This is a genomic window from Paraburkholderia haematera (genome assembly GCF_905220975.1).
GTDB classification, from domain to species: Bacteria; Pseudomonadota; Gammaproteobacteria; order Burkholderiales; family Burkholderiaceae; genus Paraburkholderia; species Paraburkholderia haematera.
Genome location: NZ_CAJNBK010000003.1, coordinates 230,687 through 287,697, shown reverse-complemented (window position 1 = coordinate 287,697; position 57,011 = coordinate 230,687). Strand labels below are relative to the sequence as shown.

Genomic DNA, 57,011 nt, shown 5'->3' with positions numbered 1-57,011 from the left:
GATCAAGGAGTATCTGCTCCGGCCTGTTACCGCCGGGATGATCGATCAGGCGAAGACGTTTTTCACGGCGCATGGCGAGCCGTTCAACGAAGCCGGCTGGCGCCACATCGTCGAACACTGTGGCGGCTATCTGCCGGTGCGGATTCGCGCGGTGCCGGAAGGCTCGGTCGTGCCCACGCACAACGTGCTGGTCACGGTCGAATGTGACGATCCCAAGGTGTTCTGGCTGGCCACGTATCTGGAAACGATGCTGCTACGCGTGTGGTATCCGATTACGGTCGCGACGCAAAGCTGGCATCTGCGCAAAACGATCCGCTCGTACTTGGAGAAGAGTAGCGACGACCTCACGCAATTGCCGTTCAAGCTGCACGATTTCGGCGCGCGCGGCGTGTCGAGTGCGGAATCGGCAGCGATTGGCGGCTCAGCGCATCTGGTCAGTTTCATGGGTTCGGATACGGTGCTCGGCGTCGTGGCCGCGAATCACTATTACAACGAACCGATGGCGGCGTTTTCCGTGCCGGCCGCGGAGCACAGCACGATCACGTCATGGGGGCGCGAGCGTGAAACCGAAGCGTTCCGCAACATGATCGAGAAGTTTGGCAAGCCGGGGGCAATTGTTTCGGTGGTGTCCGATTCCTACGACCTGTTCGCCGCGCTTCAGGCATGGGGCACGGAGTTGAAGCAGGCGGTGCTCGATGCTGGCGGCACGCTGGTGATCCGGCCGGATTCCGGCGATCCGCTGACGATTGTCCTGCAGACCATGCGGGCACTCGAGGCGTCATTCGGTTCGACGATGAACAGCAAGGGGCGGCGCGTGCTCAATAACGTCCGCGTGATTCAGGGCGACGGCGTGAATCCGGATTCGATCGAGGCGATCCTTGCTGGCATGGATAAGGCCGGTTTTGCAGCGGACAACATCGTCTTCGGCATGGGTGGCGCCTTGCTGCAGCAGATCAACCGCGATACGCAGCGGTTCGCCATGAAGTGTTCGGCCATCCGGCTTGGGGATGAATGGCACGACGTCCATAAGGACCCGGTCACCGATGCCGGCAAACGCTCGATGAAAGGGCGGCTCACCTTGCTGGTGAACCGTCACACAGGCGAGTATCGGACAGTGACGTTGCCGGTGACGTGGGATGACCGCACCGTTGAAGGGGAGTGGGACGAGGCGCTCGTCACTGTTTTCGATTCCGGAAAATTGCTCGTGGATATGGCGTTTTCTGAAGTCAGGAAGCGGGCTCACGCAGGTGAGGGCTAGCCGGCGGTTTGCCTTTAATGGCCGCCAGGCCGTCATGCACTGCCTCGGCCAAAACCAACGCGTTAGCTCACATCCCAGACCGACACGCCGGAACCTTCAACATCAATCCGGCACGGGCTTCCTTCCCGCAAGCGGGTATCTTCGTTCGCGATATCGAACCGCACTCCCGCGATATTCAGCCGGACATATCGCTCGCCGCGCCGTAACTCGACCGCGTCGACCTTGCCGGCATAAGCGCCATCGGCCGAAATGACCACCGCGTGGGAGGAGACGCGCCACATCACCCGTTGCCCGGCGGGCATGGCCAAGCCGTCATGACCCGTTGCGATTGCCAACCCGTTGCCAATCTCGACCTGCCCGGGCGCTGTCATCAACCCCTCGCCGACGTTATGCAAGCCGAGCAGTTCGGCCACCCGCATCGAAGCCGGCCGTTCGAACACCGCATCGATGGAACCCGCCTGCAGCACGCGCCCCTGTTCGACAACCAGGACTTCGTCGGCAAGCAGAGCCGCTTCGTCGGGATCGTGCGTGACGATGATCGTCACCGCTGCGATCTCGCGCTGCAACGCGCGCAGCGACTGCTGCAAACGACGCCGCCGCGGTGTATCGAGCGCCGCGAACGGCTCATCGAACAGCAGCAATTCGCTATGACGCGTGAGCGCCCGCGCTAGCGCCACGCGTTGCCGCTGACCGAACGACAATTGATGTGGCAAGCGCGCGACCAGTTGCGCGAGGCCGAGATGATCGAGCCAGTAACGCGCGCTGGCCGCGTCGGCGTCGACGGGAAATGCGAGTTGCTGCGCGACCGTCATATGCGGAAACAAGCCGTAGTCTTGCGGCATATAGCCGATCTGGCGGCGCTCGGGCGGCAGTGGGCTCAAGTCGGCTGCGCCGAGCCGAACGGAACAGGATGCGTTGGATTCGAGCCCTGCAATCAGACGCAACGCCAACGATTTGCCGGAGCCCGACGGCCCGATGATCGCAAGCCGCCGTGTCGCAGGTGTCCACGCTATGTCGAGCTCGAACGCGCCCAGGCGGCGCTGTAAACGGAAGGCAAGGCGACGATCGGAAGTCTCGCCACGGCCCGCCGTCAAATCCGTGCCGGATTCCAGCGCGTCGTCGCCGTTTTCGGTTTGTTCGAACGAGGCTTTCTGCCGAAGGCTGTAAATCGACAGCGCCGCGCAGACAATCGCAATCGCGAGCGTCGGCAGAAGCAGGGGCATCATCGCCGGCAGGCCCTGGCCACCGAATACGACGTAGGTGTAGACCGGCAGCGAATACGGGTGATAAGCCACCATGACCGTCGCGCCGAACTCGCCGAATGCGCGCAACCAGGCTAGCGCGAGCCCCGCGCGAATCGCCGGCCACGCAACGGGCAACATCACCCGGAAAAAGCGGCTGCCCGCATGGTGGCCGAGCGTCGCGGCCACATCGTCGAGCACCGGGTCCACGGCGGCGAACGCCGATTTTGCGGCGATGATGAGGAAGGGCGCGGCCACGAAAATTTCCGCGAGGACGATGCCGGCGAACGAATCGGTCAGCGCCCCGCCGGTGAACCGGCCGACCCAGCTATACGGGCCGAGCAGAAACAGCAGCAGCACGCCGCTCGTGAGTGGCGGCAGGGCGAGCGGCAACTGTACGACGAAGCCGAGCAGCGCCATCTTGCGCGAATTCGAGCGCGCCAGCAGATAGCCGAGCGGCACGCCGCCGAGCAGAATCACGAACGAGGCCACACTGGCGCTGGCCGCCGATACACCGACCGCCGACCACACCGCGGGCCAGTCGACATTCGGCCAATCGGCCGCCCCGAGTTGCGGCACGCTCGCGATAAACGGGGCGCACAGATAGACGGCGAGCAGCGCCGCCAGCCACAGCAGCGGCCGCGAGGCGGACGGTTTCACGGTCTGACTTACAGCCTGACTCGCCGCCTGATTCATCGCCTGATCCATAGCCTGATTCACCGCCTGTTTCACCACCACCTTACTGCGCGGCGTCGATCACGGCCTGCACCGAGGGCGGCATGGCTTGCACGTTGCCGGTAACGGTCGGTTTGACGACATCCACGCCGTGTTGCTTGAGCAGCGCGCGCCCTTGCGCGCTCAGCAGGAAGTCGACAAAGCTGCTCGCGCCCGCATGGTTCGGGGCATCGCTGAGAATTGTCAGCGTGTAGCTCGCTTTGGCCTGCAATTCCGGTGCCGGACGGATTGCCGGAATTTTCAGGTCGGACGTTTCGGTCGAGTAGAAGAACCCGGCATCGAGCTGGCCGGATTGCAGGCGGCCCACCAGCGTTTCTTCAGGCAAAACCTGGTCGGGATTTTCCGCGGCGCCCAGCGTTTTCTCGACAAGATCCGGCTGATGATAGAGATCCGCCGCCTTCGTCATCATCTCGACGGTGAATGCGCCCTTTGGGTCGAGCTTCGGATCGGTACGGCCAATGCGGATGCCCGGCTCCTGCAACACCTGGTCCCAGCGCTTGTTCTTGAAGTCCGCAGCAAACCTGCTTTGCGGGTTGTAGCCGATCATCAGCGGCGATTCGGCGAAGTTCACGTACCACGTAACGTGCTCGCCGTTCGCCTCGCCCATCAGGCTGGCGTTCACCTTCGGGCTCGCGCTGATGAACACGTCGCCGCGGCGCAGTTTGCCCTTGATCTCGTTAGCAATCTTGTTCGAGCCCGCCGCATAGCCGCGGAAGTGCTGGCCGGTGGCCTTTTCAAAGGCGGGTCCCACGCTGCGCTCCATCAGATTGACGAGCGAACCGGCGTACAGCACGTTGACCGTGTCGTCTTGCGCGAAGGCGGGCGCGGCCGTCGCCACGCCGGCCACGACCACGAAAGATGCAAGCAGCTTGCGAATCATGCGATTAACCCCGGTACGTTATTAAGAGCGCTATATTACGACGTCATTGCGTGGCGTTGTGTGTTGCTGCGCGCTCGGTGGGGTCAATTCAATTGAGCGGGAAAATCCGCCCATAGCTCGATCGAGATGAGCCCGAGGCGGCGCGGCGGATGGGCGCCGATATGTTTGCCGATATATTGCGTATCGATGCATTTTTGCGCCACGGCAGCCGTCGCGGCGTAATATACGCACGGACATAACGAGTGAACAGGCCGCTCAGGCAACAATGCTGGAGATAACCGCGTATGGATAGTGTGAATGTGATTGCCGCGCCTGCCGTCGATGGCGCGCTCGTCCTGAGCGGACGGTTCCAGCGGCCCTTGTCTTTCGACCTCGAACGGCTCAAGGCTTACGAAAGTGTGCTGAGCGCGCCGTTCGATCTGCGCTGTTACACGACGAACCGCTTCATCCGCAGCGTCGAGCCCTATCGCGGCGTGCGTTTGACGACGCTGATCTCGGAGGCGGGCCTGCCGAACGAGGTGCCGGGCGAGTTCAAGCGCACGGTGTTCGTAGCGGTGGGACACGATGGCTATGTCGTGACGTTTTCATGGCATGAACTGTTCAACACACCGGTCGGCGAGAACGTGCTGGTCGCCTACGAATCCGGTGGCCGCGCGCTCGATGCTGACGAAGGCGCGCCGATTCTGTTTTCCGGTTCGGACATTCTGCCCGCGCCACGCCACGTCAAACGTCTCGCGCGCATCGAGGCGCACGTTTTGAAGCCGTCGGCGTAGGCAACTCCAGCCACAGGCGTAACATGGTCCGCTGTTCATCATCGCGTTACCGCCATGCCTGACGAACCGCTTTCGCCTACCGCAGAGACTGCCGCGCCCGGCGCCGAAGGGCTGCGTGCACCGCTCGATGCGCAGGTCGCCGAGCGCGTGGCAACGTGGCTGGCAGCGGCCACGAACGCTGCGTCGCCCGATACGCAACTGTTCGCGAAGCTGATTGCCGCGCGCGACGTGCGCAACGAACTGGCGCTGCTCGGGTTGCCGCAGCGGGTGTGGCGCGGGCTGCTGGCGCGGCACTTCGTGCATGCGGCCGCGCCTGCTCCGTTGTCTGCATTGCCACCCGTCGATACCGGCGAGCACACGGTATTCGTCGAAACGCTACGTGCGCTGCTGCTCACGTATGCCAGCAGCGCCGTCGACGCGGACGACGCTCGCTGTCTTGCCTCGATCATCGCTCACGCGTGCCTGCGGCCCGATCACCTGTGGCGCGATCTCGGTCTTGCGGGCCGCGAAGAAGTCACCTGGATGCTGATGCGTTATTTCCCGACGCTGGTCGGGCTGAATGTCGGCAAGCTGCGCTGGAAGAAATTCCTTGCCCAGCAGCGCGCGCTTTCCTTAGGGCTTGAGCCCGGTCCGGCTCCCGGTTGTCCGGGCTGCGAAGACTACGGCCATTGCTTTTCCGGCCACCCCTGAGGACTGTTCGGCCAGGGTGGCAGGGCGAGACGGTTCGTGTATGCTTTCGCGCATGGCTGATACCGCGAAAACCAAACCAAGACCCGCGACAAAATCCGCGAAACCGCGTCCCGAAGTGCGCTTCAGAATGCGCATCCGCAGCGGTGACGCCGTCGCGCTCGGGCCGGGCAAAGTCGAACTGCTCGAAGCCGTGCGCGAGTACGGTTCGATTTCGGCTGCGGCACGCAGCCTCGGCATGTCGTACCGGCGTGCATGGCTGCTGATCGACGAACTGAACCGCTCGCTCAAATCGCCCGCCACGCATTCGGAGCAGGGCGGTCAAAGCGGCGGCGGTTGTACGCTGACGCCGGTGGGCGAAAACATCATCCGTTTGTATCGTGACGTCGAAGTCGAGGCGCAACGAAGCTGCGCGAAACAGATCGCCGAGTTGACCCGGCTGATTCGCTCCTGAGCAGCGGCTGGGGCTGGGGGGCTAATAGCTCCCCGGTTCAGCGCTCAGTGCTCAGTGCTCAGCCGTGGCGCAGGCAAAACGCCGAGGCCGGCGGATTGCCCAACTGGGCAACATGCTCGGGGCGCAGGCGGTCCACCAGTTCGACAAAGCTCGCCACGCTTGCCGTGCGCAACGGGTGGTAGTCGATCTGATGACGCTCGCACACCCTTTTGAGCGTATTCATCGAATCGTGATCGACGCAGTCGACCGGAAACACAACCATATCCGCACCCGGCAACGCAGCGGCAAGCAGGCCCTTGCGATCTTCCACGCCGCCGTCGTGCACCATCAGATCACCGCCGGCGGCGTCCACCAACCGCTTGAGCGCGGCATTCGAACCGGGGCGGCCGCCCACATACACAATCCGTTTGCCGCGCAGGCTGTCGAGGCTGGCTTGCCGCATCTGTGCGCCATCGCTATGGGTCGCATCCACCGTTGCGCGTTCCAGCGCGTCGCATTCGCTTTGCACCAGTTTGAGCAGCGCCAAGGCCTGATCGCGGCTCTTGCGTAGCGCGAGCGCCGCGCCTTGTTCCTGCAGCGCACGCTGTTCAGCGGCCTCACGGCGGCTGGTGTGCAGCGCCACCCGCTGGTCGGCGTCGGCCAGCCTGTCGCGCAGCCTTGAAATCTCGGTTTCGAGATCGGTGGGATCCGTCGGGGTCTGACGCGTGGCCAGAGCGGTGAGCTGCGCGATCTGCTCATTGAGCACGGCGATCGACGCGTCGCGCTGCATGCTGGTCTCCTGGAGGCAGCGTTGCTGCCGCTCGACTTTCTCCTTCAACTCGGCGTTTTCCGTTTCGAGCGCAACCAGTCTGCGAATGTCCGCGCGATTCGCCGCGCCGACCAGATGCGACAGCATGTGCAATTCGCCGAACGCTTTCTGGCGCACGTGCAAGCTCGCGCACGGATGCGTCATCAGCGCCCAGTAAGCCGGTGGGATGTCACCGTTGCTCAGCGCTTCGTCCCAGAGCTTCAGCAGATCGACGCCATCGGCGGCTTTGTCGAAACGGCGGATTGCCCCCGCATAGCGCTCGTCGAGCAACTTGTGCAGGGCTTTGGCGCCGGCGCCGCCGTCGATCGCGAGTTCGACGGCCGAGTGGTGAATCTCCAGATCGCTCGCGTCGCGGCTGTCGAGGCCGGTGAATTTAGGCACCAGCTTGCGCAGTTCATGCGTGCTGAGACAGGTGCCGATGATCGAACAATGGAGTTGGCCATCGAGCTCGGCGAGGCGCGCACGCCGTTTGGCGTTCGAGAACGATACCTTGGCGGGCGTGCAGCACGGGTCGGCCGCGCGCATGCCGGTGCCGGCCAGCTCGTCGCTGGACAGTTTGAGACGCGGGGGGTGGGCGAGTCGAAACGGCGGCGTGTGCATGAGGACCTCGAATCCGGTTCTGGCGTCAGGTTGACTGAACGTGCGTGCTGGACACGCGTGCCATGCAGGCGGGACTGGCGATATGTTCGTCGATATATAACGATGGGCAAACGAAAACGTTCATAGGCGGCAATGGCGATCGAGAACATGCCCAACGCACAGACCGATAAAGGCCGTGTCGAGCCGTTCGAGTTCCACCACCACCTTGCGTAGCGCAGCCAGGTCGTTGCTAAACGCGTCCGAGAAAATCGCGTCGCGAAGCTGTTCTGCCGAGCGCGCCTCTTCGATCGCAGCTTTCAGATCGCGCAGACGGACGAAGGCCGCCGCTTTGGCCTGTTCGGCAAGGATCGACAGCAGCTGGTTCAACGAGTGCGAACCCGAGGTGCCCACCGAAGCGAAGTTCAATTGATCGTCCCTGAACATCAGCACGAAGCGCTGCACGCTGCCATAAAGGCGCCGGTAAGCATCGACAACATCTCGGATCAGTTCGGCGCGGCCGCGTTCGGACGCCGACTTCACCGCGACGATAGTCGACGAAAGCCCTTTCGGGAGGCGTCCCGCCGGGTTGGATAAGCTCAATCGCGATGTGGATGGCGATGTGGATGGCGATGTGGATGGCGATGTAGGTGGATTACGCACCGCTGCGGGCTCCTGCTTGTTTGTTTCGCTTCGTCGCGCGCGGATTCAGGGCGAGCCACCGCGCTCCACGAGAGCATACCGTGATATTTGACAGGATATAACGAAAGGCGGCGCGAGTGTTGCAGAGGCGGTTTTACCTGCTTCGGGCGAACTCGATAAACGCCCGGAAAGACGTCCGGAAAGACGCCCGGACGGCCGGCGCCCGTTCGAATTTGCGAAAGGCAACGCCGATTTTCGAAGCGATAGGTTTGCCGGCGATGCCGGGTGCGAGGGGGGGCGTCGAAAGGGTGGGCGTTGACCGGAGCGGCCGCTGCCTTGCCGTCCGGACGGGCCTTACCACCCCGGCTGCTCCGTTTTCCGATATCGTGTGCGGCTTGTGCGCGCTCAAACCCCGGTGCGCGCTTCTTTCCGGGTGCGTTTCCTCGACCGGCCACGTACAAGCACAAACACGAGACCATGAGCCATCTCAACACCGAACTGATCGAGCGTTTCTATACCGCGTTCCAGCGGCGCGACGCTGAAACAATGGCCACCTGCTATGCCGACGACGTAGTCTTCAGCGATCCGGCCTTTGGCGAGCTACGCGGCGAAGAGGCGCGCGACATGTGGCGTATGCTGGTGGCGCGCGCGCAGGACTTCTCGCTGACGTTCGACCGTATTGACGCCGATGAGCTCACCGGCCGCGCCCACTGGGTGGCCCGTTACACTTTCAGTCAGACGGGCCGCACGGTGGTCAACCGCATCGACGCCCGTTTTGTGTTTCGCGACGGCCGCATCGCCGAACATCGCGATACGTTCGACCTTTGGCGTTGGGCCCGTCAGGCTTTGGGCATCAAGGGCACACTACTCGGCTGGACACCTTTCGTGCAGCGCGCAATCAGGGCACAGGCAAGAAAAGGCCTCGATCTCTATCGACGCAGGCAGCGCCGCACGTAACCGGTCAGCCCGGCGCATGCGGCCCAGTCTTGCCATGAGCCGGCCAGTTGATGCAGTATTTCTGCGAGATGAACAAGCGGGGGGAGTTCGATGCCGGTAGTAGATGCGTCATGGGAAGCGTGGCTGAGCAGCAATGTAGCGCGCGGTTGCAGCATCGACTCGATGATCGACGCGATGGTGCAAGCCGGTTTCGCCACGGAAGCCGCGCGCGCGGAAGTGCACAAGGCGTTCAGCATGAACCCGGCGGAAGCAGGCGGCTCGCCGCAGGCCGCGACTGAGGCGGCGCTGGTCAAAACCGGGCCGCAAACATACGAGTACGACGCGTTGCCCGTTGCGCGTGGGAATGTGATCCGTGCGCACGATCGCGACGTCCGCGTATTGATGCGCTGCGAGCGGCCGCAGGTGATCGTGTTCGCCGATGTGCTGTCGCCGGAAGAATGCGACGAGATGATCGAACGCTCGCGTCATCGGCTGAAACGCTCGACCACGGTCAATCCCGAGACTGGCAAGGAAGACGTCATTCGCAACCGCACCAGCGAAGGCATCTGGTACCAGCGCGGGGAAGACGCGTTCATCGAAAAGATGGACCGCCGTATCTCGAGTCTGATGAACTGGCCGGTCGAGAACGGCGAAGGGCTGCAGATTCTGCATTACGGCACGACCGGCGAATATCGCCCGCACTTCGACTATTTTCCGCCGGATCAGGCCGGTAGCGCGCTGCATACCGCGCAGGGCGGCCAGCGCGTGGCGACGCTTGTGATCTATCTGAACGACGTGCCGGACGGCGGCGAAACGATTTTCCCGGAAGCGGGATTGTCAGTCGCGGCAGTCAAGGGTGGCGCGGTGTATTTCCGTTATATGAACGGCCAGCGCCAACTCGATCCGCTGACCTTGCACGGCGGCGCGCCGGTGCTCGGCGGCGACAAGTGGATCATGACGAAGTGGATGCGCGAGCGGACCTACGGGTAAGGCACGCCCTCCGCTCAAGCCGTCTTGTAGACGTTCGGGTTATGCAGCTCCATATAGCGCTCCGGCGCTGTCAGTTCCTTGAAGCCGTGCGGCTTGTAGACGTGGTGGGCGTCGGTCGTCACCAGCACGATTCGGCGCAAGCCGGTCAGCGACGGGCTGGCAAATACGTGTTTCATCAACGTCGACGCGACTCCCTTGCCGCGGTATGCCGGCAGCACGAAGACATCGCACAGGTAGGCAAATGTCGCCCGGTCTGTCACCAGACGGGCAAATGCGATCTGCTTGCCTTCGCTATACGCGCCGAAACATAGCGACCCCTCGATCGCCCGGTCGAACGTCTCGCGTGGCATGTCCTTCGCCCATGGGGTCTCCTTCGAGAGGAACGCGTAGATCGTCTCCATGTCGAGGTCGGACTGGTCGCTCGAAATCGTCAACTCGTTTGCTTGCACCGCGTGTCTCCACGTGTTCTGATCAGGTATTCAAAGGATGCCGCTGCTTCAACTCCCGTTTCAAACCCTTTCATCCAGCTTGCTTTGCGCCTAGCTTTTCGCCGGATCTTCGACGCCGCGCGAACCGCCGCCAATGCTCTGCCCGGCGTTGCGGGCAAGACCCAGGTAGCCGGTCACGGACAGCAGCGTCAACACACCGGCAAACAGAAACGCGAGGCGGAAATCGTCCAGGGTGAATACACGGCCGGTCGTCTCGCCGTTGAAGAAAGCTGCCGCGCGCAGCGAAACGGCGCCGAAGGCAATGCCAAGACCGATTGTCATCTGGGCGGCAGCGCTCCATAGCGTGCTCGCCGCGCTCATCTGCGGTTGCGAGACGTCTGCGTAGGCGAGCGTGGCAAGCGTCGAGAATTGCATCGAGCGCGCGACGCCGTAAATGAACACGACGAACAACACCAGCAAGAGCGGCACGTTCGGCGTCAACAGCCCGCAGGCAATAATGAAAACACCCGCCACCATCACGTCGATAATCGACACCATCCGGAAACCGTAGCGTTGCAGGATGCGCGTGGTCAGCGCCTTCATGCCGAGGTTGCCGAGGGCGCTCGCCAGTAACAGAAGGCCCGATTTGAACGCCGACAAGCCGAAGCCAACCTGGAACAGCAGCGGCATCAGATACGGTACCGCGCCAATGCCGATGCGCGTGAACGACCCGGTCACCACTGTCACGGAAAACGTCGGGATTTTCAGCGTGGATACGTCGATCAGCGGATGCGGGTGACGCTTCGCGTGCTGGAACGCCACCACGCCCATCACCAATCCGCCGATGATGAGCGCGCCCGCCACCCACGGATTCTCGCCGGGCTGACTCGCCAGTTCAGCGCCATACAGAATCGCCGTCAGTGTCGTGGCGCTCAGCAGGAGGCCGACGACGTCGAGCGGCTTGCGTTCGGTGCCGCGCAGGTTCGGTACCAGCGCGAGCGCAACGGCCATGGCGGCCAGACCGAACGGCACGTTCAGCAGAAAGATCCAGCGCCATGACGCATAGGTGGTGATGAAGCCGCCCACCGGCGGTCCGACCACCGGCGCGGCAATCGCCGGCCAGGTGATGGTCGAGATCGCCTGCATCATGCGGCTCTTCTCCGTATTGCGCACCACGATCAAACGGCCCACCGGCACCATCATTGCGCCGCCTATGCCTTGCAGTAGCCGCGCGGCCGTAAATTCAGTCACGTTCTGCGACAAACCGCACAACACCGAAGCCACCGTGAACACACCGATCGCGCTGAAGAATACCGTGCGTGAGCCGCAACGGTCGGCGACCCAGCCGCTCGCCGGGATGAAGATCGCCAGCGCCAGCATGTAAGCCGTCATACCGAGGCTCAGGCTGTTCGGACCGACGCCGAACGAGTGCGCCATCTGCGGCAGCGCGGTCGCGATCACCGTGGTGTCGAGATACTCCATGAAGAAGGTGGCCGCGACGATATACGGCAGCCAGCCGATATGTGAATGGCGTGCGCCGCTGGTCATTGCACCGTCCCCGGCGCCTGGCCATTGCGTGTGAATTCGATGACGCCTTTAGCGTGCCGGCATGCACCGCGCAATTGCTTTGACTTCATGTTTGCGACAACCTTTCGAAAGCGTGTTTCCGGCGTTCCTCATCAGGCGAACAATAAGGCCGCGGCCTGTTTGGCGTCGGTGGAGTCATTGGGGCAGGCAAACTGATGGCCTTTATCCATGGCAGTCACGCCTGGACCACAACGCGTAGCCACCACCGCGTGCACGCGAATGCGCAGCTGTCGCACTTAAGCCGCCACCTGCGGCCGCCAACCCTGCATCGTAACGCAACAATTCACGACGCACAGCGGTAGACGGCAGCAAACGGGGCGCATTGCGGTGCGCGCTGGCGACAGCGCGAAGCGCGCCGGAAACACGGCTTTTCTCGCCGCTCAGTCCTTCGCCGCGTATTCCCGATCGAGCTTGTCGTACAGCGGCTTGTTCACGAGGCGCTGGCGTTCGCTAAAGGGGGCGACCAGGCTGGCGTCCTCATCGAGGCGGCCATTGCTTTTCAGCGTGCCGAGCGCGCGCTGCATGCCGAGCACCGCGCCTTGCAGCGCCGCGTTCGCGTACAGGACGATGCCGTAGCCGAGTTTGCCGAGCGCTTCGCGCGATTGCACCGGCGTCTTGCCGCCGATCACGATGTTGATCAGTTGCGGCTTGTCGAACAGTCCCGGCAAACGCTCGATGTCAGCAAGCGATTCGGTCGCTTCGATAAACAGAATGTCCGCGCCGGCTTCGATGAAGCGATGGCCGCGCTCGATCGCGTCTTCAATGCCGTGGACCGCGGCCGAATCGGTGCGCGCCATGATCTGCAGATTGCCGTCTTCGCGGGCATCGACGGCCGCGCGGATCTTGCCGACCATCTCGCTCGTGCCGACGACTTCCTTGCCGGCGAAGTGGCCGCATTTCTTCGGCATGACCTGGTCTTCGAACTGGATCACGTCGGCGCCGCTGCGCTCGAGCACGCGCACAGTCTGGCGCACGTTCAGCGCGTTGCCGAAGCCGGTGTCGGCGTCGACGATCAGCGGCAGCGCAACCGCGTCGCGAATCCGCGCGCAATGCTCGGCGACTTCGGCCAGGCCGATGAAGCCAAGATCGGGCAGACCGAGCGACATGTTAGTGACACCCGCGCCCGTGATGTAGATCGCTTCGAAGCCGGCGTCTTCGATCACGCGCGCGCTCATGGCGTTGAAGGCGCCCGGCACGAGCAGGCCCTGGCGTTGTTTGACTTTGGCGCGGAAGGCGGCGCGGCGGGTAGCGGAAGTGGTCATGGCTGTGTGTCTCCGGATAGGACGTGAGTGATAGAACGCCGGGTTGTATTCGCAGGAAGCATGCCATTCGCCGACATTCTGAATTTAGGTAGAGCAATCAATGGGTTAGGTAAGGCGGAAGCGGCGTCGCGGATCATGGCAGAATATCGGAACGTTCCATGAAACGTTTCATGGAACGTTCCAGCTACGAGCGGAGCGTTGTAATGTCTATTTTCACGTCGTCCCTTGCTAATCCCGATCCCGGCCGCCCAGGTGTTGCATTGGTGAGTATCAGCCGGTTGCAATCGCTTTGCGAGACTGTTGCGCCGCGTTATACCGGGCGCGCCAGGTTCTTTTCGGTCCGGGAAGGCTACGGTGCCGCCGTCACGGCCCTGCAGGCCTATGTGGACGCGGGCTCGGTCGATGTCGTACTGGCGGCCGGATCGAACGGCGCCTACCTGCGCGACAACCTGAGCGTGCCGGTGGTGATGGTCAAGGTGAACGGGTTCGACGTGCTGAGCGCGATCACCCGCGCCACGACGACCTGGCCTCGCGCGCAGATCGGCCTTGTCCTGCACGAAACCATCTCGCACGAACTCGCGGACCTGAGCGCGTGGCTGAACGTTGGCCTGAAACAGCGGGCTTACCGCTCGATCGACGAAGTGCGGCTCGCGGTCAACAATCTGGCGGCCGAAGGCTGCCGCGTGATAATTGGCCCCGGCATGGCCTGCGATCTCGCCCAGCAAGCCGGCCTTGAGAGCGTCTTTCTGTACTCGCTCGGCGCGGTCGAAGAAGCGTTCGAGCGCTCGGTCGAACTGGCGCGCGTGAGCCGCCAGAAGGAGTCGAAGCGGGTGCGCCTGAACACGATCGTTGCCCATCTGCGCGACGGCGTGGCCGCCTTCGACGACGCCGGACAGCTCGAAGCCGTCAATCCGGCCATGCTCGATCTGCTCGGACTCGACCGCGAACAGGACGTCCCGGCGCAATTGACGCGCGCCGTCGGCCCGTGGCTGCGCGAGACGCTCGAGCATGACATGCCGGTCGAAGAGCGCATCGAGCAGATCGGCGGCCGCGCGCTGATCGTCAATTGTGTGCCGATCGTCGAACAGGGCTTGCGTTCGGGCTCGGTGGTCACCGTGCAGGATGCGCTGGTCGCGCAGCGGATCGACCGCTCGCTGCGGACCAGCCAGCGGCCGAAGCATCTGGTCGCGCGGCACCATCTGGACGACCTGACCGGCAGTTCGGCGGCGCTCGAGCGGGTGCGGCGGCTCGCGCGCGCAGGCGCGGCTCACGACGCCACCGTGTTGTTGAGCGGCGAAAGCGGCACCGGCAAGGAACTGGTTGCGCAAGGCATCCACAATGCCAGCCGGCGGCGCGGCAATCCGTTTGTCGCGTTCAATTGCGCGGCGCTCCCTGAAGGGCTGATCGAAAGCGAACTGTTCGGCCATGAGGAAGGGGCGTTCACCGGCGCGCGCCGCGGCGGCAAGCCGGGCCTTTTCGAAATCGCCCACACCGGCACGATCTTTCTCGACGAAATCGGTGAGATGCCGGCGGCGCTGCAAAGCCGCCTGCTGCGCGTGTTGCAGGAGCGCGAAGTCATGAAGCTCGGCGCCGGACGCGCAACGCCCGTCGACGTGCGGGTGATCGCCGCCACGCATCGCGATCTGCACGCGCTGGTCGAGCAGGGCGCGTTTCGCGCGGATTTGTACTTTCGACTGAACCTGCTTCAGATAGAACTGCCGCCCCTGCGCGAACGGCGCGGCGACGTCGCGCAACTGGCGCGGCACTTGTTGAACCGCAGTGCGCTCCAGTTTGGGCTGTCGGGTGCCGCGCTCGAGCGGGTGCTGGCGTTTCTCACGCCCTTGTTCGAGTTCTACGCGTGGCCCGGCAATGTGCGGGAGCTGGAAAATCTGCTGGCGCGCGCCGCCATTTATCTGAGCGATTCGGCGGACGTTGGCGGGCAGGACCTGCAGGCAGTGTTTCCGGAATTCGGGCGGATGCGGCAGACGGTCGCGGCCGTGCGGGGCGCCGTGGCCCAGGTCCACGCCAATGGTGACGCCCCGGTTCGTCACTCGCCCACCCGCGAGGATGTCATGCACGCCCTCGAACAGGCCGGCGGCAACCGCGCTGCGGCAAGCCGGGCATTGGGAATCGGCCGCACAACCCTTTGGCGGCTTATGAAGGACTGAGCCCAGGATTGGTGCGGTGCAATAGCCGCCGGTCGGTATTCAAATAGTAATAAACTATCGAAATAATTGAAACACACCACTTTACCTATTAAGCGGTGTCTGACATACTGACTCCACTTTCCAACCACCCCGAAAGAGGACTCAGTAAATGCCGATCATCAACAGTCAAGTCAAACCGTTCAAGGCACAGGCTTTTCACAACGGCGATTTCCAGACCGTCACTGAAGAAAGCCTGAAGGGCAAGTGGTCGGTTTTCGTTTTCTACCCGGCCGACTTCACGTTTGTCTGCCCGACCGAACTGGGTGACCTGGCCGATCGTTACGCCGAATTCAAGAAGCTCGGCGTTGAGATCTACAGCGTGTCGACCGATACGCACTTCACGCACAAGGCATGGCACGACACGTCGGACACGATCCAGAAGATCAAGTACCCGATGATCGCTGACCCGACCCTGGCCATCTCGCGCAATTTCGACGTGCTGATCGAAGAAGAAGGCCTGGCACTGCGCGGCACGTTCGTGATCAACCCGGAAGGCGAGATCAAGCTGGCCGAAATTCACGACAACGGCATTGGCCGTGACGCCGGCGAACTGCTGCGCAAGGTGCAAGCAGCGCAATACATCGCGGCTCACCCGGGTGAAGTGTGCCCCGCCAAGTGGACGCCGGGCGCTGAAACGCTGACCCCGTCGCTCGACCTGATCGGCAAGATCTAAGGTCTCAAAGCCTCACGCAGTAAGCGCCTTACGGCGCATCGCCGTGCGGACCGCTTGATACAGCGGTTCGCACGCCCCCGGGCTGCGCGCCTCCTACCCGGATGCGTGCGGCGCCCGGGACCCAACACCCCTCGTCACGGAATCGAAAGCCATGCTGGACGCCAATCTCAAGACGCAGTTGAAATCCTACCTCGAAAAGGTTAGCAGGCCTATCGAGATCGTCGCCTCGCTCGACGACGGTGCGAAATCGCAAGAGCTGCTGGCATTGCTGAACGATATCGCGACATTGTCGGAGCGCGTCACCGTGATTGAACGTCGCGGCGACAGCGAGCGCAAGCCGTCGTTTTCAATCGGCGAGCCGGGCAAGGAAACGGGCATCCGTTTCGCCGGTATTCCGATGGGGCATGAATTCACGTCGCTCGTCCTCGCGCTTTTGCAGGTCGGCGGCCATCCCGTCAAACTCGACGACGCGGTGATCGAACAGATCCGCAGTCTCGACGGCGACTATCAATTCGAAACGTATTTTTCGCTGTCATGCCAGAACTGCCCGGAAGTCGTCCAGGCGCTGAACGTGATGGCGCTGATCAACCCGCGCATCCGCCACGTGGCGATCGACGGCGCGCTGTTCCAGAACGAAGTCGAAGCGCGCCAGATCATGGCGGTACCGACCATGTTCATGAACGGCGAAGTGTTCGGCCAGGGCCGCAGCGGCGTGAAGGAAATCCTCGCGAAGCTCGACACCAATGCCGGCGCTCGTGCGGCGAAGGAACTGGAAAAGAAGCCGGTGTTCGATACGCTGATCGTCGGCGGCGGCCCTGCGGGCGCGGCTGCGGCGATTTACTCGGCGCGCAAGGGGATTGCCACGGGTGTCGTGGCGGAACGCTTCGGCGGTCAGGTGCTCGATACGCTGGCGATCGAGAACTTCGTCTCCGTGACGGAAACGGAAGGGCCGAAGTTCGCGATGGCGCTCGAACAGCATGTGAAGAGCTACGAAGTCGACATCATGGACGTGCAGCGCGCTGAAGCGCTGATCCCGGGCCGCATCAACCAGGTGCGTCTGGCGAATGGTGCCGTGCTGAAGGCGAAGACCATCATTCTGGCGACTGGTGCCCGCTGGCGCGAAATCAACGTGCCGGGCGAGCGCGAGTACCGCAACCACGGCGTGGCGTACTGCCCGCACTGCGACGGCCCGCTGTTCAAGGGCAAGCGCGTGGCGGTGATCGGTGGCGGCAACTCGGGCGTCGAAGCGGCCATCGATCTCGCGGGCATCGTGCGTGAAGTGACGCTGTTCGAATTCGGCCCACAACTGCGAGCGGACGAAGTGCTGCAGCGCAAGCTGCGCAGCCTCGCCAACGTGACGATCGTCACGCAGGCGCAGACCACGGAAATCACCGGCGACGGCAAGAAGGTCAACGGTCTGGTCTACAAGGACCTGCGTACTGGCGAAACGAAAAACATCGAACTCGAAGGCGTGTTCGTGCAGATCGGCCTCGTGCCGAACACCGAATGGCTGAAGGGCACGGTCGAGTTGTCGAAGCACGGCGAGATCGTCGTCGATGCACGTGGCGCAACGTCGGTGCCGGGCGTGTTTGCCGCCGGCGACGTGACTACGGTCCCGTTCAAGCAGATCGTGATTGCAGTGGGCGAGGGCGCGAAGGCATCGCTCTCCGCGTTCGATCACCTGATCCGCAGCAGCGATACGGACGAAGTGGTGAGCGAAGTAGAAGAGGTTGAAGCGGCAGTGTGATGTGCTTGTTTGAGTGGCGGACGGCGGCCTTCGGGCCGCCGTTTTTGTTTTTGATGGAACCGGACCTGCTTTTGAGCGGGTTTTTTCGGGCCAAGCGATGGCTGAGACCACTGTGTCTGTCAGGGCAATCCGACTCGCGCCGGCAGCGAAATTGTTTTTCTCAGAGATTTTGAGTGTGCGCTGAGAAAAGGCAACATTCCTATGCCATTCGACAGCGTTATTTCGGAAAACGAACGACTTCGCCAGACGTAGAATGTTGACCGATCCAAAGTCGTCGATTGCCTATGCCGAAGTTTGAAGTACAAGTTTTTGAATCAACAGAATTTGCAACTCACTGCTTTCAACCCATCGTTCTCCACAAGACGATTTGGGATTTAAGTCATCTCGATTCGTTCGCCTTTAAATGCGATCTTGGTCTGAGCTGCACGGTGACTGTGCTCGTGATGTTTTCTTGTCATTGTTTTTCCCGCAGCTTTGCTCGGGACGGACGAGCGCGTTCAGAAATTCCGAACGCCGAGATCTACGATGACGGACGTGAACAGCGAGTTCTTGATCCGCGCCGCTATGAACTGTCGAAGCACCTGTTGCGGGATTTGGTCATGACGCTTGGTGAGCGTCCCATTGTCGTCGCCGGCGAACAGCAGCCGAACTTCATGACGCTGCAAAAGACGAACGCCGACGGCACCACGTCACTTTACGCCGTGTTTTTTGAAGTGGAGAAAGATAGGGCGAGAAGGCAGCGTCTGATTCTGCGAGTTCAATCCGCATATCTTCTCGACAAAGCGCTGACGAAACGTCAGCGGCAAGCGAAAAAGGTTGCGTTCAAAACTCTGCTGCGGGCAACCTATGAGGGGCGCAAGATCCGCCCTTAGCCGCGATGGCTAGCCACAAAAACCAACGGCTGCCTTTCGGCAGCCGTCGCATGCGGGACTCTCTATTCACCTTGCGGCGAAATTTCCACTCCAGGTGGAACCCGGTGACCCGGGCGGCGCTACGTTTTTCACACCCGCTCGTACGTAGTTTTGAGCGGTAATTATATGAAGTTGGTCAGTCGCGGTCAAGCAGCCGACGGTTCGGCACGTGGCAGCAGGCGGAACCCCAGGCCAGGCTACAACTCGCAGACAGCATGAATTGCAGCCCAAACACCCGTTTCATTCACCCGCTCGACGCCCATCCCCCATGCCGCCCCAACGGCCCCTCTGTTTGGAGCCTCCCACCTAGGCCAATTCCTTGGCTAAGCCGCCCGTCAAGCCATATAAATCTGGGAGCCGGACAAGATCCTGGCGGCATGCGCACTGGCGGGCAAGCGCACAGCTTGCCGGTATCAGGCGACATAAAACAAGGAGGGAGACAATGGCAACATCGCAAGCGGCCCCCGCGCGGTGGGTCGACGGCAAGCGCTATTTATGGCTGCTCGGCGCGCTCACGATCACCTTGCCGCTGCACGCCGCCAATCTGGCGTTGCAGACCGGCTGGCATATCTTCTGGTGGTTCGGGCCGATTTTCGTGTTCGGCATTATTCCGGTGCTCGACTATCTGATCGGTGACGATCCGAGCAATCCCCCCGAGGACGTCGTCCCCACGCTCGAACGGGAGCGCTACTACCGCCGCGTGGTCTACCTCGCCACCTTCATCGAATACGTGTCGTTCTTTGGCGCGCTGTGGATCGTCGGCACGCATGCCCTCGCGTGGTACGACTATCTCGGCTTTGCGCTTTCGCTGGGCGCGGCGACCGGTGTGTCGATCAATACCGCGCACGAGCTCGGTCACAAGACCGACGGCTTCGAACGATGGCTTGCCAAGATCACGCTCGCGCCGGTCGCCTACGGTCATTTCTTCGTCGAACACAATCGTGGTCACCATGTGCGCGTGGCGACGCCGCCCGATCCGGCGAGCGCGCGCTACGGCGAATCGTTCTGGCGTTTTCTGCCGCGCACGGTGTTCGGCAGCATTGCGTCCGCGTGGCGCCTCGAGAAACACCGGCTCGAACGCATCGGCAAATCGCCCTGGACATGGCGCAATGAAGTCCTGCACGCGTGGGCCATGACGGCGGTGCTGTGGGGTGCGATGATCGCGCTGTTCGGCAAGACGGTGATACCGTTTCTGCTGATTCAGGCGATGTACGGCGCCTCGCTGCTTGAGGTGGTCAATTATCTGGAGCACTACGGGCTCGGCCGCAAGCAACTTCCGAATGGCCGCTATGAGCGTTGCCAGCCGCAGCACTCGTGGAACAGCAATCGCATCGTGACGAATCTGTTTCTGTACCAGTTGCAGCGTCACGCCGATCATCATGCGAACCCGACGCGCTCTTATCAGGCGCTGCGTCATTTCGACGGCGCGCCGCAATTGCCCTCCGGTTACGCGACGATGATCATGCTCGCGTACGTGCCGCCGCTGTGGTTTCGCGTGATGAACCCGCGCGTGGTCGCGCATTATCAAGGCAATATGGCGCAGTCGAATATCCGGCCGGCCATTCGTGAGCGCGTGTTGGCGCAGTTTGCCGGCTAGCGTCGATCGTTTCATGCAAAGAGAAAGCCGCCTGGCCAATGCCGGGTGGCTTTTTTTACGAGCTTATCGAACACCCATAGCGCGGCCTTAGCGCCGGTCGATCGAATACTTGCCGGGGCCGGTCACGCACAACAAGAGCAGTCCACCCATGATGCTGACGTTCTTGTAGAAGTGGATCAGGTTGTCGTACTGCACCGCACCCGTCATGTTCCAGTAGTGGTGGCCGATGATCGCCGTGGCGAGCGTATAAAGCGCCAGCAGCAACGCTAGCGGCCGCGTGTAGAAGCCCACCAGCAGCGCAATGCCCACAACAAACTCCATCACGACGGCGATGACTGCCGACAACTCAGGAATCGGCGCGCCGCTCGACGCCATATAAGCGACGGTGCCGGAAAAGCCGGTCAGCTTCGACCAGCCGAACGTGATGAACAACACCATCAACAGGATGCGGGCGACGAGAACGGCTGCGTCTTTCTGGTTTTCAAATAGCGTATAGCGCATGATTTTTCTCAATAGGTAAGGAAGGGTGCGGCTCGCCGCAATCATCGCTGCGAGCCATGCTTAAGTAAGTCGCTTAAATCAGCCGCTTAAGCCCAAAGCTCCGACATTTCGATGTTACGCAGATCGAACACCAACACTTCCGCGTCGTGACCTTGCGTGAAGGTCAGGACTTTTTCGTCGCGGACCCGCGCACCGTCGCCTTCGCCCAACTCGACGCCGTTCACCGTGACGCTGCCGCGCGCCACTTGAATATAAGCATAACGATTACTGGCCAGTTCGAGCCGCGCAGTTTCGTCACCGTCGAAAAGACCGGCATAAACCCGCGCATCCTGTTGCAGCACCAGCGAGTCGTCCGCACCGTCCGGCGACAACACGAGGCGCAACACGCCGCGCTTCTGGTCCGCACCAAAGTGACGCTGCTGATAGCGCGGCGTGGTGCCTTTCTGCCCCGGTGCAATCCAGATTTGCATGAAGTGCACGGGTTCGCTCTTCGATTGGTTGTATTCGCTATGCGCGACACCGGTTCCGGCGCTCATCAACTGGATGTCGCCAGGCACGATCACCGAGCCGGTGCCCATCGTGTCCTTATGTTCCAGCGCGCCTTCCAGCACGTACGAAAAGATCTCCATGTCGCGGTGCGGGTGCTTGCCGAAACCTTGGGCCGGTGCGACGCGGTCGTCGTTGATCACGAGCAGGTCGGAAAAGCCGTTTTGCTTCGGATCGTGATAGCTCGCGAAAGAAAACGTATGGCGCGAACTGAGCCAGCCGTGCTCCGCGCGGCCGCGTTGATTGGCGTGTCTGATATCGAGCATCGTATTTCTCCTTGGTTCTGTTGTGCGATCCGGCCAGATGTTTGTCCGCGATCCATGAATGAGAGTGTAGGTCAATCAGGATGGCTATAATCGTGTGCAAAGCGGAAACACTGTCACAATGAGGTGGACAATACGATGCAACTCGATGATATGCGGATCTTTGTCGCCACGGTCGACGCTCATAACTTCACGGCTGCGGCCAAGCGGCTTGCGCTATCAAAGCAGTTCGTCAGCCGGCGTGTGATGGCGCTGGAAGAGGCGCTCGGCGTGCAGCTTCTGATCCGAAATACGCGCAAGCTGGCGGTGACCGAACTCGGTCAGGAGTTTTATGAGCGTGCGCGGCGCATTCTTGGCGAGGTGGAAGACGCCGAGCAGGCGATGTCGCTGCGCCGCGCCGGGCCGCGCGGGCTGTTGCGGGTCAGCGCGCCGATGTCGTTCGGGATGATGCATTTGTCGCCGTTGGTGGCGGGCTTCCTGCGCGAACATGGCGACGTGCGCTTCGATATGGAGTTGAGCGATCGAACCGTCGACGTGGTGGGTGAGGGGTTCGATATGGCAATCCGGATCGGCACGTTGCAGGATTCGACGCTGATCGCGCAGAAGCTCGTCGATGTCAGGATGGTGGCGTGTTGTAGTCCGGGGTATGTGCGGCGGCGGGGCGCGCCTGCGCATCCTGCCGATCTGGTGCGGCATTCATGCTTGCTGTATGGGCATGGTGGGGCTGTGAGTTGGGATTTTGTTGTTGACGGTGTTTTGAAAGGGTTTGAAGTGCGTGGGCCGCTGCGGGCTAATAATGGGGAGTTGGTGCGGGATGCCGCGGTTGCCGGGTTGGGGATTGTTCGGCTTCCTGATTTTATTGTTGCTGAGGCACTTGGTCGTGGGCAGTTGGTGACTGTATTGGAAGAGTTCTTGCCCTCGGCGGCTACTGTTTATGCCGTTTATCCGCAGCATCGGCAGAGTTCGGTCACTATTCGGGTTTTTGTTGAGTTTTTGAGGGCGAAGTTGAAGGTTTGATTTTTTTTTGCCTGCGCGGCGCTTTGTTTCTCTGTTTGCCTAGGGTGTTGGCCTTTCCTTGCTTTGTTAGTGGTTTATTAGCGTTGCCCCTGTGCGGGGCGGCACTCACTTCTCTTTGCCGGCCGCAAAGAGAAGTAAGCAAGAGAAAGCGGCTCACACCGCCAGCTCATAAGCGGGTCCCCCGCGCAGCCACGGTAGTGGTGCATCTGGAATCCGTGCCCTCGCACACTCGGCGTGAGTGACAAGGCAGTCATTCTTCCGGCGGCGCTGCGCGCGCCGAAGCGTAGTTCGAAAACCGCCCGCTGTGTTCGAGTCTTCGGGCCCGCCAGGTCCGCGCTATTTCGTTGAACGGCGACGGACTTTGTTGCGGTAGGCTTTCCGCTTTCCGCTTTGTGCCGTGCGGTGTGCATCGGCCGTTGCTCGCCGCCCGTCGATCGTCAATGGTCGCTCGCTTCCTGCCGCTTACCCCTCCCGGAAAATGAAGCTGTAGGCGTTCAGTGCCGGTACGCCGCCCAAGTGCGCATACAACACCCGCGAACCCTCCGGGAATTCGCCGTTTCTTACCTTGTCGATCATGCCGTGCATCGATTTGCCCTCGTACACCGGATCGGTCAGTACGCCCTCGAGTCGCGCGCACAGACGGATTGCTTCCAACGTTCCTTCGTTCGGTAAACCGTACTCAGGGCCGCCGTAGCGCTCGTCCAACACCACGTCGTCGGCGGTGATGTCGCGTTCGAGGCCCACTTTTTCCGCAGTCTGCCGCGCGATTCGCGTGATCTGCTCGCGGGTCTTCGCCGGTTTCGCCGAGGCATCAATGCCAATGACACGCTCGGCACGTCCGTCGGCGGCGAATCCCACCACCATGCCGGCCTGGGTGCTGCCCGTCACGGAACACACCACGATGTAGTCGAATTTGAAGCCGAGTTCAACTTCCTGCTGGCGTACCTCTTCAGCAAAGCCGACGAAACCAAGGCCGCCCAGCGGATGGTCTGAACAGCCCGCCGGGATCGCGTACGGCTTGCCGCCCGCGGCGCGCACGCTCTCCAGTGCGTCCTCCCAACTCCTGCGAAAACCAATGTCGAAGCCGTCAGCCACCAGCCGGACGTCGGCGCCCAGAATGCGCGACATCTGGATGTTGCCGACCCGGTCGTACACGGCGTCCGAATAGTTGACCCAGTTCTCCTGCACCAGCACACACTTCAACCCCAAGTGCGCAGCGACAGCCGCAACCTGGCGGGTCTGGTTCGACTGAATCCCGCCAATCGACACCAACGTGTCACATCCCTGCGCCAATGCCTCGGGAATCAGATACTCAAGCTTGCGCGTCTTGTTGCCACCAAACGCAAAGCCGCTGTTGCAGTCCTCGCGCTTCGCATACAAATGCACCTTGCCACCCAGGTGGTCGCTCAAACGCTTCAGCGGCTGGATCGGCGTAGGCCCGAAAGTCAACGGGTAGCGAGGGAATCGTTGCAGGTTCATGGCAGCTCCGAGGTGGTAGGCCCGACGCGAGCAGCAATCCGTCGCGTTAAATAAATAGTAGGGAAAAGCGCTGGAAATGAGCTTGCAAAAAAATTCCGTTCGGCATACTTTTAACAATACTCAATGGAAATTTACCTAATAAAATTCTGCACAAAAACAGATGAGCGCAAGAAAAGTTCGTAGTGCATCGGTCAAGGCGGGCATAATCGGTGCTGCAACTGCCGCAAACACGGTAAACGCCACCGCCACCGCCACAACCGCAACTGCAACCTCCACGACAGCCGCAACCGAGAAAACCGGCCCGCTTCACGCGCTCGATCGCATCGACCGGGCAATCCTGCGTCAACTGCAAACCGATGCGTCGATCTCGAACGTGGCGCTCGCGGCCAAAGTCAAACTGAGTGCGCCGGCGTGTCTGCGGCGCGTCGAGCGGCTAAAGGAGTCGGGGCTGATTCGTGGGGTCGTCGCGCTGATCGACCCGAAGGCGGCCGGGGCGGGCATGCTGGTCATCATCGGCGTGGTGCTGGACCGGTCCACGCCGGAGTCGTTTGCGGCGTTCGAGAAAGCGGCGCAAAAGGTGGCGGGATGCATGGAATGTCACGTCGTGACCGGCGAGTTCGACTATTTCATGACGATCCGCACCCGCGATAGCGACAGCTTCAATCGTCTCCATGCAGAGCAGTTGCTCTATCTGCCGGGCGTCCGGCAAATCCGCTCGTTCATGGTGCTCAAGGAAATTCTGTCGACCACGAAATTTCCTCTGTAACCGCCGCCGTGACGCAAAAAGACGCGCATGCTGTCATAAATCCCCTTGCTGGACGACTAAGTGTCGGGACCACTCGCGGGCGGCGTGTCCAGCGCCTGAACGGGTGAACGGTACGGACTTTCCGGGACGATCATCATGGCTTGCAGCAGACGGACTTTCTTCAGGTTAATCGGCGCGGCGTCGCTAGCCGGCGGCACCGCGGCATGGCGCACGGCAAGCACGGCGGAGTTGGGCGCGGCAGCGGCCTACGAGGTCGTGCACAGCGACGCCGAATGGCACAAGCGCCTGACCGAGGCGCAGTACCGCGTGCTGCGCGACGCGGGCACGGAGCGGCCATTCAGCAGCCCGCTCAACGACGAGCACCGGGTCGGCACCTTCGCGTGCGCCGGTTGCGCACTGCCCCTGTTTTCGTCAAAGACGAAGTTCGATAGCGGCACCGGCTGGCCAAGTTTCTGGCAGCCGCTGGATCACGCGGTCATCACGCGGACCGACAAGTCGTTCGGCATGACGCGCGACGAAGTCGTGTGCCGGCGCTGCGGCGGCCATCTGGGGCACGTATTCGACGACGGCCCCAAACCGACCGGCCTGCGCTATTGCATGAACGGCCTCGCCTTAACTTTCTCGCCCGCCTCGCACGGCACGAGCTGATCGAATCAGGACGCACATCATGAACATCGAGAAACGCATCATCGGCAAACCGGCCCGCTCGCGCAAAGCGGCCCTCGCGCTTTCGGTCGGGTTCGGCGCGCTGGCGCTGCTGCTGGCGCAACGCATGGCATTCTCATCGGAAGCCGGGGTTGTCATTGCGCCACCCGCAGTCGACGAGCCGGTCTCCGCCGCGACCGCGCATGAAGAAACCGCCGTGTTCGCGGGCGGCTGTTTCTGGGGCGTGCAGGGCGTGTTCCAGCACGTGCGGGGCGTCACCAGGGCGGTGTCGGGTTATTCGGGCGGCCAGCGCGACACGGCGCAGTACGAGACCGTCAGTGGCGGCGACACCGGCCATGCGGAATCCGTGCAGGTCACGTTCGACCCCACCAAGGTCACCTATGGGCAGTTGCTACAGGTCTACTTCTCGGTGATTCAGGATCCGACCGAGTTGAACCGCCAGGGGCCGGACAGCGGCACGCAATATCGTTCGGCGGTGTTTCCGTTGAATGACACGCAGCGGCATATTGCGCAAAGCTACATCGCGCAGCTCGACAAGGCACACGCTTTCCCGGCGGCCATCGTCACGAAGACGGAGCCGTTCAAGGGCTTCTATGCTGCCGAGTCCTACCACCAGAACTACCTGACGTTGCATCCGAACTCCGCGTATATCGCGATCAACGACATGCCGAAGGTCGCGAATCTGAAACGTCTCTTTCCGAATCTCTATCGCGATAAGCCTGTGCTGGTCGAAGCGGCACAGTAAAACGGCGGGCGCCGCGTCAGCGGCGATCTTCCTTGTCCGGCGCCGCACCGCGCGGCGCCGGATATTTTTTGTGGCTATATTCTGCCTGTCACCCTCGCCACGGCACGCTTGCCAGCGTCCGTCGGTCTGTCCTTCCGTTGTTCCGATCTGAGCCGGCTCTCCGGCGACCTGGCCCGCATTTTGCACGGGAGCGTGCGTCTGCGAATCTTTTGGGCCTCTCTATTCGACCCAATGCCCAGTTTGCGGGGCTGCATCAGGTTCGGACAGGACGTTTTGCCGGGCAATGCGTGTCGTCTGCTGAAAGAATTACATGCCGCGCGTTCCAATGCGGCGGTTTCCCGAATGTTTTGCAATCCATTGCGGACATCGGGTGAGAATCTAAACCCCGTCGCGGTACGCGAGAACGGAGGCTTCTGGTGTTGATCAGCCGTAGAAAGCGGATCGGCAAGATTCGCAATAAACAAACAAGCATCGTGTCAGCATCCTGGGTCGCCGTCACGCTAGGCGCTATCGGTGGGTTGGGCGTTGTGCCGGGCTCGGCTCTCGCTCAAACCCCTTCGCCGTTGGGCGAATGGCAGTACTCCGTGGGCATTCCGCTGCAGAAGATGTGGCAGCCGAATATTCCGGACTGGCAGGTGCGCGTCGGCGCGGCGACGTCGTTCCAGCCGCGTTATGAGGGCTCCGACCGGTATCACGTGATGGCGGGGCCGAGCGTCGACGTGCGCTACAAGGATCTGTTCTTTTTTTCGAGCGGAGAAGGCCTTGGGGTCAACTTTGCGCAAGGGCAGAACTGGCGCGCAAGTCTTGCGGCCGTCTACGATCTCGGGCGTCGCGGTCATGACGATCCGGAGGAGTTGAACGGCCTGGGCAACATCAATCAGGCGCCGGGCGTCAAACTCTCCGGAGAATATGTCGTCTCGAAGGATTTCCCGCTCGTGCTGCGCGCCGACGTGCGGCGTTATTTCGGCGGCTCGAACGGTTGGATCGGCGATCTCGGCGCCTATATGCCGCTGCCGGGCAGCACGCAAAAATTCTTCTGGTTCGCCGGGCCGAACGTGACCGTGGCGGACTCCAACTACATGAACAGCTGGTACGGCGTGAATCAGACTCAGGCGGCGCACTCGCAATACTCGGCGTATCACGCGAGCGCCGGTTTCAAGTCGGTGGGGTTCGGCGTTAGCATGGTGTGGCTGTTCGACAAACACTGGTTTGCTACTGCCGACGGCGCATTCGAGGAACTGGTCGGCAGCGCGGGCAATAGCCCGATTACGCACAGCAGGGCCACTGGCGTGGCCGATGTCTCCATCAACTATCGCTTCTAACGCAGCGCGCGGGTGTTTTAAATGCTGAGGCGGTCGATCTCCCCGTTGCGATAGCGCGTTCCGGTGCATGTCGACGTCATGAACATGCTCCCGCATTCGTTCGTGAGATCGATCATGCGCCGCGCGAACTGTCGCGCAGATGCAGCGCCGCTGCCGCGGCGAAAAAACCCAATGCAGCGGCGCATACGCCCGGCCAGCCCCAACGCGCGAGCGCCGGCCCGGCGACCGTGGCGCCTACCGCACTGCCCACGAAAAAGAGCCCTGTATAGAGTCCATTCACCCGGCCACGCGATTCGGGCGCAAGCAGATTGATCGCGCGCCGGCCTAGCGCCTGATCGGCAATCACGCCACCGTCGATAAAGAAGGCGGCCCCGGCTAGCATCGCGATCGAGGCGGCGCGCGACACGCCCGAGGTCAACGCAAGCGCCGCCATCAGGGCGGCCGCGATGGCGAGCGCATGAGCGACCATGGAGGCGGGCTTCGACCAGCCTCTGTCGCCGGCTCGTCCGGCCAACGGTGCGATGAACACGCTGCCGCCGCCGGCCAGCGCGAACAACGCGACGGCGGTGCTGTTCAGGCCGAGCGGCGCACGCGTCAGGACGATGGCAACGCTGCTCCAGAACGCATTGAAGCCGGCCATGAGCAGGCCCTGGTACAGCGCCCGCCTGCGCAGCACGGGCTCATGCGCCAGCAACCGCGCCATCGACGCTAATAACACGGCATACGATGGCGCGCCCGCAGGGCGTGCGTCCGGCAAACGCGGCACCACCGCGAGCGTGACCGCGGCGAGCAACAGGGCATCGGCCGCGTAAAACGCGCGCCAGCCGAATGCGCCGCCGATCACACTGGCAAGCGGCCGCGATAACAGAATGCCGAGCATCAAACCGCTCATCACGTTGCCGACGACTTTGCCGCGCGAAGCCGGCGGCGCGAGCGATGCCGCCGCGGGCACCAGCATCTGCACGACGCTCGATGTCACGCCGACGGCGAACGAAGCCGCCAGGAACACCGACGCCAGCGGCGCGATAGCCGCGAGTGCGAGACAGGCGATCTGCGCGAACAACGTCGCGGCAATCAAGGGCCGATTGGGTAAGCGGTCGATCAGCGGGACGAGTCCGACAAGGCCGACCGCATAGCCGAACAACGTCAATGCGGTGACGAGCGTGGTCCATGTGCCGAGGTGCAGCGAGGCATTGAGCGGGGCGATCAATGTTTGTGACGCATACAGGGGCAGCACGGCGACCGCGACCATCGCGGCGAAGCGCGCGGTCGGAACGCTGTGTGCCGGCGGCGTAGCCGCGCGGACCGCTGACTGGCACTGGATCGTTGGAGAGTCCATCGTTGGGCTAGCCGTTAAGTGAAGGTGAATCGATGCTACTCTCACGTTAGACAAATACAATTCGCACTGAATTGGATACATCCTCACGAAAAACGGGAGAATCGGCGATGGATGCCTTGCGCGATCTGGAAACCCTGGTGGCGATCGTCGAGGAGGGCAGCCTGACGAGCGCCGCGCGCCGGCTTGGCCGGTCGTTGCAGGCCGTCAGCCGGTCCCTGCAGGTGCTCGAGCGGGCGCACGGATCGACCTTGATCGTGCGGACCACGCGCACTTCGCATCCGAGTGTCGCCGGCATGCGTTTTTACGAACGCGTCAAAGGCGCGCTGAGCGAACTCGAACTGGCGCGCACCGAACTTGCCGAGGAAGCGCACCGGCTCACCGGCCGATTGCTGATCAATGCGCCCACGCTGTTTGGACCGCGATTCGTTGCGCCACTCGCCGCGGAGTTTTTGCAGCGTCATCCGCAACTGGAGTTGTCACTCGATCTGAACGACGCGTATCGCGATCCGGCGGAGACCGGTGCGGATGTGACGATCCGTATTGGCGAAACGCCCGATTCACGGCTGGTGGCGCGACGGATCGGCACGCTTCGGCGGGTGGTGTTCGCGGCGCCGGCCTATCTTGCCGAACACGGCAGACCGTCGCATCCGCGGGATCTGGCGAGACACGATTGTGTCGTTCGAACGGGCGTGCCCAATCCTGGGCGGTGGGTGTTTACGTCGCCCGACGGAAACGAGATTGCGGTGAACGTGGCCGGTCGCTTTGACAGCAATCAGGTGGCCGCGGTGAATGCAGGCGTGCTGGGCGGCATGGGGGTTGGGATCTCCGCCTTCTGGCAGATTCAGGAATGGGTCGAGTCAGGCAGGGCTGAAGTTTTGCTGACGGATTTCCAGCTCACGCCTTTGCCGTTGCATGCGATGTGGGCGAGGACGCGGCGTTTGCCGCAGAGGACGCGTCTGCTGGTCGATTTTCTGGCTGTCAAATTGGGAGCGCTGTAGTTTTCCCGTCCGCCGCAGGCTTCGCGTGAGTCCTGGCGGCGTTAAGCGGACGCCACCGCCAATGCAGGGCAGCACGCGGCACAAGGCACCATTGTGCTACGCTTGCCGGACTGAAACCCAAGCACTGCGACCTCGCTTTTATTATGCGTTCCTGGCGCGTATCCACACCGCCCCGCAGCGGGCACATCGACACTTCGCGTGTTACCGACCTCGTCATGTCGATCTCGCAGGCCGACCCGGACGCGCTCGCTGCAAGCATTCTGAAAACCGTCGGCGACACGCTGCCCGTTTCGCAGTGCACGATTTTCGCCTACGAATTCGACGCGAGGCCGCGCACGGTTTCCGCTGCCGACCATCGCGGCGGCCGTTTTCTGCGCGATGTCGCCGACCGCTACGCCACGCACTTCTTTGCGCTCGACGGCAACCGCGCCATCGTCGGCCGTCCGCGAGCGAAACAGCCGCACGAGGCACTCGTGCTGCACCAGCAGCAAAGCGAAGAAATCGAAAACGAAGCCTACCGCGCTGCCTGCTACGCGCAGCCCAATGTGTCCGACCGGTTATCGTTGCTCCTGCAACCCATGGAAAGCGTCTGGCTGTCGATCAATCTGTATCGTGACCGCGCCTATGGCATGTTTCAGCCGGGTGAACTGGAGCATGTGGAAAGCATGGCGCATCTGTTCGCGCATGCGGCGAAGAGCCACTACGCACTCAACGGACAGCATCAGCAAGGGACAGCCGCCGCCATGCTGGCACGCGTGAGACGCACCTGCCCGGCGCTGACGCCGCGCGAGATCGACGTGCTGCGCGGCACGCTCGAAGGCGCAAACGCCACCGAGATCGCCGGGCAAATGGGCATTAAGGCGACCAGCGTCACGACCTATCAGAAGCGCGCTTATGCGCGGCTGGGTATCGCGAGTCAGCGCCAGTTGTTCGCGCTGTGCATGCTGCCTGATCGGTCCTGATGCGGCGCAAGGACGTTACGGCCGTAGACGTACTGCGGTGCATTTGATGGGCAGTCAGAGAACGGCCAAACATCAGCCAAACATCAGCCAAACATCAGTCCAAGCGCATTGAACGGAAATCGAAAATCACCCGCGCTTCACCCGCGCATCGGCCTGCGTCTCACGATCCCAGCGCTTCAGCCACGGCATGATGAATTCGGCGAAACCGTCCGCCGGCGGCGACAGCGCACGTTCGGTCGAGCGATACACACACACTTCGCGGATCGTTTCAGGATCGACGATCCGCTTCATCACCAGCCCGAAGGTCCGGGCGAGCGGCGCGACGTAAGCGGGCGCGAGCGTCACGGCGAGCCCCTGTGACGCAAGACCGAACGCCGTCGTGACGTTGTCCACCACGTCCACCGGGATAATGCGCGCTTCGACCGGGAGATTAGCCAGCATCTGTTCGACCGCGCGTTCGTGATCGCGGCCGGTAGCCACGATCGGCACGTCGCGCAAATGCTGCCACTGCACCCGGCGCCGCGCGCTCAGCGGATGGGTCGGCGCGCACCACATCACCCATGGGCTCGCGAAGGCCGGATCGCAACGCACCCGCGTGCCGCTCTGGCGATCCGGGCCGATTGCAAGATCCACGTCGCCGCTTTCCACGCGCTCCACCAGTTGTTCCACCACGGTGTCGCAAATGCGCACGACCACCTTCGGTTTGTCGCGCGCATAGTCGGCGATGGCCGCCGGCAGCGCGGTCGCCGCGAGCACCAGCGGCGCGCCGACTCGCACGATGCCTGCCGCGCGATTGCGGATGTCGTCGGCGGATTGCGCGGCGGCGCGCACATAGCGCAATACGGATTCGGCCGACGATAGAAAATCCTGCCCTGCGCTCGACAGATTGACGCGCCGTGTCGTCCGGTCGAAGAGGCGAAAGCCCAATTCCGTTTCCAGTTCGGCGAGCAACTGGCTGACCGCCGACGAGGTCAGCCCGAGGCGTTCCGCCGCCGCGCCGATGCTGTGCAAATCGACGATGGCGAGAAACGCTTCGAACTGACGGATAGTGACGCGTGTGAGTGGCATCAGTCGATTCTAAAGAAAAACTTACTAATCGTGAAAAATCGATTGATTGTGGGCAACGCGCTATTGGCCGACACTCGTCCTGGTCGACGCGAAGCTGGAAACCCGCTTAGACTTTTGTTTCGCCCACGCGGCTATGGCCAGGCTACAACCCGACTGCGATCCGAATGCAACCCGACTGCAACCCGGTTGCCACGGCCCACACTCAGGGTATACGCCGGCCGCAGTCAAGCCACATGCGGGGCTCCACTCAAGGAATTGCCATGTTCGACCATATTCCCGCCTATCCGGGCGACCCGATCCTCAGCCTGAACGAAGATTTTCAACTCGATCCCCGGCCCAACAAGGTCAATCTGAGCATCGGCATCTATTTCGACGACGCCGGCAAGCTGCCGGTAATGGACGCCGTGCGGCGCGCCGAAACCGCGCTGCTGGGCGCGATCGGCCCGCGCTCCTACCTGCCGATGGCCGGTCTGCCGCTCTACCGCGACGCAGCACAGGCGCTCGTGTTCGGCGCGGACAGCGAAGCGCGTGCAGCGGGCCGCATCGCGACCTTGCAGACCCTCGGCGGCTCGGGCGCACTGAAAGTCGGCGCGGATTTTCTGAAGCGTTATTTCCCGGCCTCGCAGATATGGATCAGCGATCCGAGTTGGGAAAACCATCGCGTGGTGTTCGAAGGCGCGGGCCTCACGGTCAACACCTATCCCTACTACGACGAGCAGACCGGCGGCCTGCGCTTCGCCGACATGCTTGACGCGATCGGCCGTTTGCCGGAACAGAGCATCGTGCTGCTGCACGCGTGCTGCCACAATCCGACCGGCGTCGACCTGAGCCCGGCGCAATGGGCGGAAGTCGTGCCGGTATTGCAGCGTCGCAAACTGATCGCGTTTGTCGACATGGCGTATCAAGGTTTCGGCGCGAGCCTCGAGGAGGACGCCACCTGCGTGCGCGAGCTTGCGGATGCGGGTGTGCCGTTGATCGTCGCCAATTCGTTTTCGAAGAATTTCTCGCTGTACGGCGAGCGCTGCGGCGCGTTGAGCGTGGTGTGCAAGAGCAAGGAAGAGGCGGCCCGCGTGCTCGGTCAATTGATGTCGGCGGTGCGCGCCAACTACAGCAATCCGCCGACGCATGGTGCGCGCCTCGTGGCGAATGTGCTGTCGGATGCGTCCTTGCGTGCTTCATGGGAAGCGGAGCTCGCCACCATGCGCGAACGGATTCTCGCCATGCGCGGCACGATTCACGAAGGCCTTGCAGGCCACGTCGATGAAGTGATGCGCGCGCGTTACGTTGCGCAGCGCGGCATGTTCACGTACACGGGCTTGAGCGAAGCCCAGGTCGAGCGTTTGCGCAACGAATACGCGGTGTATGTGCTGCGTTCGGGGCGCATGTGCGTCGCCGGATTAAATGCGCGCAACGCCGATTACGTGGCGTCGTCGATCGCCGCGGTGGTGGCGGGCGTGTAACGGCTGTGTAACGGCAATGACTCGCAACCGGCGAGCAGCGAACATAACGATAACCACGGAGACCCTGATGACGACCCTTGAAATGCAACCGGCGAGCCTGCCGAAGTCCGCCGCGATGCATCCCGACGAATGGCAGGCGCGCGTGCAACTGGCCGCGTGCTATCGCATCTTCGATATGCTGGGCTGGACCGAGATGATCTACAACCACATCACGTTGCGTGTGCCGCCGAGCGTGAGCGGCGGCGAGCGCCACTTCCTGATCAATCCATTCGGCCTGCACTATAGCGAAGTGACGGCGAGCAATCTCGTGAAGATCGACGCGCAAGGGCGCGTGCTCGACAATTCGCCGTATCCGGTGAATCCGGCGGGCTTCGTGGTGCATGCGGCGATTCACGAAGGCTTGCCCGACGCGCACTGTGTGATGCACACGCACACTACGGCAGGCGTGGCGGTGGCCTGTCTCGAAGACGGTTTGGAGCAAACCAACTTCTATAGCGCACAGTTGCACGACCGCATCGCGTATCACGACTTTGAAGGCATCACGATTCATGCGGAGGAAGGGCCGCGCCTGCTCGACCATATCGGCAACAGGCAGGCAGTGATCTTGCGCAACCATGGCCTGCTTGCATGGGGCCACACGTTGCCGCAAACTTTCGCTGTTCTGTGGACGCTCAACCGCGCGTGCGAAATCCAGATGGCCACGTTTTCGATGGGCCGCGCACGGCCGGTGCCGGAAGACGTCGCGATCCGTTGCTCGCGCGACTCATTGCAGTTCGATCCGCGTCACGGCGCGGGACAGGATGTGTTCGACGCGTTGGTGCGCCGCGTGGATCGCATCGACGCGAGTTACAAGGATTGACCAAGAGACTGACGCGAAAACTAACGCAAGGATTGAAGCGATGAAAGTAGGAATTTACGGCGCAGGCGCGATTGGTGGCTGGATGGGGGTGAAGCTCGCGCAGGCCGGCCACGACGTGAGCGTGGTGGCGCGCGGCGCGACGCTCGCTGCGTGTCAGCAGCACGGTTTGCGTCTGATCGAAGGCGGCGTGACGCACACCGTGACGGTGAAGGCGAGCGAACAGACGGCGGATCTCGGTGTGCAGGACCTCGTCGTGGTGGCGGTCAAGGGCCCGGCAATGGCGTCGGTGGCCGCCCATATCGCGCCGCTGCTGGCCCCGCAGACAATGGTGCTGACAGCGATGAACGGCGTGCCATGGTGGTTCTGCGACGGACTCGGCAGCGATTTCACCGGCAAGCGGCTGAAGTCGATCGATCCTGACGGCGCGATTGCCGCGGCTATTCCGAGCGCACAGACGGTGGGTTGCGTGGTGCATGCCAGTTGTCTGATCGATTCGCCGGGCGTCATCAAGCATCATCAGGGCAATGGGCTGATCGTCGGCGAGGCGTCGGGGCAGCCGAGCGAGCGCGTCAAGGCGCTCACTGCCACACTGGCCGCAGCGGGCTTCAATGCGTCGACGTCGGAGCAGATTCAGCGCGACGTCTGGTACAAGCTGTGGGGCAACATGACGATGAACCCGATCAGCGCCATCACCGGCGCGACCACCGACCGGATCCTCAGCGACGAACTGGTGCGCGACTTTGTCACGCGCATCATGCTCGAAGCAAAGGAGATCGGCGCACGCTTCGGTATTCCGATTGAGCAGGCGCCGGCGGATCGCCACGAGGTCACGCTCAAACTCGGCGCCATGAAAACCTCGATGCTGCAAGATGTGCAGGCGGGCAAGGCGGTTGAACTCGACGCGCTGGTGGCCGCGGTGCGTGAACTGGGACAACTGACCGATGTGCCGACGCCCTACACGGATGCATTGCTCGGGCTGGCGCGCCTGCATGCGAGCACGTTGGGGTTGTATCCGCGCCAGTGAACGGTGAAAACCGCTAAGAAAAGGAACCGCCTCGCGTGATCGACGGGGCGGTTTTTTTTGCCTTATGTTTTACTTCTTCGCCTTTTGCGCCGTACTTCCGGCGCATTACGCGCTCACTGCAGCTTTGCCGCCTCGATCAACGACAACGCCCGCTGCGTGTCGCCGAGCTCCGTCATGGATAGCAGCGCGAGGCGCGCCAGATACAAAGGCGCTTGCGCTTCGCCTTCGGCAGTCAGTGTCTTGCAGAGCGTCGTGTAGACGAGGTCGAGTTCGCTATCGGTCATGGTGTGGGCTCCTCCTGCTTCAATTCGTCAGACTGGCCGTGATGGCGCTTTGCACGTTCGCCGCTGTGCCGTTGTGCCAGCGGGCAAGCACATGGCCGTCCGGCCTGATCAGGTAGACGGTGCCCGGCGTCGCGTCGAGCATCTCATGCAAGCGTCCGCCCGGATCGACCACATGCGGACTGCCGGCGCGCGGCGCGTCGCCCGTGACCAGGGTGACCGCTTTGAACGGAATGCTGTGTTCGCCAAGCGCATGGTGCAATTGCCGCCATGCTTCGTCTTGCGCCGCGTCCGTGCCGAAGCGCAGAGCGGTGAAGCATGGGCCAAGCAGATCGGTGAGGTGAATATCGACCGCTACGCCGTTGCACATGCGTTGGAGGCGGCACTCCGGCAGTACCGTGCCCGGCGCCGGACCTCTCGCGAACGCGCCGGAGGCAGCGGCCGCGATCCGATTGAGCGGGGACTGGGCATACGCGATCGCATGCGTCTGCCGCGGATTGATCAGAGGCCGCACGGCGGGATGACGTTCGGCCAGTCCTAGCACGGCCTTGCGCATCAGGTCGAATGCGAACGAGGGTGGCGCCATGAATTCCGTGCTTTTCATCCCGTAGCTCAGGTTTTCACGCGCCGCGAAAACGCGCTCGTCGCTGTAGCTGTCGAGCAGACGCACCGATGCCATGCCGTTGACCACACAACCGAGTTTCCAGCCGAGGTTGTCGGCGTCGTCGATGCCGGAATTCGCACCGCGCACGCCGAAAATCGGCACGAGATGCGCGGCATCGCCCGCGAACAGCACCGAGCCGTGGCGGTAGCGTTCGAGCGTCAATGCGTTGGCCTTGTAGACGGTGATCCAGATCGGCGACCATTCACCCGTTTCGCCCATCGAGTCGAGCACGCTCTGCACACGTGGCATCACGTTTTCAGGCTTGATCGCAGCCTCGGGGTCTTCATCGTCGCGAAGCTGGTAGTCGATGCGCCAGACATTGTCAGGCTGCTTGTGCACCAGCACTGTCGAGCCGGGATTGGAGGGCGGATCGAAATAGGCGAGACGTTCGGTGGCGCGCGCGCTCTTCAGTTCGATATCGACGATGACGTAACGGCCCTCGTAAGTCGTGCCCGTGAGCTTGAGGCCGAGTGCCTCGCGGATCGTGCTGCGGCCGCCGTCGCAGGCGACGACCCAGTCCGCTTGCATGGTCCATGCGGTGTCGCCGGTGCTTAGGTTAAGCGTTGCGCCGACGGTGCCGTCGCCAGGATGCTGCTCGATACCGGTCACGCGGGTTTGCCATCGAATGTCAATCAGATCGGCGTGCTGTTCCACTTCGTCGAGCAGCACCTGTTCGATCTGGTATTGCGCGAGGTTGATCATCGGCGGCAGCGATTGCTCGTCGTCCTGATGCATGGTGAAGCGGAACACTTCAGCATTGCGGTAGAAGCTGCGGCCGCCCGTCCATGGCAGACCTTTTTGCAGAAAGCCGTGCACGACGCCCAGGCGTTTGAAAATCTCCAGGCTGCGCCGTGAAATACAGATTGCGCGGCTGCCGGTGCAAACACCGTCATCGGCTTCGATCAGCACCGAGCGCACGCCCTGGCGAGCCAGAGCAAGCGCCAGCGTCATGCCTACCGGACCGCCACCGACGATCGCCACGGCGCGCCGCGCGGGGTCGCGCCCGTCGACCAGCGGCGGCACGACCCCCGCATAGTGACGAGGCGTGAAGGGATAGGGTTTGAAGCTGCGGCTCATGCGTGTCTCCTGGATCTTCAATGCCGATGGATTGCCCGCCGGGGCCTGAGAGCGCTCTGGAGGCGGTGCGAATCGATAGGGGAAGTATGAAGGAGGGCCGGCGCGTGGCTGTCCTCATTTTGGGTACAGTAGCGCGCGCTACACATAGAAAAAAGCCGCAAGCTGCCTCAGCACCTCACGGCTTTCCTGGTCAGTCAGGCAGGGACCGCGCTGACTGGCTCAATCCGCCCCAGCCGCGTGCGAAGGCTGCCGCGTGTGCTGCGCGCTCGCCGCCACCTGGCATTCCTCGATCATCGCGCGGAACGTCGGCGCCGCGTGCGAAGCGCCGGTCGCGCCCGTTTCCGGGCCGCCTTCGGGCGCGCCGCCGACGCCGACCACCAGCGTCGCCCTCGGCCGCCATTCCCGCGTGCGCCGCAGCATATTGCGCAGGTACGGCGGCGACTCCGGCGCATCGAGCGAGATGATGCAGATGATCGGAGTGTCCTTGAAGCTCGGTTCGCCGGCATGCGCGCTGCGATAACCCGAGTGCGTGGCCATCATCGGCGTGAATCCCTGGCGGCCAAGCAATTGCACGGCGATCGCGCTGGTGACTTCGTCGAATGCGCCGCGTCCGGGCACGCACAGCACCGACGTTTTTTCGGTGTCATGGCGTAGTTGCTGGCGGGCTGGATTGGGGCTGTCGTGCCGCTCCGAAAGATCAGCCGACGCCGAAGCCAGTATCGCCCCCGCAGAGTCGGCCGGTTCCGCGAGCGGCAGACGATCCGGCAGTCCGTCGGCGATTTCCAGGTTTTCGACGATATCGACCAGTGCGTCGTTGATCCGCGTCAACTGCTCGGGCATCAACACCCCGCGCATGGCATCGTTGCGCGCGAGCTTGAGACCCTCCAGTGCGACCTTGTCGTAGTAATCGATTAGCGACATCTCGCGCAGCAGGCGCTCGGCCTGCACGATGGCTTCATGCGGATCGTCCGCCAGAATCCGCTGATAGAAAGTCTGCGCGGGCGTCAGCGCGGGCTGGTCGCCCAGCAGCACCGTGAGGAAGTTCAGACGGTCGGCATAGCGGCCCAACGTGACGACGCACAGCGTGAGCGGCGTGGACAGCACGAGGCCGACCGGCCCCCACAGCCAGCTCCAGAAAATCGCCGCGACCACCACCGCCAGCGGCGACAGCCCCGAGCGATGCCCGTACAGCAGCGGCTCGGCGACCTGCCCGGCCACCACATCGACGACGATAAACAGAATCAGCGTATAGACCGCCATGGTCCATTGCGGCTGAATGGCGGCGGCGAGAAACACCGCAAGAATCGCGGCGATCCAGATGCCGATGTACGGCACGAAACGCAGCAGGGCGGCAATCACGCCGAACAGCAGCGCCCCCGGCACGCCGATGATCGCGAGCCCGATGGCGATGGCCCCGCCGGCGCTGACATTCACCCCCAGTTGCGCGACGAAATAGCGGCTCAGCCGCACGGCGGCGTCGTTGATCGCGGTGGTGGTGCGGTGCAGATCGCGCGAACCGAACAGACTGATCAGACGGTCGCGCAGGTCTTCGCGTTGCAACAGGATAAAGATCGTGACGACCAGCACGATGAAGGTGGTCTCGATCGGCGCGATCGCCGGCGACAGCGCGCGTTGCGCGAGCTGCATCGGCGTGGGCGAGGGCTCGTGCACTTCGACGGGTGTCGGCACGGCGGGCGCATTGCGCGCCGCGCGTCCGGTGAGGCGCGGCGGGCTCGGCTTGCTCGGCGCGACGCGTTGCAGCGTGGCGGCGGCGCGGCTCATGAGCGAATCGGCCCGGCCGACGGTTTTCTCCTGCACCGTCTCGATCTTTTGTTCGATCGCCTCCTGATACTGCGGCAGGTCGCCCGCCAGTTGCACCAGTTGCGCCCCGATCAGCGCGCCGACGGCCAGCAAGGTGGCGAGGGCGAACAGCACGGCGATAAAGATCGACGGCAATTGACCCATGTGCAAGCGCCGCAACGCCTGCACCAGTGGCGCGAGCAGAAAGCTGAGCAGCACGGAGAGCGTGATCGGGATCAACACCTCACGGCCGAAGTACAGTGCGCAGACCACCACCACGCCGGTGATGATCGAGGCCAAACCATGCAGACTCGGCGTGCCCGGCGGGTATACGCGGTTCGGCCGCTCATGCGGCGGTAACGATATTTTCATGAACACACTTCTCGATGTGGTGGCGCTGTCGCTTTGATTGAGGGCACGCGCGAACGGAACGGCGGCGCTCAGGCAAAGCGCCTGAGCAATTCATATGCCCGGATTGTAGGCGCTTTGGCGTGTGGCGGTCCGTATCCCCTAGCCCATGTGCAAACGCAGCAGTTCGAACAGCCGCGAACTCGCATACAGCAGCAGACCGATAAAGCCGCCCACAATCGTCCCGTTGATGCGGATGTACTGCAAATCCTTGCCGATGTTCAACTCGATCTGACGTGACATTTCGCGCGCGTCCCAGTTTTTCACTGTATCGCTGATGTGGCGCGTGAGGAACTGGGCAAAATCCGGAGCCATGGCACGCGCCGCTTCTTCCAGGTGATCGTTCAGCGACTGGCGCAGCGCGGGGTCGTGTGCGAGTTCGCGGCCTACCCATTGACCCATCGCCATCACTCTGGCGTGCAGGGCCGAATCGCTGCTTTGCAGATCGCGCTTGAGCCACGCGCGCAATTCGCCCCACATGTCCTTCACATACGTGCTCAGCGCTTCGCCTTCCACCAGATAACGTTTCAGCTCCTCACTTTTCTGCAGGAACGCCGGATCGCTCTTGAGCTTGACGATCAGCTTCTGCGCCGCGTCGTCGAATTTCTGGCGCAACTGATGCGTGGGGTTCTCGCTGATCTGCTCGAGCATCCGGTTCACCGCATTGGCGATCGCTTCCGCGCCTTTTTCGCCGAGCCACGCCGACGGCAGGATCATCTCCATCTTCGGATATTCGCTCTTCACCCACTCGACAATGCGCTCGGCGATAAACTCGCGCGCCTGCGGTTCGCGCAGCAGGGTGACGACCTGTTCGATGCCGGCGTCGAGCAGTTCCTGGTGACGGCCGTCTTTGGTGAGCGTGTCGAGAATCGTGCCCATGGAGTGTGACAGATCGACTTTGGCCAGCATGTTGCGCAACGCGTCCTTGATGAAGACCTGAATGCGCACGTCGTCGGTCAATTCGAGAATGCCGCTCGTCAGTTTGACCACATAGTCGCCCAGACGCGCGGTATTGGCCGGCTGGGTCAGCCAGCCGGTGATGCTTTGCGCCGGGTCGTGTTTCTGGATCAGCCCCACCAGCGACGGCACGTCCAGAAACTTGTCCTGCACGAACACCGCGAGGTTGTCGGCGATCTTGTGCTTGTTCTTCGGAATGATCGCGGTGTGCGTGGAGACGATCGGGATCGGCACACGGCGAAACAGCGCGACCACGGCGAACCAGTCGGCGAGCGCGCCGACCATGGCGGCTTCGGCGATTGCCTTGATGCCGTCCACCCAGATGCCGCGCGGCATGAAAGCCGTGACGACGAATACGCAGGCGGCGGCCGCGAGCAGCAGCAACGGGGTGCGCTTGGCCTTCTTCAGTTCGGTTTCTTTGTTCATCGGCAGCGGGGCAGCGGGGTTCAATTGGATTGAAATGTTGCGATGCGATTGACATGCTCGTCCAGAAACGCGAGTGTAGCGCCGCCATTGCGGCCTTGTGGTGCCGGCTTGGGACATTCTTTGGCCCACCGGCGCGGTAACATGAGCGCCGAACGCGCGTTGAGCGACGATGCAATTGAACGGAACGGAGGCACATTGATCAGGTTTCTGCACACTGCGGACTGGCAGATAGGGACGCAATTCGGCCAGTTCGAGCCGGACGAAGCCGCGCACCTCGCGCAAGCGCGCTTCGACACCGTGCGCCGGATCGCTGAGGAAGCGGCGGCGCGCAAGGTCGACGCCGTGCTGGTCGCGGGCGACGTATTCGACCTGCAGACTGTCTCGGACACGGTGATCCGCCGTCTGTTCGGCGCGCTGCAAGCGTTTTCCGGGCCGTGGATCATGCTGCCCGGCAATCACGATGCCGCGCTGGTCGAGAGCGTGTGGACCCGTGCGCAGCGCCTGAACTGCATCGCGCCGAACGTGCGGGTGGTGCTCGAACCCGGCGTGGTGACGCTCGATGCCTGCCAATGCGCGTTGCTCTGTGCGCCGCTTACGCAACGTATTACTTACGACGACACAACCGGTTTCTTCGACACCACGGAGACGCCGAACGGCTATCACCGCATCGGGCTTGCGCATGGCAGCGTGAGCGGGATTCTGCAGGAGGGCATCGATTCGTCGAACCCGATCGCGCCGACGCGAGCCGCAAGTGCGCGTCTGGACTATCTCGCGCTCGGCGACTGGCATGGTCATTTGCGTGTCGATGAGCGCACCTGGTACGCAGGCACTCACGAGCAGGACCGTTTCCGCGCTAACGACCCTGGCTTCGTGCTCGACGTCACGCTAGCCGAGGCTGGCGCCGTGCCGGCAGTCGAGCCGGTGCGGGTGGGTCAATATCGTTGGCACCGCTGGGAAGAGACGATCTCGGTGCCGACCGATGTGGATTCGCTCAAGACGCGCCTCAGCGCGTTAGACAGTCACGACGTGCTGCGGCTCACCGTCAGCGGTACAACTGCGCTGGCCGAGGCCGAAGCGATTCACGTCGCGGTGGAAGAGACCCGCGCGCGGGTGCGCGCGCTACGCGTCGATCTGAGCGGCCTGCAAGTGCTGCCCACCGCCGACGACCTCGCCGAACTCGGCGCGCAAAGCGGCTACCTCGCGAAAGTGGTGGCGCGCCTGCGTGGTCTGCAGGAGGACCCGCAGTCCGATCCGCAACAGGTCAAGCGGGCGGCGGAGGCGTTGTTGCTCCTCGCGCGTTTTCAACGTGAACTGCCGCGTGAAGCGAGGTCCGCATGAAGCTGGAAAGTATCGCGATTCAGGAGTTCAAGCAGTTCACCGGCCGGCTCGTGATCGACAATCTGGAGCCCGGGCTCAACCTGTTCACCGGCCCGAACGAAGCCGGCAAGAGCACGATCGCCGAAGCCGTGCGAGCGGTGTTCCTCGAACGCTACAAGGCTTCGCATCTGAAAGACCTGCTGCCGTGGAGCAAGGCGAGCGGTCAGCCTTCGGTTGAAGTGACGTTCAATATGGACGGCACGGCGTGCAGGCTGTCGAAACAGTTTGTCACCCGGCAGCGCTGCGAGCTGAAAATTGGCCAGGCGGTATTCGGCGAAGATGAAGCCGAAGACAAGCTCGCCTCGTTGCTCGGTTTTTCGCGTGCCGCACGCGGGCCGCTCAAGGCGGAAAACGCCGGCGTGCCCGGTTTGTTGTGGGTGCAACAAGGCGGCACCCAGGAGGTGCGCGATTCCACGGGGCACGCGGCGCAGTATCTGCGCGATGCGCTTTCGCAGCTCTCGGGCAGCAGCGAATCCGCTGGCGAGGACGCGCTGATCGCGGCCGTGCAGCGCGAACTCCGGCAACTGCTCACTGCGCGTACGCAGAAGTCCACCGGGCCGCTGGCCGAGGCCGAACAGGCGCTGGCGACGCTGATCGTCGAGCGCGACGAGCTTGAGCAGCAGCGCCAGCAGTTCGACGAGAACATCGTGCGCCTCGCCGGGCAGCAGCAAGCGTTCGACGACGCACAAGGCAAGCGCGCCTGGGAGCTTCATGAGCAGAAAGCCGTGCAGGCGCAACGGCGCGCCGATGCCGCGGCGGAACTTGAGCGTCGTCTTGAGACGCTCTCGAAGTCGCTGCAATTGAGCGAGGCGGAACAGGCGCTTTCCTTGCAGCAGGAACAGGCAGCGAACGAACTCGAAACGGCCGTGGCACGCGATCGGCAGCAACTCGACGCTGCGCGAGCCAACGTGTCGGTTGTACAGAACGAACATGCGCAGGCGCAGTCGAGCGTCGTGCAATTCGAACAGGTGTACGCCGACGCCGGCCGCGCGCTCGAACTGGCGAATGCCGCGGTGACCGCGGGCGATTTGCGCAGTCAGATTGCAATGCATCGCACGGAGAGCGAGCGGCTTGAAACAGCTATCGCAGCCGCCGGCAAGGCAAACGACGCCGTGCTGGAGGCGACACGCGCAGCAGCGGCAGTCGAAATCGACGCTGCGCAACTGAAGCGGCTCCAATCACTCGATGCCGAGTTGACCGTGCTGCGCGCGCGGACCGAAGCGGCGATGACGCGCATCGAATACCGGTTGAATGGCGAGATTACCGTCGGCGATGCGAAGATCAGTGGCGAGGGCGTGCTGCGACTCGATGAGGAGAAGCTGATCGGTCTTGGCGAGATCGGCGAATTGCGCGTGATTCCGGGTGTTTCCGATCTGCCGGCACAGTTGTCCGAACTGGCGTCGCTCGAAGCCCGGCATGCGCAGGTGTTGCAGGCGCTGGGCGTGGCGTCGCTGGGCGAGGCCGAGGCGAGGCACGAGCAGTGGAAGGCGCTGATCGCGCAGCAGAAAAGTCAGGCGAAGATTCTTGAGGTGCATGCACCGCAAGGCATCGATACGCTGCGTGCCGCGTTGGCTTCCGCCGCCGCACGGCTGAAAACATCGAATGAGCGCTTGGCTCTATTGCCCGACGTGTCCGGAGCGCCTCCGCTCGATGAGGCTCGCCGTAATGCCGATATCGCGCGCGATGCGTTGGAAGCCGCCAGAAAAGTGCTGGGGCTGGCGGCGGAAAGCAAATCCACCGCCACGGCTACGACAGAATCGCTCGCCGGTCAGTTGCAGCGGAAGGAAGCCCAACTGAGCGACGAAGCGTTTCGCCGCAACCGTGCGCAGTGGCAGACGAAAATCGTCGAGCAGCGTGTGCAGGTTGAGGCGCTGAAAAAGCAACTCGAAGGAAGGGAGCGCGAACTGGAAGCGGCGCGTCTCGACGACCCGGCGGCTGAAGCGAAACGCTATCTTGCGTCGGCGGAACTCGCGCGCACCGAGCAGCGCGAGCGGCAACTGCGGATCACGCAATTGCGCAGTCAACTGGAGACAGTGGGGGCGTCCGGGCTCGGAGAACATCTCGCTACCGTGAAGGCTTCGGTCGAACAAGCCACGCGCCGCAAGGACGAACTCAGCTTGCGGGCGAGCGCGTTGAGTCTGCTCGACGAGGTGCTCGTCGACGAACGCGATGCAGCGGTGGCGCAATTGCGTGCGCCGCTGACCGAGCGCCTTGGGCACTACCTGAAGCGGATTTTCCCGCAGTCGACGATTGCACTCGGCGACGATCTGAGTCCCGCGACGCTGGATCGTTATGGCCGTGCGGATACGCTCGACGCGTTGAGCTTTGGAACGCGGGAGCAACTCGGTATCTTGACGCGGCTGGCGTATGCGGATCTGTTGAAGGCATCGGGCCGTCCGACCTTGCTGATGCTCGACGATGCCGCTGTGCATACCGACGCGGCGCGGCGCGATGCGATCAAGCGCGCGCTGATCGATGCGGCTACGCGGCACCAGATTCTGGTGTTCACGTGCCATCCGGAGCTTTGGGACGATCTGGGTGTCAGGCAGCGTGCGATTGAGGATCTGAAGGTGGCGGCGTAGGGGGCTTGCACCCCTTTGCCGCTAACGGCTCACTCATACCACCGCGGGGTATAAACCCACTCGCCACCGTCGACGCCGTTAGCAAACCCCCGCGTCGTCGACGATCCCACGATCACCATCGTGCGCATATCCACGTCCGACGAGCGCAGTTCGCCGAGCGTGATCGTACGCAGCGTGCTGCCCGGTCTGCCGATATCGCGGCCGAGCACGATTTTCGTCGCCGCCGCGCGGTATTCCCGCACGATGTCCAGCGCTTTATCCAATTGCCATGGCCGTGCGCGGGAGATCGGGTTGTAGAACGCCATCACCAGATCGGCTTCGGCCGCATGCCTGAGGCGCCTTTCGATGATGCTCCACGGCTTCAGATTGTCGGATAACGACAGCATGCAGAAGTCGTGACCCAATGGTGCGCCGGCTTGCGCCGCGGTCGCCATGGCGGCGGACACGCCCGGCACGATGGCAAGTTGGACCGCGCGCCAGTCAGCGTTCGTCGCACCGCCTTCTTCGAGCGCCTCCAGTACCGCAGCCGCCATCGCAAACACGCCAGGATCGCCAGACGACACCATCACGACTGAGCGTCCGGTGCTCGCGAGTTCGAACGCGTGACGCGCCCGCTGCATCTCCTCGCGATTGTCCGTGCCGTGTACGCGCTGATCGGCGCGTAAGGGGCCGGCCATTTTCACGTAGGTTTCGTAACCGAGGATATCGGTGGCTTCGTTCAGCGCTATTCGAGCGGCAGGCACCATCAGGTCGGCACTGCCGGGGCCGAGACCGATCACCGTCAAGCGGCCTCGTGCGCGGCCAATCGTGTTGGGGTCGATTGCCAATGCTGCTAGCGCGAGTGCAACGCCGGTGTCGGCGTCGTCATGCAGCGTTTGATAAGGGACGCGCAGCGCGGCATGCAGTACATTGCTCGGCGGCTCGCCGTCTTCCGGACGCGGCTGGGCAAAGCGCAGCGGCACGTTCAGGCTTACTGCGGCTTCGGCGAGCGCCGGGTCCGCCATGTGGTCGGCAGAAGCCAGCAGTGCCGCGAGCGAGAGTGTCGCAAGACCGTGCGCGTCCAAGGCCTCGCGAACCAGCGCAGCGATTTGGACGCCTGAATGCGTCGGCTCATTTGAACCGGAACATGCGCTGGGGGCCTCATCCGCAGTTGAGCGCGTATCAGCATCAGCATTCGAACCGAAATCTACGCCGAGGTCCGCGTTCGCAGCAGAACGCACACCCGCACCCGTCACCGCCGCCACCACGCTCCGCGGATGAATCACCAACTCATTATCCCGCCCATCCCACGCATGCGGCGTCACGCGAATCGCCAGACGTGCCGATTCCGAGCGCGGCAATTGCGCATCGTCCAGCCAAGGCGCTTCGCCTTCAATGCGCGTGCTTTCTCCGGCCAGCAGATCCGACACAAAGCGCTTGCCTTGCGCGATATCGGCAAGCGCATAACCTTCAGGCGGATTGAGCACACACGTTCCGAAGCGCAATTCGCCGCTCGTCGTAATCGCCGGCGACACAGCCAACTCAGCGGCAATCTCGCGCGCCATCACATTGACGCCCGCAAGGCCGCCGAGTAATGGCACGACCGCACTGCCATCTTCTGCAACGGCCAGTACCGGCGGCTCGACACCCTTATTCGACAGCAACGGCGCCACGCAGCGAATCACGATCCCGGCGGCGCACAGCGCAATGATCGGCGTGCCGCGCGCATACAGATCGCACAGATGCGTGCGAAGCTCCGGGTACGAGACGTCAGCTTCGGCACGTCCCTGTAAGGCATGCACCTGGCTACCTGCGTACAGCATCTGGACACGCCGTGCGGTTTCCAACGCGCCCGCGCCAAGAATCACAATTGCCGGGAGCGTCAACCTTGCCATTTTTCCCCCGGCACCACGAGCAGCGAAAAATACGGCGAGGCCATCGGATCGACTTCGGCGAGCGGCACGATGCGCTGATTGCCCATGGTCGCGCGTTCGACGTAAAGCGCGCGATGCGCGAGCCCCAGTTCGCCGAGCACGCGCCGCACCTTATCGAAATTGCGGCCGAGTTTCATGATGACCGCCGCGTCCGCATCGGCAAGACGCCGGCGCAATTCGTCCTCGGGCAAGACGCCGGAGAGCACCGACAAACTCTGATTGCGATACACCAGCGGCGAACCGAGTACGGCCGCGCCGCCGAGCATCGAGCACACACCGGGCACGACTTCGGCCTCGAAACGCGGCGCGAGCCGGTCGTGCAAATACATATACGAGCCGTAGAAAAACGGATCGCCTTCGCAAATCACCGCGACATCGCGGCCTGCGTCGAGATGGCCGGCGACGATCTGCGCGGCGGTGTCATAGAAGTCCGCGATGATCGCTTCATACGAAAGCGGCGGCTCGAGCGCTTCGGTCGTGACGGGATAAACGAGCGGCAGATGCTGTTGCGCGTCATGCAGATGCGCTTCGATGATGCTGAAGGCGTTGCCCTTCTTACCCTTCGCGACGAAATACGCGACCACGGGTGCCGCTTTCAGCAATCGCAGCGCTTTCAGTGTGATGAGTTCCGGGTCACCGGGGCCGACGCCCAGTCCGAACAAACGTCCTCGCACGGTCATTTACTCGACCTCCGTCGCCAGCGCGTTCACAGCGGCGGCGGCCATCGCGCTGCCGCCGCGTCGACCGTGAACCACGACGTAGGGCACGCCGCGGCTGTCTTCGGCCAGCATCGCTTTCGATTCGGCCGCGCCGACAAAACCGACCGGAAAACCGAGTATCAACGCGGGCCTCGGCGCACCGGCATCGAGCATATCGAGCAGATGAAAGAGAGCGGTCGGCGCGTTGCCGATCACGACCACGCTGCCGGCCAGATGCGGCCGCCACAATTCGAGCGCGGCCGCCGAGCGCGTATTGCCGAGTTCGCGCGCGAGCCCGGGTACGTCCTGATGCGTGAGCGTGCAGATCACTTCGTTGTTCGCTGGCAGCCGTGCGCGCGTGATGCCTTGCGCCACCATGCCGGCGTCGCACAGAATCGGCGCACCTTGTGCCAGCGCCGTGCGGCCCGCAACACCTGCGCCTGCGGAAAACCGCAGGTCTTCAATGACGTCGACCATGCCGCAGGCGTGGATCACGCGTACCGCGAGTTTCTCGAGATCGGCGGGAATGCGCGAGAGGTCGGCCTCCGCGCGTATCGTCGCGAAGGATTGGCGATAGATCTCCTGACCGTCGCGAATGTAATCAAGCATCTGAAGGGCTCCGGGCCGGGTGTGCCAATTGGCCGAGCAGGTCGGCGGCCTGGTCGATCGTGAGTTGGCGTGCGACGCACGAGCCGAAATCCGGCTGGCCGTCGCGTCGATAAAGGTCGTAGATGCCGGGCGCTGCCGCCAGCAGCGTGTAGGGCGCGCAATGTGCGGCGGCGCATGAGCGCGGACAGCCGCTCAGATGGACGTCGACGCCGTCGGGCAAGCGCTCGGCTAGAAGCAGCGCGTCGGCTTTGGTATTGGCGAGGCCTTTTGCACAGCCTGTGGAACCGGCGCAGGCGATCAGATGCGTAATGGGCTGCGCGGGATCGCAGGCGAGGCCTAGCGCGTTCATTTCAGCGAGCACGGCGGGCGCGGCATTGGCGGCGATATCGGGCAGCAATACGCTTTGCCAGGGCGTCATGCGCAGTGTGCCGTTGCCTCGCTGTTGCGCGAGTGCGGCGAGGCCACGCAAGCCTGCGGCGTTGAGGCGTCCGAGCGGCGGTTGGCCGCCTACGTGCAGCATTCCCACTACGCGTTGAGCGTGCGCGCCGAGTCGTAACGTGGCGTCGGCAGGCGTGCCGCGTTGCCAGTTTGCGAGTGAGGTGTCGCGTGACAGTGGGAAGTCGACATACGATTGAGCGTGCTGCAAAAGCGCATTGACAGAATGCGTGGCAAGCTGATGACGCATGCGCGTAACATCGGCGGCGGCCAGATCGAGGAACGTGTGCAAGAGCGCGCGAACAAGGACGGCGACTTGCGATGGCAGCACGGCTGCGAGGGCGCCGGTGCTATCCGTGCGAGGACGCGCGGTGGAGTCGTGCGAGTCGGCGTATTCGGCATGCCGGAATGCATCGGTATCCGCATCCGCGTTCGCGCTTGCCGCCCCAGTCGGACAACCGGCCAGACCAAACACAAATCGCACACCGTCTTCCGATTGCGTCGCCGCCAGCCAGACATCATGCGGATGATCGAGCCTGGCCAGGCGTTCGCCGCCGTCGAGCAGTAGCGCGAATTTGGGCGATAGCGCCGCGAAACGTGCTTCGGTTTGCAGCAGGGTGAGCAGGTCGATGCTGAGCGGTCTTGTGTCGACGAGCGCAAATGGATCGCGCCCGGCAGTCGGGCTCGTCATCAGATTGCGCACATCGTCCGCAGCGGTCGCTGATAGCGGGCCAGGCGCTTGTTGTGTGGCCGTCGATGGTGTTTTTGAAGCGTCCGCTGCACGCGTCGCCGGAACCGGTCCAAGACCCGCCTCGATCAGCGCCGCGATCAGCGCCGTTTCATGCCCACCGCGCACGCCACGCACCTGCAGATTCGCGCGATTCGTGAGTTCAACCACGCCGGCCGCATGCCGCTCGCTGACGTCGGCGATCACCACAGCTTGCGCCGCGCTCAGCTCGCCGCCGGGCAATTTGATCCGGCAGATTCCACCATCGCGCGCGGCGACGATGCGCAGCAGCCCCGGACACGCCGAGGGCCGCAGCGCGCGGGCCGCGTCGGGCAAAGCAGTGGAGGGCGAAGCTTGATTCAAGACGGACACCGGGTTGAGCGTCGCGCGACGGCCCGAGCGCCGCCCAGCGGGCGTTGCTGCGGCATCGGTACACCCCGCCCGATGTAGGCTGGCACGAACAGTCTGGCCGGCAGGTCTCCTGGCTGGCAGGTCAGCGTCCGCCGCGGCCTTCCCGGTCGAACCAGTGGCGCGGAGCGCAGGCGGACTCGCTGCATACAGTTGCGGGGGCAGCCACAGTGGCACTGTGTTCCCTCTTCGGCCCCGAAGGGCACCGGCGGCTGTATTATGCCTTTTTTCGAACAGCACAACGAGGCTGGACGCTTTAACCGGCGTGGCACAGCGCATTATTTGAAGATACAGAATGAGGATGGATGCATGCCGGCGTGGCTGACCGTGGTGGGTATAGGCGATGACGGCTTCGCCGGCTTGGGGAGGCCCGCGCGGCGTGCTTTGCTGGAAGCGTCGGTGGTCTACGGGGGGGAGCGTCATCTGGCCATGCTGCCGGCGCGTCTGGTCGCGCGCCGGGCGGCATGGCCGAAGCCGTTCGATCTCGGGCCTTTGCTGGCGGAGCGCAGCGGGTCCGTCTGTGTGCTGGCGAGCGGCGACCCGATGCTGTTCGGTGTCGGCGCGACGCTGGCGCGGCAGTTGCCGGCTGGCGAGTTGCGGGTGCTGCCGGCGCCGTCGTCGTTGTCGCTGGCGGCCGCGCGGCTGGGCTGGCCGCTGCAGGATGTCGCCACCGTTTCGCTGGTGGGACGGCCGTTGCCGATGCTGAATGCGCATTTGCACGACGGCGCGCGCGTCTTCGTGCTGAGCGCCGATGGGCGCACGCCCGCCGCGCTGGCCGAACTGCTGAATGCGCGCGGTTTCGGCGCGACCCGGATGACCGTGCTGGAGCATTTGGGCGGCGATCGGGAGCGATGTATCGATGGCCGCGCCGACCAGTGGTCCGCGGGCGAGGTGGCGGCGCTGAACCTGATTGCGCTTGAATGCCGTGCCACGGAGGGCGCCCCGCGTCTGCCGCTGACCACCGGCTTGCCCGACGACGCCTTTCGCCATGACGGTCAGTTGACCAAACGCGACGTCCGCGCGATCACGCTGGCGCGCCTCGCGCCGACGCCCGGCGAATTGCTCTGGGATGTGGGCGCGGGCAGCGGCTCGATCGGCATCGAATGGATGCGCGCGCATCCGTCTTGCCGCGCGATCGCGATCGAAGGGCACGCGGAGCGGCAGCGGTTCATCGAACACAATCGCGATGCGTTGGGCGTGCCGGGTTTGCAACTGGTGGCCGGCCGCGCGCCCGAGGCGCTGGGAGGATTGACCGCGCCGGATGCCGTGTTCATCGGCGGTGGCGTGACCGCGCCGGGCGTGCTCGACGCCTGCTGGGCGCGTCTGCGCGACGGCGGGAGACTGGTCGCCAACGCGGTGACCTTGCAAGGCGAGGCGGCGCTCGTGGCGTGGCGGGAGCAGCACGGCGGCACGCTGACCCGCATTGCGCTGGCCGAGGCGCAGCCGCTCGGCGGCTTCGATACATGGCGTCAGGCGTTGCCGATTACGCTGCTGGAAGTGATCAAGCCCAGCACATCTACCCCAGCCGGCTTGCCCCGACCGTAATGCGCGAAGAAACGCCCGAACAACCCGCGCCGCTGCGTAGCGGCTACACGACCGGCAGTTGCGCCACCGCGACGTCGCTCGCGGCCGCGCGTCTGTTGCTCGCGGGTATTGTCAGCGAGGTTGCGGAGATCGTGTTGCCGAAGGGCCAGCATGTACCGATGCCTCTGGTGTTCTGCCGCCTGACCGCGGACGGCGCGGAAGCCGGCACAGTGAAAGACGCAGGCGACGACCCCGACGTGACGCACGGCGCAATCGTATTCGCCCGCGTGCGCTTGATCGCCGAACCCGGTGTGCTATTCCGTGCGGGACCAGGCGTCGGCACCGTGACGCGCGCGGGCCTCACGCTGCCGGTCGGCGAACCCGCGATCAATCCCGTGCCACGCAAGATGATGACCGAGCACCTGACGGAGCTCGCGGCGGAGCATGGATACACCGGCGGCTTCGACGTGGCGATCGGCGTGGAAGGTGGCGAAGCGCTCGCATTGAAAACAATGAATCCGCGGCTCGGCATTCTCGGTGGCTTGTCGATTCTCGGCACCACGGGCATTGTGCGGCCGTTCTCGTGTTCGGCGTATATCGCGTCGATTCATCAGGGTATCGACGTCGCGCGTGCAAACGGTTATCTCCATATCGCGGCCTGCACCGGCAACGCAAGTGAAGACGCGATGCGCGCGCACTACGGTCTGCCGGATATCGCGCTGATCGAAATGGGCGACTTCGTCGGCGCGGTGCTCAAGCATATGAAGCGCGCACCGGTCGAGCGCCTGAGCGTGTGCGGCGGCTTCGGCAAGCTCAGCAAGCTGGCAGCCGGCCACCTGGATTTGCATAGCCGCAATTCGAGCATCGATCTGGAACGGCTTGCCACATGGGCCGCCGCATATGGCGCAGACGACGCGTTGCAGGCGGCGATCCTCGCAGCCAATACGAGTCAGCAAGCCGTCGCGCTAGCGCACGCGCAACACGTGCCGCTCGGCGATATCGTCTGCCGGCATGCGCTTGCTGTCGCGCGCGATATCGTGCCGCCGCAGGTCGCGGTCGAAATGTTCGCGATTGACCGCCAGGGCAATCTGATCGGAGTCGCGCGATGACGCGGGTTCTGTTGCTCGGCGGCACCGGCGATGCTTTGCGGATCGCCAGACAACTCGGCTCTCGGCACGTGTACAGTCTCGCGGGCCTCGGCAAGGTGCCGGACGATCTGTCGTGCGGCGTGCGCGTGGGCGGCTTTGGTGGCAGTGAAGGTATGGCGCGTTATATCGCGGACGAACGTATCGGCCTCGTGGTCGACGCAACGCATCCGTACGCCGCGCAGATCAGCGCCAATGCCGCAAAAGCGAGCGGCGCGGTGGGCGTGCCGTGCTGGGCGCTGCGCCGCCAGGGCTGGAAGCCGCAGGCCGGCGACGACTGGCGCATGGTCGGCGATTGGGCCGAACTCACGGCCGCGCTCGCTCCGTTCAATCGGCCGCTCTTTACGCTCGGTCGCGAACCGCTTGCGCATCTCGACGAAATCCCGCCACAGCAGTTCTGGACGGTACGCTGCCTCGACACATACGAAGGCAGTCCACGCGCGCGGATTCTGGCGACACGCGGTCCGTTTACGCTCAAGGGCGAGCGAATGCTTTTTAGCGCGGAAGCGTTCGATGTCGTCGTCAGCAAGAACAGCGGCGGCAGCGCTACCGAAGCGAAACTCGAAGTCGCGCGCGAACGCGGCTTGCCGGTCGTGATGCTGCGGCGCCCCGAGTTGCCCGCGGTCGATCGTGAGTTTGCAAGCGTGGCCGACCTGCTGGAAGCATTGCAGGTCTCAGGTTAAATGGCGCATAGCATGCACGCATGCATGACATGCTTGCCGAACGAATCATGGAGTTGTGAATGACGGTGTTTTTTATCGGCGCGGGTCCCGGCGACCCGGAACTGATCACAGTGAAAGGGCAACGCCTCGTGCGCGGCTGCCCGGTGATCCTGTACGCCGGCTCGCTGGTGCCGGCCGCCGTGCTGGAGGGGCATATCGCGGAGCAGGTCGTGAATACCGCCGAGCTCGACCTCGATCAGATCGTCGCCTTACTCAAGGCCGCGCACGACAAAGGTCAGGACGTGGCGCGCGTGCATTCCGGCGACCCGTCGTTGTATGGCGCGATCGGCGAGCAGATTCGCAGACTTCGCGAACTCGGCATTCCTTACGAAATCGTGCCCGGCGTGACGGCGACCGCAGCCTGCGCGGCAACGCTCGGTTGTGAACTCACGTTGCCCAATATTTCGCAGACGCTGATCCTCACGCGCTTTGCCAGCAAAACAACGATGCCGGAAGGCGAACAACTCGCCGACCTCGCGAGACATCGCGCGACGATGGCGATACACCTCGGTGTGCGCCATCTCGCGCGCATTGTGGATGAATTGCGGCCGCATTACGGCGGTGATTGTCCGATCGCCGTGATCTATCGTGCGAGCTGGCCGGACGAGGAAAAGATCACGGGTACGCTCGACGACATCGTCGGCAAAGTGCAGACGACCCACATCGAGCGGACGGCGCTGATTCTGGTCGGACAAGTGCTCGCTGCCGAAGGATTCGCCGAGTCGACGCTATACGCAAAAGGCGGCTGATCCTCACGCCGCCGGCTCGTTATCCCCCTGTCTTCAACTGCGCCCATAGCCTGCCTTCCAGGCGCTTGATCTGGGCCGGCAACGGCTTGAGCAGAAACAGCGTTTTCAGCACGGACTCAGGCGGATACACGGTCGGATCGTTGAGAATTTCCGGTCGCACGAATTTGCGCGCGGCGGCATCCGCGTTCGGATAGAACACCTCGTTGGTGATCCCTGCATGAACTTCGGGGCGCTCGATGTAGTTGATCCAGTTGAGCGCGGCTTCTGGATGCGGCGCATCTTTCGGGATCGCCATCATGTCGAACCAGACCGGCGCGCCGCCTTGAGGAATGAAGTACTTGACCTCGTAACTCTTATTGGCTTCACGCGCGCGATGGCTCGCCATCGACACGTCGCCCGACCAGCTCAGTGCAAAACAGATGTCGTCGCCCGCGAGATCGTTGATGTAGCTTGTCGCGTTGAACTGCGTGATGTACGGGCGGATTTTCTTCAGCGCGTCGTACGCGGCCTGATAGTCGGCTGGATTCGTGCTGTTCGGATCGCGGCCGAGATAGTGCAGCGTGACCGCGAATACATCGGTCGGCGCATCGAGCACCGACACCCCGCAACTCTTCAGCTTGCTCAGGTACTCGGGTTTGAAGAGGATGTCCCAGTTATCGAGCGGCGCATCGTTGCCGAGAATCTTTTTGACACGTGTGACGTTGTAGCCGAGCCCCGTGGTGCCCCACGCCCACGGCACCGCGTATTGATTGCCGGGGTCCGCGTCAGCCACCAGCTTCAGCAGACTGCGGTCGAGATTCACCAGGTTCGGCAGTTTCGATTTGTCGAGCTTCTGGTAGATGCCGGCCTGGATCTGCTGGGCGAGGAAGTTCGAGGTCGGCACCACGACGTCGTAGCCGGTCGAACCGGTCAGCAGTTTCGCCTGCAAGGTTTCGTCGCCATCGTAGACGTCGTATTGCACGTGAATGCCGGACTCTTTCTCGAAGTTCGGCACCGTGTCTTTCGCGATGTAGTCGGCCCAGTTATACAGGTTGAGTTGCTTGTCGTCGGCATGCGCGGCGGCGCTAAACGCGCAGATCGCGCAGAACGAGAGCGCGGCCAGCATAGGCGCGGCCTGCCTTGGTGTGGCGGGCGTCCGCTTCATGAGGGTAGGGAGCATGGTGGTCATCCTGAGATGGGTTCAACGGAGCGGTTGTGGTCTGACATGCGCTGATGGCGTTGCAGCTTCTGATTGCGCATCAGGCACAACATGTCGGCGGCAAGGTGGGCCGCGGCGAGGGCGGTGACGTCGCTGTGGTCGTAGGGCGGCGACACTTCCACCACGTCCGCGCCCACCAGATTGACGGCGCCCAGCGCGCGTACGATTTCCAGCGCCTGCGCTGAACTCAGACCACCTGCCACGGGCGTGCCTGTGCCAGGTGCGAAGGCCGGATCGAGGCAGTCGATGTCGAAGGTGAGGTAGGTGGGCGCGTCGCCGACGATCGACAGCACTTCGTCGATGGTCGCCCGCGTGCCATTGCGGTGGACCCATGGCGCGTCGAGAATGCGCACGCCCATGAAGTCGTCGTTCCAGGTGCGGATGCCGACTTGCACCGAACGCGCGGGGTCGATCAGCCCCTCACGGATCGCCTTGTAGAACATCGTGCCGTGGTTCAGCGAATCGGGGTTGTCGTCCGGCCACGTGTCGCAATGCGCGTCGAAATGAATCAGGCTCAGCGGCTTGCCGTATTTCTCGGCGTGCGCGACCAGCAGCGGGTAAGTGATGTAGTGATCACCGCCGAGCGTCAGCATGCGGGTGCCGGTCGCGAGAATCTCGCGGGCGTGAGCGATGATCGCGTCGCGAATGCCGAGCGGGTTGTGAGCGTCGAACCAGCAGTCGCCGTAGTCGACTACGTTGAGGTGATCGAACGGATCGACGCCCCACGGAAACGCGCCCAGCTCGGCCAGCTGTACCGAGGCCGCGCGCATGCCCGCCGGGCCGAAGCGCGTGCCGGGGCGGAAGGTGGTCGCGAGATCGAGCGGAATGCCCGAAATGGCCACGTCGACCCCGGTGAGATCGCGCGTGTAGGGCCGGCGCATGAAAGACAGCACGCCGGCATAGGTGGGGGCGGCGGGTTGGCCGGCCGCAGCGTCCGCGACGGCGGCCGACGTGGTTGCGGCAGGCTGCAAAGCGTTCAGGTTCAGAGGCAGGTTCTGGGTCATGCAGGTCGATCCGGTCGGTTTCAATGAGCGCCGTCACACAAATATTTCTCATGTCTGCTGAAGCAGCGGACGGCGCGTGAAGAGCAACTGGCGCTATGATTGCGGGGCAATATTCCAGCGAAAAGCGAAGAATCTTGCTGGAAGTATCGATATTTCTAATAGCTGGCCGTGACCTTGGTGACCCGATGCGTAGACTTCCCCCGCTGCAGGCCCTGCTCGCTTTCGACGCTGCCGCGCGCCTTGGCAGCTTCACGCGGGCCGCGCAGGAACTGGCGCTGACTCAATCGGCGATCAGCCATCAGATCCAGCAACTCGAGGAATGGACCGGTCAGCCGCTGTTCCGGCGGATCGGGCGCGGCGTGGCGCTGACGGCCGCTGGCGCGCTGTATGCACAGACCGTGACGTCGGCGATGACGACCCTTGCGGATGGACGCGATCGCATCGAGCCGTATGGCAATCCCGATTCGGTGATCGTCTATTGCGCGCCCCAGTTTGCGACGGGTTGGATCATGCCGCGCATGCCGGCGTTTTCGGCAGCGTTGCCGAACATCGAGATCTGGCTCATTACCGGGGACCAGGTGAACGAGATCGATCGTGTCGATGTCGATCTGGTCGTGTCCGTCAAGGAAATCCGCACGCCCGAAGTGATCTGCGAACCTTTGCTCGACGAGGAGGCGATCGCTATCTGCGGGCCCATGACCGCGCGCCGCCTGCGTTCGGCCCCCTTTCCCGACGTTTTGACGCAAGCCCCCTTGCTGGTTCACGAGCCGCGTCCGGAGTGGGCGCCATGGTTGCCGGAGCTCAGGCGCGGCGGTTTGCGCACGCGGCGTGCCATGACGGTCGACGATCCGCGCATCCTCGTGGCGGCGGCCGAGCAGGAGGCAGGCATCGCGATGGTGT

Annotated in this window: 50 protein-coding genes and 1 riboswitch (2 of these 51 running past the window's edge); of the genes, 28 read left to right on the top strand and 22 right to left on the bottom strand. The window is 63.1% G+C overall.

Annotated elements, in window-relative coordinates:
• Positions 1-1,258: the 3' portion of a nicotinate phosphoribosyltransferase gene (locus KHO23_RS08585; RefSeq protein ID WP_211610576.1), read on the top strand. Its footprint begins 185 nt before the window's first position; only the last 1,258 of its 1,443 coding nucleotides appear in the window; the start codon falls outside the window, past its left edge; the stop codon is at positions 1,256-1,258.
• A 62-nt stretch (positions 1,259-1,320) separates the two neighbouring features.
• On the opposite strand, the gene KHO23_RS08580 is transcribed toward KHO23_RS08585, so the two are convergent.
• Entirely contained in the window at positions 1,321-3,159 is a 1,839-nt protein-coding gene (locus tag KHO23_RS08580) for an ABC transporter ATP-binding protein/permease (RefSeq protein WP_211610798.1), read from the bottom strand.
• A 79-nt stretch (positions 3,160-3,238) separates the two neighbouring features.
• Positions 3,239-4,114 (bottom strand): extracellular solute-binding protein, encoded by an 876-nt coding sequence (locus tag KHO23_RS08575; protein ID WP_211610575.1) that lies wholly within the window; start codon positions 4,112-4,114, stop codon positions 3,239-3,241.
• 284 nt (positions 4,115-4,398) lie between these two features.
• Here KHO23_RS08575 and KHO23_RS08570 point away from each other — a divergent pair, with 284 nt between their 5' ends.
• From KHO23_RS08570 to KHO23_RS08560, 3 genes are all read left to right on the top strand, one after another.
• Positions 4,399-4,887, top strand: a complete 489-nt coding sequence (locus KHO23_RS08570) for a molybdopterin-dependent oxidoreductase (protein WP_211610574.1) — start codon at positions 4,399-4,401, stop codon at positions 4,885-4,887.
• Between the two features lie 111 nt (positions 4,888-4,998).
• A complete protein-coding gene (locus KHO23_RS08565; protein ID WP_407946046.1) occupies positions 4,999-5,577 on the top strand; it encodes a nitrogen fixation protein NifQ in 579 nt (192 codons plus the stop codon).
• A 40-nt stretch (positions 5,578-5,617) separates the two neighbouring features.
• On the top strand, positions 5,618-6,028 hold the full coding sequence (locus tag KHO23_RS08560; RefSeq protein ID WP_407946040.1) for a winged helix-turn-helix domain-containing protein: 411 nt from the start codon (positions 5,618-5,620) through the stop codon (positions 6,026-6,028).
• Between the two features lie 58 nt (positions 6,029-6,086).
• On the opposite strand, the gene KHO23_RS08555 is transcribed toward KHO23_RS08560, so the two are convergent.
• Together KHO23_RS08555 and KHO23_RS08550 are read right to left on the bottom strand one after the other, a co-directional pair.
• Positions 6,087-7,436: a DUF2325 domain-containing protein gene (locus KHO23_RS08555; RefSeq protein ID WP_211610571.1), complete on the bottom strand. Its 1,350-nt coding sequence runs from the start codon at positions 7,434-7,436 to the stop codon at positions 6,087-6,089.
• Positions 7,437-7,556: 120 nt separating this feature from the next.
• Positions 7,557-8,015 (bottom strand): hypothetical protein, encoded by a 459-nt coding sequence (locus KHO23_RS08550; protein ID WP_236066751.1) that lies wholly within the window; start codon positions 8,013-8,015, stop codon positions 7,557-7,559.
• A gap of 516 nt (positions 8,016-8,531) precedes the next feature.
• On the opposite strand from KHO23_RS08550, the gene KHO23_RS08545 reads away from it, so the two are divergent.
• Positions 8,532-9,011, top strand: coding sequence for a nuclear transport factor 2 family protein (locus tag KHO23_RS08545; RefSeq protein WP_211610570.1), 480 nt, complete (start codon positions 8,532-8,534; stop codon positions 9,009-9,011).
• A gap of 90 nt (positions 9,012-9,101) precedes the next feature.
• Positions 9,102-9,980 (top strand): 2OG-Fe(II) oxygenase, encoded by an 879-nt coding sequence (locus tag KHO23_RS08540; protein ID WP_211610569.1) that lies wholly within the window; start codon positions 9,102-9,104, stop codon positions 9,978-9,980.
• A gap of 14 nt (positions 9,981-9,994) precedes the next feature.
• Here KHO23_RS08540 and KHO23_RS08535 read toward each other — a convergent pair whose 3' ends face one another.
• From KHO23_RS08535 to KHO23_RS08525, 3 genes are all read right to left on the bottom strand, one after another.
• Positions 9,995-10,429 carry a GNAT family N-acetyltransferase gene (locus KHO23_RS08535; protein WP_211610568.1) on the bottom strand — a complete coding sequence of 145 codons (435 nt, stop codon included), beginning with the start codon at positions 10,427-10,429 and terminating at the stop codon, positions 9,995-9,997.
• Positions 10,430-10,519: 90 nt separating this feature from the next.
• Complete coding sequence (locus KHO23_RS08530) at positions 10,520-11,956, bottom strand: DHA2 family efflux MFS transporter permease subunit (RefSeq protein WP_211610567.1); 1,437 nt, start codon at positions 11,954-11,956, stop codon at positions 10,520-10,522.
• A gap of 419 nt (positions 11,957-12,375) precedes the next feature.
• Positions 12,376-13,257: an isocitrate lyase/PEP mutase family protein gene (locus KHO23_RS08525; protein WP_211610566.1), complete on the bottom strand. Its 882-nt coding sequence runs from the start codon at positions 13,255-13,257 to the stop codon at positions 12,376-12,378.
• A 203-nt stretch (positions 13,258-13,460) separates the two neighbouring features.
• On the opposite strand from KHO23_RS08525, the gene prpR reads away from it, so the two are divergent.
• The 5 genes from prpR (at position 13,461) to KHO23_RS08500 (ending at position 20,392) form a co-directional block, all read left to right on the top strand.
• Positions 13,461-15,425 carry a propionate catabolism operon regulatory protein PrpR gene (gene prpR, locus KHO23_RS08520; RefSeq protein ID WP_236066750.1) on the top strand — a complete coding sequence of 655 codons (1,965 nt, stop codon included), beginning with the start codon at positions 13,461-13,463 and terminating at the stop codon, positions 15,423-15,425.
• Between the two features lie 148 nt (positions 15,426-15,573).
• Positions 15,574-16,137, top strand: a complete 564-nt coding sequence (ahpC, locus tag KHO23_RS08515) for an alkyl hydroperoxide reductase subunit C (RefSeq protein WP_211610565.1) — start codon at positions 15,574-15,576, stop codon at positions 16,135-16,137.
• 151 nt (positions 16,138-16,288) lie between these two features.
• A complete protein-coding gene (gene ahpF, locus KHO23_RS08510) occupies positions 16,289-17,884 on the top strand; it encodes an alkyl hydroperoxide reductase subunit F (protein WP_211610564.1) in 1,596 nt (531 codons plus the stop codon).
• Between the two features lie 284 nt (positions 17,885-18,168).
• Positions 18,169-18,756, top strand: coding sequence for a hypothetical protein (locus tag KHO23_RS08505; RefSeq protein WP_211610563.1), 588 nt, complete (start codon positions 18,169-18,171; stop codon positions 18,754-18,756).
• A gap of 481 nt (positions 18,757-19,237) precedes the next feature.
• Complete coding sequence (locus KHO23_RS08500; RefSeq protein WP_211610562.1) at positions 19,238-20,392, top strand: alkane 1-monooxygenase; 1,155 nt, start codon at positions 19,238-19,240, stop codon at positions 20,390-20,392.
• Between the two features lie 87 nt (positions 20,393-20,479).
• Here KHO23_RS08500 and KHO23_RS08495 read toward each other — a convergent pair whose 3' ends face one another.
• Positions 20,480-20,893 (bottom strand): DoxX family protein, encoded by a 414-nt coding sequence (locus tag KHO23_RS08495; protein WP_211610561.1) that lies wholly within the window; start codon positions 20,891-20,893, stop codon positions 20,480-20,482.
• An 86-nt stretch (positions 20,894-20,979) separates the two neighbouring features.
• On the bottom strand, positions 20,980-21,705 hold the full coding sequence (locus KHO23_RS08490) for a pirin family protein (RefSeq protein ID WP_211610560.1): 726 nt from the start codon (positions 21,703-21,705) through the stop codon (positions 20,980-20,982).
• A 135-nt stretch (positions 21,706-21,840) separates the two neighbouring features.
• Here KHO23_RS08490 and KHO23_RS08485 point away from each other — a divergent pair, with 135 nt between their 5' ends.
• Entirely contained in the window at positions 21,841-22,719 is an 879-nt protein-coding gene (locus KHO23_RS08485) for a LysR family transcriptional regulator (protein ID WP_211610559.1), read from the top strand.
• Between the two features lie 462 nt (positions 22,720-23,181).
• On the opposite strand, the gene KHO23_RS08480 is transcribed toward KHO23_RS08485, so the two are convergent.
• Positions 23,182-24,198, bottom strand: coding sequence for a 1-aminocyclopropane-1-carboxylate deaminase (locus tag KHO23_RS08480; RefSeq protein WP_211610558.1), 1,017 nt, complete (start codon positions 24,196-24,198; stop codon positions 23,182-23,184).
• A gap of 160 nt (positions 24,199-24,358) precedes the next feature.
• Between KHO23_RS08480 and KHO23_RS08475 the strand changes: the two genes are divergently transcribed.
• The 4 genes from KHO23_RS08475 to KHO23_RS08460 all read left to right on the top strand — a co-directional run bounded on the left by KHO23_RS08475 (position 24,359) and on the right by KHO23_RS08460 (position 27,697).
• Positions 24,359-24,964, top strand: a complete 606-nt coding sequence (locus tag KHO23_RS08475) for an Lrp/AsnC family transcriptional regulator (RefSeq protein WP_236066749.1) — start codon at positions 24,359-24,361, stop codon at positions 24,962-24,964.
• 135 nt (positions 24,965-25,099) lie between these two features.
• Positions 25,100-25,612, top strand: a complete 513-nt coding sequence (msrB, locus tag KHO23_RS08470) for a peptide-methionine (R)-S-oxide reductase MsrB (protein WP_211610557.1) — start codon at positions 25,100-25,102, stop codon at positions 25,610-25,612.
• Between the two features lie 19 nt (positions 25,613-25,631).
• Positions 25,632-26,375, top strand: a complete 744-nt coding sequence (msrA, locus tag KHO23_RS08465) for a peptide-methionine (S)-S-oxide reductase MsrA (RefSeq protein ID WP_211610556.1) — start codon at positions 25,632-25,634, stop codon at positions 26,373-26,375.
• Between the two features lie 416 nt (positions 26,376-26,791).
• Complete coding sequence (locus KHO23_RS08460; RefSeq protein WP_211610555.1) at positions 26,792-27,697, top strand: MipA/OmpV family protein; 906 nt, start codon at positions 26,792-26,794, stop codon at positions 27,695-27,697.
• A gap of 112 nt (positions 27,698-27,809) precedes the next feature.
• Here the strand turns inward: KHO23_RS08460 and KHO23_RS08455 are convergent, their stop codons facing one another.
• Positions 27,810-29,036: an MFS transporter gene (locus KHO23_RS08455; RefSeq protein WP_211610554.1), complete on the bottom strand. Its 1,227-nt coding sequence runs from the start codon at positions 29,034-29,036 to the stop codon at positions 27,810-27,812.
• A gap of 107 nt (positions 29,037-29,143) precedes the next feature.
• On the opposite strand from KHO23_RS08455, the gene KHO23_RS08450 reads away from it, so the two are divergent.
• Both KHO23_RS08450 and KHO23_RS08445 read left to right on the top strand, forming a co-directional pair.
• Positions 29,144-30,034, top strand: a complete 891-nt coding sequence (locus KHO23_RS08450) for a LysR family transcriptional regulator (RefSeq protein WP_211610553.1) — start codon at positions 29,144-29,146, stop codon at positions 30,032-30,034.
• Positions 30,035-30,177: 143 nt separating this feature from the next.
• Positions 30,178-30,996, top strand: coding sequence for a helix-turn-helix transcriptional regulator (locus KHO23_RS08445; protein ID WP_211610552.1), 819 nt, complete (start codon positions 30,178-30,180; stop codon positions 30,994-30,996).
• A gap of 126 nt (positions 30,997-31,122) precedes the next feature.
• Here the strand turns inward: KHO23_RS08445 and KHO23_RS08440 are convergent, their stop codons facing one another.
• Positions 31,123-32,064, bottom strand: coding sequence for a LysR family transcriptional regulator (locus KHO23_RS08440; RefSeq protein ID WP_211610551.1), 942 nt, complete (start codon positions 32,062-32,064; stop codon positions 31,123-31,125).
• A 260-nt stretch (positions 32,065-32,324) separates the two neighbouring features.
• Here KHO23_RS08440 and KHO23_RS08435 point away from each other — a divergent pair, with 260 nt between their 5' ends.
• From KHO23_RS08435 to KHO23_RS08425, 3 genes are all read left to right on the top strand, one after another.
• Positions 32,325-33,524 (top strand): amino acid aminotransferase, encoded by a 1,200-nt coding sequence (locus KHO23_RS08435; RefSeq protein WP_211610550.1) that lies wholly within the window; start codon positions 32,325-32,327, stop codon positions 33,522-33,524.
• 67 nt (positions 33,525-33,591) lie between these two features.
• The gene (locus tag KHO23_RS08430) at positions 33,592-34,383 is read left to right on the top strand and encodes a class II aldolase/adducin family protein (RefSeq protein WP_211610549.1); all 792 of its coding nucleotides are present in this window, start codon (positions 33,592-33,594) and stop codon (positions 34,381-34,383) included.
• Positions 34,384-34,423: 40 nt separating this feature from the next.
• Positions 34,424-35,407 carry a 2-dehydropantoate 2-reductase gene (locus KHO23_RS08425; RefSeq protein WP_211610548.1) on the top strand — a complete coding sequence of 328 codons (984 nt, stop codon included), beginning with the start codon at positions 34,424-34,426 and terminating at the stop codon, positions 35,405-35,407.
• A gap of 113 nt (positions 35,408-35,520) precedes the next feature.
• Here KHO23_RS08425 and KHO23_RS08420 read toward each other — a convergent pair whose 3' ends face one another.
• The 4 genes from KHO23_RS08420 to KHO23_RS08405 all read right to left on the bottom strand — a co-directional run bounded on the left by KHO23_RS08420 (position 35,521) and on the right by KHO23_RS08405 (position 41,020).
• A complete protein-coding gene (locus KHO23_RS08420; RefSeq protein WP_183082141.1) occupies positions 35,521-35,691 on the bottom strand; it encodes a hypothetical protein in 171 nt (56 codons plus the stop codon).
• Between the two features lie 19 nt (positions 35,692-35,710).
• A complete protein-coding gene (locus KHO23_RS08415) occupies positions 35,711-37,429 on the bottom strand; it encodes an FAD-dependent oxidoreductase (RefSeq protein WP_211610547.1) in 1,719 nt (572 codons plus the stop codon).
• 219 nt (positions 37,430-37,648) lie between these two features.
• Positions 37,649-39,601 (bottom strand): AI-2E family transporter, encoded by a 1,953-nt coding sequence (locus tag KHO23_RS08410; RefSeq protein ID WP_211610546.1) that lies wholly within the window; start codon positions 39,599-39,601, stop codon positions 37,649-37,651.
• 138 nt (positions 39,602-39,739) lie between these two features.
• Complete coding sequence (locus KHO23_RS08405) at positions 39,740-41,020, bottom strand: DUF445 domain-containing protein (protein WP_211610545.1); 1,281 nt, start codon at positions 41,018-41,020, stop codon at positions 39,740-39,742.
• A gap of 195 nt (positions 41,021-41,215) precedes the next feature.
• Between KHO23_RS08405 and KHO23_RS08400 the strand changes: the two genes are divergently transcribed.
• Both KHO23_RS08400 and KHO23_RS08395 read left to right on the top strand, forming a co-directional pair.
• On the top strand, positions 41,216-42,358 hold the full coding sequence (locus KHO23_RS08400; protein ID WP_211610795.1) for a metallophosphoesterase family protein: 1,143 nt from the start codon (positions 41,216-41,218) through the stop codon (positions 42,356-42,358).
• Complete coding sequence (locus tag KHO23_RS08395) at positions 42,355-44,979, top strand: AAA family ATPase (RefSeq protein ID WP_211610544.1); 2,625 nt, start codon at positions 42,355-42,357, stop codon at positions 44,977-44,979. Before KHO23_RS08400 ends, KHO23_RS08395 begins: the two co-directional genes overlap by 4 nt.
• 29 nt (positions 44,980-45,008) lie before the next feature.
• On the opposite strand, the gene cobJ is transcribed toward KHO23_RS08395, so the two are convergent.
• Genes cobJ through KHO23_RS08375 form a run of 4 tightly spaced genes read right to left on the bottom strand, consistent with a single transcriptional unit; the run spans position 45,009 to position 49,733 of the window.
• Positions 45,009-46,853, bottom strand: a complete 1,845-nt coding sequence (cobJ, locus tag KHO23_RS08390) for a precorrin-3B C(17)-methyltransferase (protein WP_211610543.1) — start codon at positions 46,851-46,853, stop codon at positions 45,009-45,011.
• Positions 46,841-47,572 (bottom strand): precorrin-2 C(20)-methyltransferase, encoded by a 732-nt coding sequence (locus tag KHO23_RS08385; protein WP_211610542.1) that lies wholly within the window; start codon positions 47,570-47,572, stop codon positions 46,841-46,843. The genes cobJ and KHO23_RS08385 overlap by 13 nt, the downstream gene beginning before the upstream one ends.
• On the bottom strand, positions 47,573-48,199 hold the full coding sequence (locus tag KHO23_RS08380; protein WP_211610541.1) for a precorrin-8X methylmutase: 627 nt from the start codon (positions 48,197-48,199) through the stop codon (positions 47,573-47,575). It abuts the gene before it with no gap.
• Positions 48,192-49,733, bottom strand: a complete 1,542-nt coding sequence (locus KHO23_RS08375; protein ID WP_211610540.1) for an oxidoreductase — start codon at positions 49,731-49,733, stop codon at positions 48,192-48,194. The genes KHO23_RS08380 and KHO23_RS08375 overlap by 8 nt, the downstream gene beginning before the upstream one ends.
• Before the next feature lie 82 nt (positions 49,734-49,815).
• Positions 49,816-49,994: riboswitch (cobalamin riboswitch) on the bottom strand.
• Positions 49,995-50,078: 84 nt separating this feature from the next.
• On the opposite strand from KHO23_RS08375, the gene cbiE reads away from it, so the two are divergent.
• From cbiE to cobM, 4 genes are read left to right on the top strand one after another with little or no spacing between them, the layout of a single operon-like run.
• A complete protein-coding gene (cbiE, locus tag KHO23_RS08370; protein ID WP_211610539.1) occupies positions 50,079-51,314 on the top strand; it encodes a precorrin-6y C5,15-methyltransferase (decarboxylating) subunit CbiE in 1,236 nt (411 codons plus the stop codon).
• On the top strand, positions 51,314-52,402 hold the full coding sequence (locus KHO23_RS08365; protein ID WP_211610538.1) for a cobalt-precorrin-5B (C(1))-methyltransferase: 1,089 nt from the start codon (positions 51,314-51,316) through the stop codon (positions 52,400-52,402). Before cbiE ends, KHO23_RS08365 begins: the two co-directional genes overlap by 1 nt.
• Positions 52,399-53,121: a cobalt-precorrin-6A reductase gene (locus KHO23_RS08360; protein ID WP_211610537.1), complete on the top strand. Its 723-nt coding sequence runs from the start codon at positions 52,399-52,401 to the stop codon at positions 53,119-53,121. Before KHO23_RS08365 ends, KHO23_RS08360 begins: the two co-directional genes overlap by 4 nt.
• Before the next feature lie 59 nt (positions 53,122-53,180).
• The gene (gene cobM, locus KHO23_RS08355) at positions 53,181-53,909 is read left to right on the top strand and encodes a precorrin-4 C(11)-methyltransferase (RefSeq protein ID WP_211610536.1); all 729 of its coding nucleotides are present in this window, start codon (positions 53,181-53,183) and stop codon (positions 53,907-53,909) included.
• A gap of 19 nt (positions 53,910-53,928) precedes the next feature.
• On the opposite strand, the gene KHO23_RS08350 is transcribed toward cobM, so the two are convergent.
• Both KHO23_RS08350 and speB read right to left on the bottom strand, forming a co-directional pair.
• Positions 53,929-55,014, bottom strand: coding sequence for a polyamine ABC transporter substrate-binding protein (locus KHO23_RS08350; protein ID WP_211610794.1), 1,086 nt, complete (start codon positions 55,012-55,014; stop codon positions 53,929-53,931).
• Between the two features lie 59 nt (positions 55,015-55,073).
• Entirely contained in the window at positions 55,074-56,111 is a 1,038-nt protein-coding gene (gene speB, locus KHO23_RS08345) for an agmatinase (RefSeq protein WP_236066748.1), read from the bottom strand.
• 185 nt (positions 56,112-56,296) lie between these two features.
• Between speB and KHO23_RS08340 the strand changes: the two genes are divergently transcribed.
• On the top strand, positions 56,297-57,011 hold the 5' portion of the coding sequence (locus KHO23_RS08340) for a LysR substrate-binding domain-containing protein (RefSeq protein ID WP_211610535.1). 173 nt of this gene lie beyond the right edge of the window; only the first 715 of its 888 coding nucleotides appear in the window; it begins with the start codon at positions 56,297-56,299; its stop codon lies beyond the right edge, outside the window.

Excerpts from the sequence above, each read along its gene's own strand:
- KHO23_RS08485 (WP_211610559.1), top strand. The coding sequence starts at position 21,841 with ATGCAACTCGATGATATGCGGATCTTTGTCGCCACGGTCGACGCTCAT.
- KHO23_RS08500 (WP_211610562.1), top strand. The coding sequence starts at position 19,238 with ATGGCAACATCGCAAGCGGCCCCCGCGCGGTGGGTCGACGGCAAGCGC.
- KHO23_RS08425 (WP_211610548.1), top strand. The coding sequence starts at position 34,424 with ATGAAAGTAGGAATTTACGGCGCAGGCGCGATTGGTGGCTGGATGGGG.
- KHO23_RS08555 (WP_211610571.1), bottom strand. The coding sequence starts at position 7,436 with ATGCACACGCCGCCGTTTCGACTCGCCCACCCCCCGCGTCTCAAACTG.
- ahpF (WP_211610564.1), top strand. The coding sequence starts at position 16,289 with ATGCTGGACGCCAATCTCAAGACGCAGTTGAAATCCTACCTCGAAAAG.
- KHO23_RS08360 (WP_211610537.1), top strand. The coding sequence starts at position 52,399 with ATGACGCGGGTTCTGTTGCTCGGCGGCACCGGCGATGCTTTGCGGATC.
- KHO23_RS08540 (WP_211610569.1), top strand. The coding sequence starts at position 9,102 with ATGCCGGTAGTAGATGCGTCATGGGAAGCGTGGCTGAGCAGCAATGTA.
- KHO23_RS08475 (WP_236066749.1), top strand. The coding sequence starts at position 24,359 with ATGAGCGCAAGAAAAGTTCGTAGTGCATCGGTCAAGGCGGGCATAATC.
- KHO23_RS08440 (WP_211610551.1), bottom strand. The coding sequence starts at position 32,064 with ATGCCACTCACACGCGTCACTATCCGTCAGTTCGAAGCGTTTCTCGCC.
- KHO23_RS08505 (WP_211610563.1), top strand. The coding sequence starts at position 18,169 with ATGCCGAAGTTTGAAGTACAAGTTTTTGAATCAACAGAATTTGCAACT.
- cobJ (WP_211610543.1), bottom strand. The coding sequence starts at position 46,853 with ATGGCAAGGTTGACGCTCCCGGCAATTGTGATTCTTGGCGCGGGCGCG.
- KHO23_RS08575 (WP_211610575.1), bottom strand. The coding sequence starts at position 4,114 with ATGATTCGCAAGCTGCTTGCATCTTTCGTGGTCGTGGCCGGCGTGGCG.
- KHO23_RS08415 (WP_211610547.1), bottom strand. The coding sequence starts at position 37,429 with ATGAGCCGCAGCTTCAAACCCTATCCCTTCACGCCTCGTCACTATGCG.
- cbiE (WP_211610539.1), top strand. The coding sequence starts at position 50,079 with ATGCCGGCGTGGCTGACCGTGGTGGGTATAGGCGATGACGGCTTCGCC.
- KHO23_RS08385 (WP_211610542.1), bottom strand. The coding sequence starts at position 47,572 with ATGACCGTGCGAGGACGTTTGTTCGGACTGGGCGTCGGCCCCGGTGAC.
- KHO23_RS08545 (WP_211610570.1), top strand. The coding sequence starts at position 8,532 with ATGAGCCATCTCAACACCGAACTGATCGAGCGTTTCTATACCGCGTTC.
- KHO23_RS08410 (WP_211610546.1), bottom strand. The coding sequence starts at position 39,601 with ATGAAAATATCGTTACCGCCGCATGAGCGGCCGAACCGCGTATACCCG.
- KHO23_RS08490 (WP_211610560.1), bottom strand. The coding sequence starts at position 21,705 with ATGCTCGATATCAGACACGCCAATCAACGCGGCCGCGCGGAGCACGGC.
- prpR (WP_236066750.1), top strand. The coding sequence starts at position 13,461 with ATGTCTATTTTCACGTCGTCCCTTGCTAATCCCGATCCCGGCCGCCCA.
- KHO23_RS08405 (WP_211610545.1), bottom strand. The coding sequence starts at position 41,020 with ATGAACAAAGAAACCGAACTGAAGAAGGCCAAGCGCACCCCGTTGCTG.
- KHO23_RS08525 (WP_211610566.1), bottom strand. The coding sequence starts at position 13,257 with ATGACCACTTCCGCTACCCGCCGCGCCGCCTTCCGCGCCAAAGTCAAA.
- msrA (WP_211610556.1), top strand. The coding sequence starts at position 25,632 with ATGAACATCGAGAAACGCATCATCGGCAAACCGGCCCGCTCGCGCAAA.
- KHO23_RS08430 (WP_211610549.1), top strand. The coding sequence starts at position 33,592 with ATGACGACCCTTGAAATGCAACCGGCGAGCCTGCCGAAGTCCGCCGCG.
- KHO23_RS08560 (WP_407946040.1), top strand. The coding sequence starts at position 5,618 with ATGCTTTCGCGCATGGCTGATACCGCGAAAACCAAACCAAGACCCGCG.
- KHO23_RS08450 (WP_211610553.1), top strand. The coding sequence starts at position 29,144 with ATGGATGCCTTGCGCGATCTGGAAACCCTGGTGGCGATCGTCGAGGAG.
- KHO23_RS08495 (WP_211610561.1), bottom strand. The coding sequence starts at position 20,893 with ATGCGCTATACGCTATTTGAAAACCAGAAAGACGCAGCCGTTCTCGTC.
- KHO23_RS08350 (WP_211610794.1), bottom strand. The coding sequence starts at position 55,014 with ATGCTGGCCGCGCTCTCGTTCTGCGCGATCTGCGCGTTTAGCGCCGCC.
- KHO23_RS08420 (WP_183082141.1), bottom strand. The coding sequence starts at position 35,691 with ATGACCGATAGCGAACTCGACCTCGTCTACACGACGCTCTGCAAGACA.
- KHO23_RS08395 (WP_211610544.1), top strand. The coding sequence starts at position 42,355 with ATGAAGCTGGAAAGTATCGCGATTCAGGAGTTCAAGCAGTTCACCGGC.
- KHO23_RS08380 (WP_211610541.1), bottom strand. The coding sequence starts at position 48,199 with ATGCTTGATTACATTCGCGACGGTCAGGAGATCTATCGCCAATCCTTC.
- msrB (WP_211610557.1), top strand. The coding sequence starts at position 25,100 with ATGGCTTGCAGCAGACGGACTTTCTTCAGGTTAATCGGCGCGGCGTCG.
- KHO23_RS08435 (WP_211610550.1), top strand. The coding sequence starts at position 32,325 with ATGTTCGACCATATTCCCGCCTATCCGGGCGACCCGATCCTCAGCCTG.
- KHO23_RS08455 (WP_211610554.1), bottom strand. The coding sequence starts at position 29,036 with ATGGACTCTCCAACGATCCAGTGCCAGTCAGCGGTCCGCGCGGCTACG.
- KHO23_RS08570 (WP_211610574.1), top strand. The coding sequence starts at position 4,399 with ATGGATAGTGTGAATGTGATTGCCGCGCCTGCCGTCGATGGCGCGCTC.
- KHO23_RS08480 (WP_211610558.1), bottom strand. The coding sequence starts at position 24,198 with ATGAACCTGCAACGATTCCCTCGCTACCCGTTGACTTTCGGGCCTACG.
- ahpC (WP_211610565.1), top strand. The coding sequence starts at position 15,574 with ATGCCGATCATCAACAGTCAAGTCAAACCGTTCAAGGCACAGGCTTTT.
- KHO23_RS08365 (WP_211610538.1), top strand. The coding sequence starts at position 51,314 with ATGCGCGAAGAAACGCCCGAACAACCCGCGCCGCTGCGTAGCGGCTAC.
- KHO23_RS08530 (WP_211610567.1), bottom strand. The coding sequence starts at position 11,956 with ATGACCAGCGGCGCACGCCATTCACATATCGGCTGGCTGCCGTATATC.
- cobM (WP_211610536.1), top strand. The coding sequence starts at position 53,181 with ATGACGGTGTTTTTTATCGGCGCGGGTCCCGGCGACCCGGAACTGATC.
- KHO23_RS08445 (WP_211610552.1), top strand. The coding sequence starts at position 30,178 with ATGCGTTCCTGGCGCGTATCCACACCGCCCCGCAGCGGGCACATCGAC.
- speB (WP_236066748.1), bottom strand. The coding sequence starts at position 56,111 with ATGACCCAGAACCTGCCTCTGAACCTGAACGCTTTGCAGCCTGCCGCA.